This window comes from Undibacterium sp. Ji22W, from assembly GCF_049340305.1.
Classification (GTDB): domain Bacteria; phylum Pseudomonadota; class Gammaproteobacteria; order Burkholderiales; family Burkholderiaceae_D; genus Undibacterium.
This window is the reverse complement of the sequence record NZ_JBMPOU010000002.1, coordinates 1,205,562-1,263,232: the sequence shown is the minus strand read 5'-3', so window position 1 is coordinate 1,263,232 and position 57,671 is coordinate 1,205,562. Positions and strand designations below refer to the sequence as shown.

Sequence of the window (57,671 nt, the reverse complement as noted above, 5' to 3'; positions counted from 1 at the left end):
AAATGCAGGTTGTCGAAACGCACTTGCAGTTCTTTTTCGCAAGCACTCAACATGAGCAAGACGCAGCAGCAAAAAGTGGTCAGCAGGCGTTTCATGATGGATCTCAATTAGTTGGTAACAAACACACCAGCACTACGATCTTTTTGTACGTTGTCCCAAGGAAAAACCTGACCATTCATTGCCACATACACTCCCGCTGGCAATAATTGCGCTACGCCGCAGGCAAAGCCCAAATTAAAGAATGCGTCGGAATTCACGACACCGTAAGGAATCATCGCACCGGTGAACACAATCACTTTATCTAAGTTCGCCGCGCCCAGCACATGTGCTGTTTCACGCATGGTGTCGGTGCCATGAATAATGACGATCGCTTTTTCAGCAGAATTTTGACAGGATTCCAAAATCTCTTTGCGATCTTGATCCACCATATCGAGTGAATCAATTAAAGGCCGTACTTCTAACTCCACAGGCACCGTCAAGCGCGCACGCTTTAATACTTCCGGCAAATGACTTTCATGAAACGTCAGCTTGCCAGCTAGTTCATCATAATGTTTATCGAAGGTGCCACCAGTGGCGATAATGCGAAGTGTCATACAAAATTTCCTTTTACTACAGTAGTGTAGCGCGATCGTTCAACCATACATTCGCGCATGCGTTCGTAGAGAATCGCTCATTAGAGTATCGGCGATGGTCTTAGCTCTGTCAATTTGAGTCTGTGGTTTATTACCCCTACTCAAGCAACTCAGTCTAATCCGCAGCTTGCACTGGCAAATCAATATACAAACTCTCAACCTTGCTTCTGGCCCAAGGGGTGCGTCGTAGAAATTTCAAACTCGAAGAGATACTGGGATCTTTGCGAAAACACTGAATATCCACGCGCTGCGCCAAACCTTCCCAGCCATAGTACTGCTGCAATTCTGTCAGCAGATTTTCCAAAGTGATGCCTTGTAAGCTACGTGCCATGATGGTCTTATTTTTTGATCGACACTAATTCCACTTCAAATACCAAATGCGTATTGGGTGGAATATTGCCCGAACCTTGTGTGCTGTAACCAAGATAAGCGGGGATCAACAAAGTCCGTTTACCGCCGACCTTCATTCCCAGCAAACCCAAGTCCCAACCACGTATCACTTGTTTGGCTCCGACTTGCACCTGCAAAGGCGTACCCGCGTCACGCGAGGTATCAAATTGCGCGCCATGCAAATTCCAGGCTTTGTGGTTATACAACCAGCCGGTGTAATGCACTTCTACCACCACGCCGTTTGTGACTTCTTCACCCGAACCGACGACGGTGTCAATGATGCCTAATTTAGTGATATGCAATGGTGCTGGGGCAGAAGGAATTGCGGAGGCTGCGGTCGGCGCGGCAGCTGGATTACCAGTGACTGGTTCGCTGGTACTTTGTGCCAGCACGGAATTTGTACCGAGCAAGGCAAAAATGCCGATTAAAAAAGAAGCTAATTTCATAATACTATCCAGAATAAGGTGAATAACAATTCAACAGCTCGCATGATAATCGAATTTCAGCGAATATTAGCCGAAATTTGAGAGCGATTCCGCGAGATTTCAGTTGATGCTACCCTTTGGTCTCTGCGAAATTATTTGTCAAATTGAAGTCTATTCGACCCATTGGTTCAACATCAACACTCGAACAACGCAAACAAAAGCTCAACCGACTAGGATGCGAGCGCGTCCAACGCAGACAGAAACAGGCCAACTGGCTTCAGGGCTTAGGCGATAAACAACAAAAATCTCTTCGAATAATAAAGTTAGTGCAATTGTCCGGCCCAATCTGGCACTGAATTAAAGCATGCGATTTAATGTAGTCGCAGAGAGTGCAGAAAACCAAGGGCAAGGCGACTGTTTCGCCAATCCCATGCCAAAAACAGAGTTCGCGCCATGGCGCCAGAGTCATCTACAAGTTCGTTCGCAAAATAACGAGCGCTAGTTTGTGAAATGGATCTCAACCTCTGTTAGCATGCCATTTTCTTCAAGAGAACTACCCTTTTTGCTACATCAATTCCGCAGTAAGCGATATGGATTGACCGAATTTTTCGGCTTGCTTTCGGTCTACTTTCTTGGCCTTCTTTTTGAATTTTTTCTCTCACCCTACACTATGTCTGAACCCAATTACTTCCACGTCGATGTCTTCGCCGATCAGCCATATAGCGGTAATGGTTTAGCGGTCTTTCTGCAAACAGAGAACTGGCCAACGGCGTTCATGCAAACCCTGACCCAAGAGAAGCAACAATTTGAGTCTATCTTTTTATCGCGAATACAAACAGAACATGGCTACTGCGCGCATGCCAGAATCTTTACGGTGGAAGAAGAATTGCCCTTCGCAGGTCATCCCATCCTAGGCGCCGCCGCAGTCTTACATCGCACGCAGGCGGGCGGGCATGCAGAATGTACTTGGACAATTACGGTAGGAACACGTGATATCGCCGTTAAGAGCGTACATTGCGGTGATCATTTTGTGTGCCAGATGAATCAGGGAGCAGCGCTAACTCAGTCAGCACTCTCGCACGCTGAAGTGAGTGGCGTATTGCAGCGGCTAGGCTTGCAACAAGCCGACCTCATCCCCGACTTGCCAGCGCAGGTCATTTCCACGGGCTTAGATTATCTGATCTTGCCAATACACAGTAATGCAATTGACAAGGTGCAATTTTGTGGTGACGATTTAGAGCAAGAACTCGCCAGATTAGGGGCGAAATTTGTCTTTATATTCGATGTACAGGGACGTGAAATTCGCACTTGGGATAATGCGGGAAAGGTCGAAGATATCGCCACTGGCAGTGCTGCAGGGCCAGCGGCGGTTTATTTGTATGAGCATGGTTTGGTACAAGCTAACCAGGTCATCACCATTCATCAAGGCAGATTTCGCCATCGTCCAAGCTGTCTGACTGTGGAGATGAACGCGCAAGATGAAATTCTGGTCAGTGGTGGCGTTTGGGGTATCAGTGCCGGGCGATTGGAAGCACTGCCGATGTTATAGCGCCAGATAGCAAAAAAAATCTTCTAACAAAAATCACACTAGAAAAACGTTATGTACATCATTCTGAAACACCTACATCTGACTTGTATTGCGTTAAGCATTATCCTATTCATCCTGCGCTTCTATTGGCGCAAACAAAACCCTGTCATCCTACAAAAAAAGTGGGTCAAGATTCTGCCGCACAGTATTGACACGCTATTACTTGTCAGCGCCATCAGCATGGCTTGGATCGCCAGTATCAATCCCTTTGCACAGCCATGGTTAGCTGCAAAAATCATTGTGCTGTTCGTCTATATCGTTGCAGGAACGTTCGCGCTCAAACGGGCACACAGTGTTGCTGCGCAGAATCTCAGTTTCCTCATCGCTCTCGCATGCTTTGCATACATTATTGCTGTCGCATTGAGCAAACAAGTTCTTCCGTTCATGAACTAAAACAGGCGACATGCGTCCAACAATAAGTAAGACAAATAATGAAAACCAATAAAGGGGACATAATGCAACAGCAACACCGATTCAGTTTCGCGATCAGCATGGCCTTTGCCTGCGGCGCATTTGGCACATCCGTCAACGCACTGGGCGCAGACGACTTACATCAGTTAAAGTTAGATTTGCAGGCCGGAAAAACTACAGCAACACAGATACTCCAGCAGTATCAAGCGCGCAGCGACAAATTCAATCCACAGATAGCAGCAGTGAGTGCAGTGCGCGCAGAGGCAAAACAAGATGCTGAGCAGGCCGACAAAAACAAAAATCCTCGACTGATCTTGCAAGGTTTGCCGATCATGGTCAAAGACAATATCGCGATTCAAGGCATGCCAACGACAGCTGGCTCACTTGCTTTAGCGAATAATATCGCGAGCAGCGATGCCTTCCTTGTCGCCAAGTTACGTGCAGCCGGCGCGGTACTCGCAGGCAAGACTAATTTGAGCGAATGGGCAAATTTTCGCTCAACAAAATCCAGCAGCGGCTGGAGCAGCGTTGGCGGGCAGACGCGCAATCCCTACAACATCAAAAAGTCCCCCTGTGGCTCCAGCTCGGGCTCCGGTGCAGCGGTCGCAGCGCACCTGATTCCGGCGGCCATCGGCACCGAAACCGATGGTTCTATTGTGTGCCCGGCTGCGGTGAATGGTTTAGTCGGTTTGAAACCCACGTTGGGTTTGGTCAGCCGTAGCGGCATCGTGCCACTCTCGCATAGCCAAGATACGGCAGGACCGATGACATTAACGGTACGCGATGCGGCGCTATTGATGAATGTGATTGTGGGCAGTGATGTGAATGACCCAGCCACGCAAGCGGCAGATCAACATACGACGGATTTCACGCAAGGACTAGATGCGCAAGCACTCAAAGGCAAGCGCATCGGCATCGTCAGCAAACTAGTCAAAGGCTATGATAAGGAAACGCTTGCACTGTTTAATCGCAGTGTTGCGATTCTCAAAGCACAAGGTGCGATCATCATCGATAAAGTCGAGATCCCGCATATGGACGCGGCAGGCAAAGATGAATACACGGTGTTGCTGTATGACTTTAAATCTGATCTAAACACGTATCTCGCTAACACCCCGATGACGGTGAATAATCGCACCATGGTCGAGGTAATGGCGTTTAACAAGAAAAATGCAAAACAAGTCATGCCGCATTTTGGTCAAGAAATCATGCAACAGGCGCAAGCCAAAGGCCCCTTGAGCGAAAAGGCTTATCTCGACGCCAGTGAGCGTGCGAAACGCTTATCCGGTCCGGAAGGAATTGACGCAGCACTCAAGCAACATCAACTGGATGCGCTGATTGCGCCAACCACAGGCCCGGCGTGGGATATCAATTACAAAAAAGGCGATGTGATTTCGGGCAGTGCCAGTTCTCCGGCCGCAATCGCGGGTTACCCACATTTGACCGTGCCTATGGGTTTGGTCAAAGGTTTGCCGGTAGGCTTGTCATTCTTTGCTGGAGCATGGAGCGATGCAAGTTTATTGAAAATGGGCTATGCGTTTGAACAAGCTCGACCTGCTTTGCCGGCGCCACTACTATTGAAATAAAAATTTGAACTAAATATTACTTAAACGTAAAAAAGCCGCAGACCAGTTTGGTGCTGCGGCTTTTTTACGATTCAAACTAATTAGCTTTGCAAACTCATCAAACTCGCATTGCCGCCTGCTGCAGTCGTGTTCACACACAAAGCTCTCTCCGCAACCAAACGCCATAACGGCAATTCGGTTTTGGCATCACATTCTGCGATGCAAACAAGTGCGCCGGTTTGCTGTGCCAACGCCACTTTGTAATTTGCTGCAATATCACGCCCAAGCAAAGCGAAGTGCACGTGCTCGGAAGAACCAACACTGATCGCATCACTCACCAGTTTTGGCAGATCAGCGGGCAACAATGCCTTCATTTTTTCTTCCAACACGACGGTGTTTCCCGTTGCGAGTACCGCGGCGATTTGATTGAGCAAAGTCGCCACATCACTTGCAGCGCAGAACACGCTGCCGCGGGAAGCAAATGCGAGGGTGTTTGTCTCACCGGTTGGACCTGGCAACAGCATCGTCATCTTGTAAGGATTGAGACGCGCGTATTGTTCAGCCAACAAAGCGACATCGGTGTGACCATGGGTTTTCGCCCACACGGTCAGTGCATCGAGTGCGACTGGCGCTTGTTTTTCGTACACAGTATTCCCGCTGAAACTCATAGTCGGATTGTGTTGCAATCGTTTCAAATACAAAGGACCACCGGCTTTTGGACCAGTACCGGATTTACCTTCGCCACCAAATGGCTGCACACCAACTACTGCACCGACGATATTGCGGTTCACATAAATGTTACCAACATGCGCACGTTGTGTGATGAATTCTATCGTTTCATCAATCCGTGAATGCACACCGAGAGTGAGACCAAAGCCTGTTGCATTAATCGCATCAATCAAAGCAGGCAATTGATCGCGTTGATAACGCAGTACGTGCAATACCGGACCGAACACTTCTTTGGTCAATTCAGACAAAGAATTAATTTCGATCACCGTTGGTGCGACGAAGGTACCGTTCTTGCAGCTTGCTGGTAAATCTAAACTGTAGAATGATTTCGCCTTGGTGCGCATGGCATCAATATGCAATTGCAGATTTTTCTGCGCTTCGGCATCGATCACCGGACCTATATCCGTTGCCAGACGATCTGGAATCCCGACGCGTAATTCTTGCATCGCACCGTGCAACATTTCTAAAGTTTTGTCTGCGATATCCTCTTGCAGACACAATACACGCAAGGCAGAACAACGTTGACCTGCACTGTCAAAAGCCGACGACAACACATCATTGACCACTTGCTCAGGCAATGCACTACTATCGACGATCATCGCATTTTGACCGCCTGTTTCTGCGATCAAAGGAATATCAATACCTTCCGCGACAGAACGCTTGGCCAGCGTGCGATTAATGATTTGTGCGACTTCGGTTGAACCCGTAAAGATCACACCTTTGACGCGACTATCTGCCACCAATTGCGCACCTACGACTTCGCCCGTCCCCGGCAAGAATTGCAAAGCACCAACCGGCACACCTGCTTCATGCATGAGTTGAATCGCACGATGCGCGATCAATGGAGTTTGCTCCGCAGGTTTTGCCAACACGACATTACCCGCTGCCAAAGCTGCACTCACTTCACCGATGAAAATCGCGAGTGGGAAATTCCATGGGCTGATACAAACCACAGGGCCCAATGCCTGCGTTTGCGGTTGATTTTCAACTTGCGCTGCGTAGTAGCGTAAGAAGTCAACGGCTTCGCGCACTTCAGCCAATGCGTTAGGCAGGGATTTACCCGCTTCACGAATCGCCAAGGCCATGAAATCCAACGTCTGTGCTTCTAACAAATCGCCTGCTTTACTCAAACAGGCCGCACGCGCTGCTGGCGTTTGATTTTGCCATTCGGCCGCATAGGCTTGTGCTGCGACCAAAGCAGTTTGCACATCGTTCGCATCAGCTTCGATCACTTGACCAACCACGTCGCTATGATTCGCTGGATTCAGGACAGGACGTGCAGAAGTCGCCGATACTTCGCCTGCTAACAACGGGGTCGCTGTCAAAGATTGCTGACTGAATGCACTGAAATGTTCACTGATTTTTTGCAATTGCAATTCATTGCTGAAATCCATACCAGCAGAATTCTGACGTTCTTTACCAAACAAGTTGGCAGGCAAATTGATGCCACTATGCATCTTGCCTGCGAGTTTAGTGGCGATGCTAATCGGGTCTTCAATCAAGGAATCAATCGAAATCTTTTCATCCACGATTTGATTCACAAAGGAAGAATTCGCACCGTTTTCTAACAAGCGACGTACCAAGTACGCCAATAAGGTTTGATGTGACCCCACTGGTGCATAAATACGGCAAGGCTTGTTCAATTTGTCCGCGCCCACCACTTGATCGTACAGAGTTTCGCCCATACCATGCAGACACTGGAATTCGTAATCGGTAACTTTCGCTTCTTGCGCCCAGCTGTAAATCGTCGACAAGGTTAAGGCATTGTGTGTTGCGAATTGTGGGTAGATCACATCGGTGACGGCCAACAATTTTTGCGCGCACATCAAGTAAGACACGTCGGTGTAAACTTTGCGTGTGTAAACTGGGAAGCCTGGCATGCCATCCACTTGCGCACGTTTAACTTCAGAATCCCAATACGCACCTTTGACCAAGCGCACCATAAATTTGCGACCACTACGACGCGCCAGATCGATCAGATAATCAATCACAAACGGGCAACGTTTTTGGTAAGCCTGCACTACAAACCCGATGCCTTCAAAGCCTTCTAAATCTTTATCGAAGGCCAGTGCCTCCATTAGGTCTAAAGACAATTCCAAGCGATCGGCTTCTTCCGCATCGATGTTGAGACCGATGTTGTATTGCTTCGCCAAGACCAAAAGTTTTTTCAAAAGTGGCAGTAATTCGTCCATCGTGCGGGCACGTTGCGCGCGCGAGTAGCGTGGGTGCAACGCCGACAGTTTGACCGAGATACCCGGTCCATCTTTGATACCACGCCCGTTCGATGCTTTACCAATCGCATGGATGGCTGTTTCGTAAGCTTTGTAGTAAAACGCTGCATCGTGCATGGTCAACGCAGCCTCACCCAGCATATCGTAAGAGTAGCGATAGCCGCGCGCTTCATTGTCCAGGCTGTTTTTCAGCGCCTCATCAATCGTTTGGCCCGTGACGAATTGGTTGCCCAACATCCGCATCGCCAAATCCACACCTTTACGGATCAAAGGTTCTCCACCCTTCGCGATCAGACGCGTCACCGCAGAACCCAAACCTTGATCACTATTTGTGCTGACCAATTTACCAGTAACCAGCAAACCCCAAGTTGCAGCATTCACGAATAGCGACGGCGACTCACCCAAATGTTTACGCCAATCCCCTTTGCTGATCTTGTCGGCGATCAGGCGATCTTTGGTCGCAGCATCGGGAATCCGCAACAAAGCTTCTGCCAAACACATCAACGCTACACCCTCTTCCGATGACAACGAAAATTCGTGCATCAAGGCATCCACGCCTGAAGCGCGGGTGCGTTGTTGTCGCACAGAACTAACCAATTTCTTCGCGAGTTCATGAGTGTTGTTTTTTGCTGCAGGTATTTCCTGTAAATTTGCCAACAGCCAAGCAACGGCTTCAGCTTCATCGCGGCGGTAAGCTTCGGTGATTTTGACTCTTAACTCGGTAGGATTGACCAGCAATTCTTGCTGCAAAGTCTGGAATGGGATTGCGTTTGAAGGTGGGTTCATGGAAGGATTCATCATTTATTTATAAAAGCAAATATGATTTAATTGTATAGATCATTCGCGAGGATTAATTCTGGAAATTCTAAGGTATATCGAAATATTGTATTTTGTGAGAGAATTCCACCAAATATTATTAATAACCACTTAAAACATATCTAACTTCTTATGCTAGACAAAATCAGTAAAAGAATTCTGGCCGAATTACAAAACGATGGCCGTATCAGTAATGTAGAACTTGCCACGCGCGTTAACCTGTCTCCGGCAGCATGCTTGGAACGCGTCCGCAAGCTGCAAGAATCAAACTACATTTTAGGCTATACCGCCCAACTTAATCCACATTTACTCGATGTCGCTCTCCTAGTGTTCATCGAAGTGGTATTGGATCGCACCACACCCGATGTGTTTGATGCCTTTAAGCGCGGAGTGCAGGCAATTCCTGAAGTGCTCGAATGCCACATGGTCGCTGGCGGCTTTGATTACCTCGTCAAAGCGCGTGTTAAAGATATGAATGCTTATCGCGATTTTCTCGGCAAATCCCTATTGCAATTAAGCGGTGTGCGCGAAACACATACTTATGCCGTGATGGAAGAAGTCAAAAATACGACCGCTTTGCCGATCAAATAAAATTACTCTCAACCGCAAAAATGATTAAGCGGCTCAGAATACGAAAAAAGCAGTAAAGACAAAATCTTTACTGCTTTTTTATTTGCTTGGTCACTGCGCAGAAAGCGATTACATCATCGATGAAATCGCTTTCATCATTCTTACTTCATATACGTCCAATAGCGCGCCAATTCAACCGCACCATCATTACCTTGAACCGTTTTCAATACTTCAACTGCTTTCGCTTTGTTTCCGGCTTTGTGATACGCGATGCCTAAATGCAGCTTCGCTTCTTCTGGATTTTTCAAACCGCCTTTTGCCAGACCCGCTTCAATCAAAGCGATACCGCGTTCATATTGTCCGTAGGTCACGAAGTTGTAACCCATATTCACCATGCCCAAACCAGTTTTAGCGGCTTTCGCTGCAGTTTCGCCGGCATCCAAGGTTTTTGCATCGTCAGCAGCCTGTTTATTTGCCTTATCTTGCAAAGGCTTATGCTTGGCAACATTCTTACCTTTACCGAAATAGCCACCTTTATAAGCCGCTTCAACAACATTTTTTGCTTCTAAAGGCAAGCCAGCGAGTAAGGCCGTTTCGGCCATTTCCATATACTGCGTATCATCTTCGAGGTTTTCAGTCGCAAACATCAAGCGATACCAATCCATACGCATACGATCGGTAAAGCCTGGCTTACTGATCAGACGGTACATCAGGTCAGCCCAATATTCTTTGGTCGGATGATATTTCACCAATAATTCTAAAGCTTGAGTCGAAGTATTAATGTCTTTCAATTTCATACTCGCACCGTGCATCAAACGCAAACGCTTTTCATCTGGTATGCGACCTGCTTGTTCATCGACTGCGATTTGCGCTTTCACTTCTTTTAAGGCGGTCGTAAAATCATCTGCCAGATAATAATTTTGCACCAACAAATCTTGCATCACCACGTTCGCTGGATTAACTTGCAGATAACGCTTAGTCCAAATCTGCGCATCGCCATACTGCTTAAGGTTATAAAAAGTACCCGCCATGGCTTCCATAAAGCGTAACTTATCTGCCGCAGGTAAGAACTCGCTGCCGATCATTTCTTCGAAACATTTTGCTAGTAAAACGTTGTCGCCCATGCCTGAAGCGATAGCAGCTTTCGTCCGGCTGATGAAAAAGATCTCGTAGGCGGTTTTCTTTTCAGACGCTTCTAATGCTGCAAGCTTTTCAAGCGCTGGTGCATATTGTTTGTCGCCGATCAGTTTTTGAATTTCGGTATATGGTTTAGACCATTCATTACGAATCACTTCTAATTTTGCTTTATCTTTTTCGGCAGTATCTGCAGTTTGTGCCTGCGCAACCGCAGGGATCGTTGCGATCGAAGCAGTACCAAGGGCTACGAGGAGTGCCGCCAAGGCGATAGGAGATTTTTTTATCATGGCTATATTTATATAAATGAGATAAGTGAGCGAATGAAAAGGACAACCCAAATGCAATTTTTGCAGGCAAGGATGACGACATTGTCATGCTTGTACATTACAGTCAAACCAATTGCTGAGCCGCTTTGTCCGCGCATTATAGCGCGATTATTACAACGTTATAGCACGTTTTTGGCGTCTCACTGCCACTAACGCGGCAGGCGCTTTTTGGTTACAAACTTTGCTTCAATTTCAGAATGATTTACATCAAATTTCACGCTTTTTTACAATTTATCAATTGAGACGAATCGGCGCCGTACTACTTATAGACTCATTGAAAACCGCAAGCTGCTGCAAGAAAGGCAATCTAAGGGTAAACTAAGCCAGATTCCAATCAGGTATAAGTATAGTGTCAGTTTCCTCTCCTCCTTTATCTATTCCAAGTCACCCACCTTGCTGCTTCGCCTTGTTAGACGATGCCCAGAGCGAAGTCGCACAATCACGTTTTTATTCCGATTTGATCAGCACATTTAGTTGCAACTCAGACGAGACATGGTCAGCAATGTGGCAGCAGGCCGAGCAAGCTTTATCCGACGGTTACTATGTAGTGGCAGTTTTAAGTTACGAGAGCGGCGCGCAATTGCACGCCATCACGTCACGTCAGAAAAATCAGCAAACTGAAGCGAGTCAGTCCATCTCGCAATTACTGATATTTCGTGAATGCCAGCAGTGGAGCAGACAACAAGTAGCGGACTGGTTGGCACAAGAATGTGCGGGCGAAGTTGCTGGCATACGTCAACTTCGGCCGAATGTGGATCAGGCTGAATTCACGCAGGCGATCAATAAGATCCGCGCCTATATTGCTGCTGGTGATACCTATCAAGTTAACTATACTTATCGCCTGCATTTCTCGACGTATGGTACCGCACTCGCCTTGTATCAAGCCTTACGCAAGCGCCAACCCGTGCCTTTCGCAGCCTTTATCAATTTGCCAGATGGTCGTGCGATTTTGTCTTTATCACCAGAATTGTTTATCCGCCATCGAGATGGACAATTATTAGCGAAACCTATGAAGGGAACCGCTGCTGCCAGCGGTGATGCTGCACGCGACCAAGTCGTCGCAGACCAGCTCAGACACGACCCCAAAAATCGCGCTGAAAATTTAATGATTGTCGACTTGTTGCGCAATGACTTAGGTCGCATCGCACAAACCGGCTCGGTCAAAGTCCCAGCACTATTTGAAGTGCAAAGCTTTACCAGCGTATTGCAAATGACCTCAACTATTACCGCACAATTGCGCAGCGAGTTGCGCTTGGATGCGATCATGTCAGCCTTGTTTCCGTGCGGCTCCATTACCGGCGCCCCCAAGCATAGGACCATGGAAATCATTCGTGAAATTGAAACCGAAGAGCGCGGCATATACACCGGTGCTATTGGGTGGTTTGACCCACCGGCAGCGGCGCAACAGGTTGCCGACTTTTGCTTATCGGTACCAATTCGTACCCTCACGCTGCAAGCGCCCGATGCGCATGCTTGCAGGGTAGGCGTCATGGGAGTCGGGGCAGGCATCGTCTATGATAGTCAGGCCGATGAGGAGTTTGCTGAATGCCAATTGAAAGCAAAATTTCTGACGGGGTTACAGCCAAATTTCGAGTTATTTGAAACAATCCATGCTCAGCATGAAAGTGGCTTTCGCTATCTCGAGCGTCATCTGGCACGCTTACAAATCTCAGCGGCCTTCTTCGAATTCAAATTTGAGCGAGACCGTATCCTGCGGGGATTACAGGATTATCAGCAACAGTTCACCATCGGAAAAGAATACAGACTTAAATTGTCGCTCAAACCGAACGGTGAGTTCATCATACAACATGCTGAACTACGTCCGCTGGAACAGCCCGTGCGTATCTTTCTAAGCCAGCAAGTGTGCACCACCCATCCTGTATTTTTGGCACACAAAAGCAGCCATCGAGCACTGTACGATAAGGCTTGGCAAGAAGCAGAAAAACAGGGCGGCTTTGACAGTCTGTTTTGCAATTCCTTAGGCAAGATCACCGAAGGTGGACGCAGTAATGTGTTTGTCAAAATAAAGGGAAACTGGTACACGCCGCCCTTAAGTGATGGCGTCTTACCGGGGATTATGCGTAGCGTGTTACTAGAAGATACTCAGTTGCGAGCGGCAGAAAAATCATTATCACGACAAGACCTGCAACAAGCCGAAGAGATCTTTGTGTGTAATGCATTGCGTGGTGTTCTGAAAGCGGAACTTGTTTTGGCTACGCTTACTTAGTCCCACACACGACACACTCACCATTTTTACTCACGCCGATGCTGGTCCATTCCATCAGCATGGCGTCGAGCAAAAGCAAACGCCCACTCACGGAATGCCCCAGATTCATTACCAGCTTCAGTGCTTCGGCTGCTTGCATGGTGCCGATGATCCCGACCAAGGGTGAAAATACACCCATCGTCGAACAAGCAACATCCTCCACATCCTGATCGGGTGAAAATAGGCAGGCATAACATGGTGCATCATCCAGACGCGTATCGAATACGCTAAGTTGCCCATCAAAAGAAATCGCCGCACCCGATACCAAAGGTACAGAAAATTCTACACAAGCCGCATTCACTGCATGGCGTGTTTTGAAATTGTCGCTGCAATCCAATACCACACTCGCACTTCGCACGAGTTCTTGCAAGCGCTGTCCTTGCAATCTTTCTTTGAGGGCGACCACTTCCACTTCAGGATTAATTTGCTGCAGACTGATTTTGGCGGACTCGACTTTATCCTTACCGACGCGTTCAGTCGTATGCAAGATTTGGCGCTGCAAATTGGTGAGGTCGACTTCGTCGTCATCGACAATGGTGATCTTGCCCATCCCAGCGCTGGCCAAATATAAAGCAGCAGGCGATCCAAGGCCGCCGGCTCCGATGATCAGAGCATGCGAGGCCAGAATTTTCTGCTGGCCTTCAATACCTATCTGATCTAGCAAGATGTGCCGCGAGTAGCGCAGCAATTGATTGTCGTTCATAGCGTACTACCGGATAGAAAAAATTGATTGTACTTGCATGCTGCATGCTGCATGCACGCCGCACTCATTTCTTACTCGGATTGCCCTTCTTTTTTGTCACCGGCGACGTCGCGTTCAGTGGCTCTACACCTGCAGTTTTTAAAGGTGTCACTTTCACTGGCAAGCCCTTTAAATGGTTGAGAGCCTGCTTTAGTTGGAAGTCGTCTTTGCTACCAAATTCTAACGGCTTACTCTTCTTCGCCAATTCAATCAAACGCTTTTCTTCTTCCAATTCATCGACCATCGCGGATTCAGGTTCAGTGACTTTATTGGTATCTTTGTCGGCGTCTTTATCAGCATCTTTATCATTACTCAGATGCTTCACCAAATCCGCCTCGCGAGAACGCAGGGCATTGAATCCATCACCATTTGCCGTTTCTTCTACCCGCAAATCTGGCTGTATACCCTTGGCCTGAATCGCACGACCCAGTGGGGTGTAATAGCGCGCCGTCGTTAATTTAATTGCCGTATCATCGGTAATCTGATGCACGGTCTGTACCGACCCTTTACCATAACTTTGCGTACCGATAATGGTCGCACGACGATAATCTTGCAATGCACCGGCAACGATTTCAGAAGCCGACGCTGATCCTGTATTAATCAAAACCACCATAGGAATATTTTTGATCGCGGCTGGCAACTTCGCGAGTGGATCACCGACACCACGCTCTGCATAAAATTCTTTTTTTGCAAAATAGGTTCGCTTAGAATCTTCCACCTGACCATTGGTCGAAACCACCGCCACATCCTTTGGCAGAAACGCTGCCGAGACTCCAATCGCGCCGGGTAATACTCCGCCCGGGTCATTGCGCAAATCGAGGACCAAACCTTTCAAACCCGGATCTTGTGCATACAAGGTGGTGATTTTCTTCACCATGTCATCCAAGGTCGGTTCTTGAAATTGTGAGATTCTGATCCACGCGTAGCCAGGTTCGATGAGTTTTCCTTTGACGCTGTATTGCTTGATCAATTCGCGCGTCAAAGTCACAACGATGGGTTTATCTTCAGTCTTACGGGCGATCGTCAAAGTAATTTTGGTATTCGGTTCACCGCGCATTTTTTTAACGGCATCATCAATACTTAAACCCTTGATCGGCACGCCATCAATACGGGTAATCAAATCGCTTGGCTGGATGCCGGCACGTGAAGCAGGCGAGTCTTCAATCGGTGAGACCACTTTGACATAGCCATCTTCCATCCCAACTTCTATGCCCAAGCCAATAAACTTGCCTTCCGTACCTTCACGTAATTCTTTAAAGGATTTTTTATCCAAATAGGCAGAGTGCGGATCAAGCGAATTCACCATGCCGTTAATGGCTTCGTTCAAGAGTTTTTCATCTTCTACTGGCTCGACATATTCCGACTTAATCATGCCAAACACTTCGGAAAACTCACTGAGTTTTTCCAAAGGTAAAGGCATCGCATTCATTTTTTGCGCCAGAGCAGAATATTGCAGCGATGCGGCAACGCCGGCGACCACTCCAAAACTGATTAAGCCAAAACTCTTTAATTTACTACCCATAATTCCAAACCGGCGATCGCCGTACCCAAATTAACTGCACCAATATGAAACACGCATGCAAACCAACTGCCATGTACTTCACGCTAACACGATAAACGCCTTATTTACGCACCCAACTCATAGGGTCAAACACCTGCCCTTTATAGCGCATCTCAAAGTATAGACCCGTTTCTTCATTACCGCCGCTGTTGCCCGCATTCGCGATCGTATCACCCGCTTTCACGATATCACCCGCATGTTTTAAAACTGCTTGCGCGTTGCTATAAAGGCTTAAGTATTGACCACCATGATCCAGAATGATCATATTTCCAAAGCCGCGCAGCCATTCAGCAAACACAACCTTACCAGCAGCGATCGCTTTGACTTCAGCGCCTTCGTTCGCTTTGATGAACAATCCTTTCCAGCTCGGACCATCACCCCGCTTAGTCCCAAAGCGAGCGATTAACTCGCCTTTAACAGGTAAGCGCAACTGGCCCTTCAAACGATTAAATTCTTGGCCATCGAACATGCCCGCTACTGGCGTTTGTTCTATGCTCATACCCTTAGATTCTTTGGTCTCTTCAACGTCTTTCACTGGCTTGCCAGTACTCTTCCCTTGTGTCGCAACCTGGTTCTTTTCGCGCAAGGCTTTTTCTTGCGCTAATTTTTCTTTACGTTGTTTGTCTAATAGAGCCAAACGCGCCTGTTCTGCCTTCGCTTGTTCTTCCATTAATTTATTCAAACGCGTGACCAAATTGCTCAGACGTTGTTCATCTTTTTGTAAGTTTTCAGCTTCTTTTTTCTGCGTGTGCAACTTAGTCGCGAGCTGCGATAGCAAAGCAGTATGACGTTTTTTTTCTTTTTCTAAGCCTTGTTTATGAGCACGTTCTTCTTGTGCAATTTCATCTAACTCATCTTTGGTTTCTTGTGCCGCCTGCTTATTTTTTTCTATCTCATCAAGACTCGTACGCAACGCCTTAATCATTTTGGCTTGTGTCTGCGACACATAGCTCATGTAATGCATTTCACGATTGATGCGATTAGGATTATCGCCAGACAGCAGCAATTTAATCCGGTCACTATCACCATGCATATATTGACGACGCAAAAAGTCGGATAATTGTTTTTTCTGTCGTTCCACCTGCGCCGTCAAACGGACTTGTTCGGCGCTCAATTGATTTAATTTTTCATTGGCTTGCTGCTGTTCAATTTGCAAATCGCGAATCGAACGATTCGCCTCTGAAATTGCCTGCTCTGAGTCTTCTAGCGCATCGCTGGCTTTTTCTTTGGCGGATTCGGTTTTACTAATATCTTTTTTCAGTGCTTTAAGTTTTTGTTGCAACTCAACGCGACTGGCTTCCGCTTGTCTTTTTTCCTTGACGCGATTGGTTTGCGCATAAGCCAAATGATTAACCATGCTAAATGCGCAAAGCAAACAAACCGCTTTTATCTGATGCGATAAAGTCGGTTTGCCTACTGGCTTCACTTGCGACAAAAGAGAATTCAAAGGAGCAAATAACATTGCTTTACTTCGACTTCCCTTGACTTGCCACCGCCGCCAATGCTGCGGCAATGGCAGCCTGATCGCCAAGGTAGTAGCTCTTGATCGGTTTCAGATCAGCATCTAATTCATACACCAATGGCTGGCCGTTTGGAATATTCAAATTCACGATATCATCATCGCTAATGCCATCAAGCATTTTGATCAACGCGCGCAAACTATTTCCGTGGGCAGAAACAATAATCCGTTTACCCGCGCGAATTGCGGGTGCGATAGAGTCATCCCAAGCTGGTACCACGCGCGCTACCGTGTCTTTCAAACATTCTGTTAAGGGAATCTGTTCGCGCTTCAATCCAGCGTAACGTGGATCTTTGAACGAAGTGCGCTCATCATCTTCAGCCAAAGGATTTGGCGGCGTGTCATAGCTGCGACGCCATACTAAAACTTGTTCGTCACCGTACTTAGCGGCGGTTTCAGCCTTATTCAAACCTTGCAAAGCGCCGTAGTGACGCTCATTCAAACGCCAATCATGCTGTACTGGCAACCACATCAAATCCATCTCATCCAGCGTGCCCCACAGGGTGCGGATCGCGCGCTTCAATACCGAGGTATACGCCAAATCAAAAGTAAAACCTGCTTCTTTCAGTAATTGTCCCGCTTGACGCGCTTCGGCGACGCCTTTTTCAGTCAGATCTACATCGGTCCAGCCGGTAAAACGATTATCGAGATTCCAAGTGGATTCGCCATGACGCATCAATACAATTTTATACATGATATTTGCTTATTTACTATGGTTGGAGAGGAACAGAAAGGGATTTACTGCGATTCTAAATTTACCTTTGATCTGGGTTAAATTCAGATTTAAGACAATTTGAAACTAATTTCCCCATCTATTTTATAATGAGGCGCTTGTCTTTAACCACTTATAACCATTCTTAACACGGGAAAACTGTGAATTTCATTAGCGACAATCTGTTTCTGCTGTCCATCGCCATCATTTCTGGCGGTGCTTTATTACTCCCTAGCCTGCAAAGACGCGGCGCACGAGTCTCACAATTGCAGGCGACACAGTATATGAATCAAGGCAAAACTTTGGTGCTAGATGTGCGCAGCGCTGAAGAATTCGCCAGCGGCCATCTGCCAAACTCTAAGAACATTCCCTTGAAAGAGCTGGAATCGAGAATGAAAGAAATCGAAAAATCCAAGAGCCATGTCGTGATTACCGTCTGCGCCAGCGGAGTACGTTCCAGCAGCGCGGTAGCGGTATTAAATAAAGCTGGATTTGAGCAAACATTTAGTTTAGATGGCGGTGTTGCGGCTTGGCAGTCGCAAGGCTTGCCTACAGTCAAGTAAAATTTTGTACGATTTAGCAAGGAGTTGTCATGGTTGCCCATGTAGTAATGTATAGCACAGCAGTTTGTCCATATTGCGTAATGGCCGAGCGCCTGCTGAAATCCAAAGGCGTGGCAGATATCGAAAAAGTCAGGGTCGACCTTGATCCGGCGGTTCGTGAAGCGATGATGCAAAAAACCGGACGCCGTACGGTTCCTCAAATTTACATTGGAGAAACACATGTGGGCGGTTTTGATGATTTATCGGCATTAGATCGTGCAGGCAAACTAGATTCTCTATTAAATCCAACATAAAACGCAGTGCACAAGCGGCTTTGATTGCGGTTTTTTGACTCTGCTTGCTACAATAGAAGGCTAATTCTGTTTCGTCGCCTTGGTTTGCTTAGTTTGTCAGCATCATTTATTTGCATCGATCATTTGCATCGATCATTTGCTTAGATCTTTTGCACGAATTATTCGCAGTACTGATGGAACAAAGCAGAATAGGACTTGAATATCGGCTATTCGTCCTTATGTAAGCAGCTAGTTGTTCCTGATTAATTTATAGAATTTTAAGAAAGTCTCACATGTCCGACCAAAATTTGCAGCCAATTTTCCAAATTCAACGCGTCTATCTGAAAGATTTATCGCTCGAACAACCAAATTCTCCAGCGATTTTCTTGGAACAAGAAGCTCCGACGATCGAAGTGACTTTAGACGTCGCTGCTGAGCCATTGGCTGAAGGCATCGTTGAATCCACAGTGACTGTGACAGTGACTGCAAAAGTGAAAGACAAAGTTGCTTTCTTGGTAGAAGCTAAACAAGCTGGTATTTTCGAAGCACGCAATATTCCACAAGAACAAATGGATCCATTGTTAGGCATCGGTTGCCCAAATATCATCTATCCATACCTGCGTTCCAACGTAGCAGATGCGATTTCCCGCGCTGGTTTCCCTCCGATTCATTTGACAGAAATCAACTTCGAAGCGTTCTACCAGCAACGTATGGCTAACATGGCTGAACAAGCTAAATTAGCAGCAGAAGCTGGCACTGCAGACGCAGCAGCAACTACACACTAATAGCATTTCCGACCCATTATCCTGCACAGGGATAATGGGTTTTTCTTTTTGAACTTCCTCCCAGGGTTACAGGATTTGGTAATGCGTCTTATCTCCAAGCTTTCTACACTTGTTCTATTGGGATTAAGCTCAGTCTCAGGTCTTTCTCACGCTTTAGATTTTCGCTCGGTGGGTGCTGCGCCCGTCGTCATGTATGACGCTCCCTCTGTACGCGGAATCAAGTTATACGTGGCTCCTGCAGGCATGCCTGTCGAAATTATTTTGACCTCTGGCACCTGGTGCAGGGTACGCGATATGAACGGCGATTTGAGTTGGATAGAAGCCAAAGACCTCATTAGCAGACGTACTTTGATTGTTAAAGTCGCTTCCGCCAGAATTCGTGCCGCGGCAGACGAGTCAGCGACGATGATCTTCAGTGCCGATAAACACGTCTTACTAGAAATGGCCGAACCAGCAATTGGCTCTTGGGTCAAAGTCAAACATCGCGACGGTCAAACCGGCTTTGTCCGCACCAGTGAGGTATGGGGTTTATAGCGGTAAGGCGCCAGACCTTCACCATCACTGCTCTCATTTGCTACTGATTTGCTACTGATTTGCGCAACACTTATTTGCTAGATACTTTACAGGTTCATCATGAAAATTACTGTTCTCGGTGCTGGTGCCTGGGGCACGGCTTTAGCCATCTCGCTCGCCAGTAAAAATCAGGTCGTACTTTGGGGGCGCAATCAAGCTGCGATGACGAATGCCCAAAGTGTGCGTGAAAACCAGCACTACCTGCCCGGTTTCTCCTTGCCAGACAACTTGCTCGCAACTGCCGATTTCGACTTGGCGATGCGCCATGCGCTCGACGATGGTTTATTAATCATTGCTAGCTCTGTTTCTGGTTTACGCCCGCTTCTGCAACAATCTAAGGTCTATCCATTACGCCAGGTCGTATGGCTATGCAAGGGTTTTGAAGAGTCCACGCGTTTACTTCCGCATCAAGTGGTAAAACAAGAACTCGGTGAGCAAGTACTCGCTGGCGCCTTATCTGGTCCTTCGTTTGCACAAGAGGTCGCTCAAGGCCTACCCTGCGCACTCACTATTGCCTCCCAATCCCCTGCACTCTGTCAATTGGTGGTAGACGCGGCGCATAGCGCCAGTTTACGGATTTACTCTAGCGATGATGTGATTGGCGTAGAAGTTGGCGGAGCAGTCAAAAACATTCTGGCAATTGCCACCGGAGTCGCGGATGGCTTAGGTTTAGGCCTGAATGCGCGCGCCGCCCTAATGACGCGCGGCTTGGCAGAAATCAGCCGACTTTGTACCGCACTGGGTGGAAAACTCGAAACCTTAATGGGACTAACCGGCGTTGGTGACCTGATTTTGACCTGTACTGGCAATTTGTCGCGTAACCGCAAGGTAGGTCTGGCACTGGCCGAAGGTAAATCTTTGGATACGATTATCCAAGAACTCGGACACGTAGCGGAAGGTGTGCGCTGTGCTCAAGCGGTACGTGCTCTGGCACAAGAACTGAAGGTGGAAATGCCAATTACTGATGCGGTTGCGGGGGTTTTATTTGACAATGTAGCGACATCAGAAATGATAGAGCGCTTACTGTCGCGGAATGCCAAAATTGAATCAATATAAGGGGTAGTCGTTCCGTATCACCCGAGAGATGACCATTTCGGGTACATTTTTCTCACGCAGAAAAGCGATTGCTTTCAGACCACCAAAAGACTCTGCATAGGTCATCCCGAGATCAACCAACATCCGTGTAAGAAGATCGCGGCGGCGCAGCGGTTTTCGAAACTTATTCAAACATTTACGTTTTCTACAGCCTGGCATATCAGACTCCGGTCCTTAGGATAGCATTGCGATTGGGCAATAGCTGAACGAAGTTTAATCCCCTTCTCCGTCAATTGCCAATTTTTTTAATGCTTGTTTTTGCGCTTGTCGCAAAGCTGCACTGTTTTTCTGATGGCTACCAGCACCACCACGCTTAGCCAATGCAGCGACAGGGTTACGCGGTTTCACTTGCGCAGGGTCAAGACGAAACACCAGTTTTTGACGTGTGCCTAAAGTCTTATTTGCCACCCTGCGCTCCCGCTCTCAATCATTCAGCATTACAAAACGTAACGCGACAAGTCTTCATTCACCGACAAAGCTTGCAAGCGTTGCTCTACATAAGCTGCGTCAATCACGATCGTTTTACCACTGTTTTGATGTGCGTCAAACGAGATTTCTTCAAGCAGTTTTTCCATTACTGTGTACAGTCGACGGGCACCAATGTTTTCTGTGGTTTCATTCACAGAATAGGCGATACCTGCGAGGCGCTGTACGCCCTCTGGCAGAAACTCTATCTTGACGCCTTCGGTTGCCAGCAACGCTTCGTATTGACGCGTTAAGCAGGCATCCGTGCTAGTTAAGATGCATTCAAAGTCAGCGATTGACAAAGATTCTAATTCCACCCGAATCGGAAATCGGCCTTGCAACTCGGGAATCAAATCCGAAGGCTTAGCGAAGTGAAAGGCACCCGACGCGATAAACAAAATATGATCCGTTTTAATCATACCAAACTTGGTATTTACGGTTGTACCCTCCACCAATGGCAATAAATCACGCTGAACACCTGCACGTGATACTTCTGCACCACCCGCTTCCGAACGAGAGGCGATCTTATCAATTTCGTCCAAGAAAACGATGCCGTTTTGCTCGACATTTTTGATCGCATCTTGCTTGAGCTCATCCTCGTTGATCAATTTGGCCGCTTCTTCCTCGATCATCAGTTTCAAAGCGTCTTTGATTTTCAATCGGCGCGATTTCTTACGACCACTACCGACCCCAGAAAACATCGCTTTGATCTGGTCGGTCATTTCTTCCATGCCTGGCGGCGCCATGATTTCCATCTGTGGCGCGGCTTCAGCCACGTCGATCTCAATTTCTTTATCGTCCAGACCGCCTTCGCGCAAGCGTTTTCGGAAAGTCTGACGCGTCGTGTTATCGGCTGTCGAACTATCTGCGTTCGCATCATGGCCTATACCAAAATCACGGGCTGGCGGCAATAAGACATCCAAAATTCTATCTTCGGCCGCGTCTTCGGCGCGAGCGCGCACTTTGCGCATTGCTGATTCACGCGTTTGCTTAATACCGATATCAACCAAATCACGAATGATAGTGTCGACGTCACGCCCGACATACCCAACTTCAGTAAATTTGGTCGCTTCTATCTTAATAAACGGCGCATCCGCCAATTTAGCAAGACGACGAGCGATTTCAGTTTTGCCAACACCAGTTGGTCCTATCATCAAAATATTTTTCGGCGTAATTTCATAGCGCAATGGCTCTGCCACTTGCTGACGGCGCCAACGATTACGCAATGCAATTGCCACTGCACGCTTGGCCATATGTTGGCCGACAACATGTTTATCTAATTCGGAAACGATTTCCTGCGGTGTCATATTCATCATCTTGATCTCAATATCGTAGGCGCGGATTATTCTAAAGTTTCAATCGTGTGTGAAAGATTGGTGTAAATACAAAGTTCGCCTGCGATCGTTAGCGATTTTTTTACAATATCTACTGGCGACAAATCAGTATTTTGATAAAGCGCGATGGCCGCCGATTGTGCAAAAGTACCGCCAGAGCCAATCGCACCAATGCCGTCGTTTGGTTCTAACACGTCGCCGTTTCCGGTAATCACCAAGGTAGTTTCTTTATCGGCGACCAATAACATCGCTTCTAAACGACGCAACATACGGTCAGTACGCCAGTCTTTAGCGAGTTCGACCGAGGCGCGCATTAGGTGGCCTTGATGTTTTTCCAACTTGGATTCAAATCGCTCTATCAGGGTAAAGGCATCAGCCGTCCCGCCAGCAAATCCCGCCAACACTTTATTGTGATAGAGCTTACGCACTTTACGTGCGGTACCCTTCATGACGATATTGCCCAAAGTGACTTGACCATCACCACCCAATGCCACCACATTGCCTCTGCGTACAGTCAGAATCGTGGTGCCGTGAAATTGTTCCATAATGTCCTCATTGAATTTCCGCCTATACAAAAGCATAGGCGATAGCGGCGATCAGCGTAAGGCAGACGCGCTCAGAAAAAGAAAGTGGGGTGTTTTTCGCCAATTGCAAGACTGGCGCAGAGATGAGATTAAGATTGCTTACGCGGGAAGATTGCGGCAACATTTTTTAAGCCCATGGCATTAAATAAATGCATCACCAAATAATTAACTTCATGGAATTGTATTGACTTCGCTTTAGTCCCTGAAATTGGCACCAATCCGTTCAATAACTGTGCGGAGGCACCAAACTCTACCCGCTCTAATTGTGAACAATCAAGTATCACCAAATCGTGGTTTTTAGCGTGGGCTGCAATTTGTTTAACCAAGGCATCGGTGCTACCTTCTATCGTTCTTGGCATTATGAAACGATCGGTATTTTCTTCAGCCGCGATAGGTTCTGCAACTGCTGTTGTGACTTTGCTGGTCGGTGCTTCAAAGGCCGGTGGTGATACTTCAAAAGTCACGCAATAATCGATACTGGCTTCTTCAAAAACTTCTTTTAATTGCAGTAACTGCAAAACTTCGAGCAATAATAACCACGGTGCTTCGGTTTCATCACGTCGTCCAACTTCGAGTATCGAGCGTATTTGTTCTGTCAGGTTTTGCGCTGCGACCAAGACTAAATCATGCTTGGTTTTTTTCAAGTTACGCATAGCGCGCAGTAGCAAACCACAACCCACTGGGTCAACCGTTTTCACACGACCAAAATCCAGTTTCAAGACTTTACTGCTATCACTGAGATTATTCAGTCTTTGCAGCAATTTAATGATGTCGCCGTCGAGCTTGGAGGGGAAGATCAAGCCAGGAATCGCGCTCTCGTCTTTGCTCTCCGGCGCATCAATATTCGTTTCTGAATTATGCCAGACTGGTGGAGATGTTTCGTATTTACCAGCGTAATCTAAGGAAAGACTTTCAAATGCGTATTGATTTTTTTCGATCTGATAAAGATCAAATAGCATAAACCAAGCGAGGGTTGCGGCGCTTCCTAAATTATCCAAATCAATCGCACTTCGCAGCATGTGCTCGGCGACTTTGACCTGACTGGTTGCAAAAAGAATTGCAGCTTCTTCCAACAAGGGCACCGATTCAGTCTGCGCCATCGTTGCCGGATTGATCTCGGTATGGCCAAGCAATAATTCGGTAGTAGGTAAATTTAATGCCACCGTACTTTGAAAATCAGTGGCGATGAAATCACTATGAAATTGATTAGGCCCAGTACGAGTCAATGGGCCATCGGTGTTCATTTTTGAGGACAAGGACTTTGGTCGCCCCATATCACGCGACATCTCAAATTCTATCGCGTCAATTTTTCTTTCGGTGGCGCGCGCAATATGCTTTTTCTCGGTCAAAGAATGCGTCAAAGCCTCGTCATCTTGGATCTGTCCAATGACGGTGTTTTGCTTCTTGACTCGAGTTTTCTTGGAAACCGGTTTTTCCGAGCTACTAGGCTCTTCACGATCTGGTTTCTTTCCGAAAAGCTTAAAAATCCCCACGGCAACCTAACTTAGATTTGAATTTGTCAAACAATAATCTACTGCTCAAATATATTTGGAATAAAGATTTTACTACGTGTTAGAAGTATAGACGGAAATCTGATAAATTTGCTCATAAACAATGCTAAAGATACCGACTCATAATTAAAAATTTTAGCATTAGTACTTGACGGCAACTAGTCGCCATCAAGTATTTTTGTGGTTCTTCGCGGATTATTATCTTAATTGCGACTAAATTAGTTCTATTTAACCAACTAAGTATCGATCTAATGCCTCGAAATCAGTTTAGCAAAGATCAAGCAGGGCAAATTTATTTCACATTATTTTGCGTTTGATTCATATCAAAAATTTCTCTTGATACCATCAGAAATTCGCTCTGACACCACAAATCAAACCGCGCATAGGTTGTGGCACAGTTTCCTTCAATACCGAGGTCGCCAAGCGAATATCTTGATTTAGCAGGTTTTTCACTTGGGCAAACCAAGTTAATTGCGCGTTCATATACGGATGAGTGTAGGTGATATTCACGTCTACTTTAGTAAACGACGGTGTCACAAACGTTTCCGAACTCGCCAGTCGATCTTGTTTTTGTGCGTGCAATACGCTTACCGTATTACGCCAAGCGCCGCTGCGATACCCGAGATCAAGACCAATACGGTTGGCGGCTTGCAACGGTAAATTACCACGCTGCTGTAGAGTGCCATGCGAAGTATCTGCAAAAGCACGGATAGAAATGCCTTCACCGATTTGATTGTAGGCAATTTCCGCTTCACCACCACGGATGGTCGCGGCCGCTTGCTTCCAGTATCGTTGGGTGAATTCACCAGTACCATCGTGCTCGCCCTCTTCATTCACTCGCAAGCCATCGATTTCACCGAACACGTAATTGTCGACCTGATTAATAAAGCCATTCACCTTCCAACGAATCAGTCCGGTCGTTTTTTGCATGCTTAGTTCGAGATTGCGTGATTTCTCGCTTTGTAAATGCTGATTACCGATATCAAACGTCAGGGTTGATTCGTGCGGCCCCTTCGAATACAACTCTTCCGTGGTTGGCGCTCTTTCGGCGGTCGATAAACTCGTAACGATAGAATAGCCATCGATCACTGGAATTAATCCACCAACCGAAAATGAACGCAGATTAAAACGTCGTTCGGGCAAGTTGAAAGAGGCTTCTGGTTGCCGTTGTACATTTTCTATGCGTGCACCCGCGCTCAATGCCACAGCACCAAACGACTTTTGTTCTACTAAAAACAGGGCGTTCGATACACTACGTGTGCTTGGCACAGTATCCGCACGTCCAGTCGCGGCAGCTAAAGCGGAGAAGTTCGAGTTCTCAGTTTGTACGCCGAGATTACCTTCCCATCCATGCCAATTGCTATGTGATAAGCCGGTGCGAGTTTCCAAAGTGCGATTTTTGAAATTGGTCGCTGGCGTGCCATCACGCAATTTTTCGGTGTGCTGATAATCCGTCGAGCCTAGTTTAAAAGTCATAGCATCAAAAGCTAGGAAAGGCCGCTGAACCGCCGCATCGAGATCAAAACGAGTTTGATCCAAATCGATGAAAGACATCTCAGCTGTGGGAATACCATAACGATCAGCCATGCTTTGCACCGAAGCGCCAATATGCCCCCAGGATTGAATCAGACTGGCACCAAAACCCAAACTGTGTTCATGCGTGAAACTATTCGGCAAGCGTCCCTTAATGTCGCCGTCGCCATGCACATTTGCATTGCCGGGAATTTTGTAGTCACTGGTATTACGGCTATTACCATCTAAATGTAGCGCAATATCATTGACTGAAGTGTCGAGAAAAAATGACCCGCCTTTTTCTGCGTTCACGCCTGCGTATTTGACTTCAAATTCACCATTGAGTTGCTTACTTAAACTGAGCGGAATGCGACCGTCGACAACATTCACCAAACCACCAATCGCGCCACTGCCGTACAACAAGGCAGCGGGACCGCGCAAAATTTCAATTTGTTGGGAACTCGCCGTTTCACTTGCTACTGCATGATCATTCGACAAACCAGAAACGTCGGCTACCGTCATACCGTTTTGCAAAATTTTGACGCGCGGCCCCTCTAATCCGCGAATGATGGGGCGCGACGCACCTGCACCAAAACCAGAAGCGCTAACGCCAAGTTCACTGCCCAAAGTTTCACCTAAGGAGCTACCAATTTTGGAGCGCAATTCGGATCCCGACAGAATTTTTGTCGGACTAAGAATTTGCATGCTTTCTTCTTTTCCCAAAGGATTCGCTGAAACCGTCACGGTCGTTGTCGAGGACTGGGTGGGTGCCACAGATTGAGCAGACGCAACACTTGGGGCAAATGCGGCGCAAATAGCCGCGGCTAATATAGTAGGCTGTAAAGACATAATAATTCCTGAAAAACACATAGCAAAGAGCATCGCATCGGCGACGTGGATTGATACAGTGGCAGCGACATGAGTCTGGCTGCGGCGTTTTTCAGAATGGCGGGGCGCGGCTTAAAAAATAGACGCTAAGGGAGGCATACCAAGGAAGGATACTGACTTGAATCGATGGCAGATCGATGAATACGGCGGGAACTACTAAAGCAAAACTGTGTTGCAGACCATCGGCAATACAGGCCGCATCAAACAAAATACAAGAATGTATGCTCGATTCATTGGCGTTGCTGAGTTTTTGTATGCCGAGGTAATTTTCACCATCGGATGCCAAGGTCATGACTTCACCAGAAATCGTGGTGATGTGCGACATTCTGTGTGCAAATCCCAGCCATTGCGCCGACAATAGGACGATCAGCATAGTCCACAAAAGGACTATGGCTTTTAGACGTCTATGTTTGATCGACAAATTTGACATGCTGGCTGGATAACTGATTAGAAACCTTATTGCCTACTTATTGGGAAACCGACATAGGAACTCACTTAGAAACTCACTTGGAAACTTATCCGCATAACTTATTTGAAAGCTTAAGCAAGGATTCAAGTGACGAATCTATGTTGAGTTCTATAGAAATCAAGATGACAGATGACTCTGACCACGCAAATGCAACAAAGTTGCAGTCTATCGCCATAAAAAATGCGCAGACTTCTCTGCGCATTTTTCTACCACGATGACCGACGAACTTGCTTAGTCTCCGTACAGCTTTTGCTTTAGTTCACGACGTTGCTGTGCTTCTAAAGACAAGGTTGCTGTTGGACGAGCCATCAAACGCGGTACGCCAATAGGCTCACCAGTTTCTTCGCACCAACCGTATTCGCCCGCATCAATCGCGGCAATAGATTGCTGCACTTTGCGCAACAATTTACGTTCACGATCACGCGTACGCAGTTCTAAAGAATGTTCTTCTTCGATCGTCGCGCGATCTGCTGGATCGGGAACCAAGACGGTTTCACGCAAATGCTCAGTCGTTTCGTCGGCATTCTTCAACAAATCTTTTTCAAGTTGTTGCAGACGGGCTTTGAAAAACGCCAATTGCGCGTCATTCATATAGTCCTTCTCACCCATCTTCACAATTTCTTCTTCGGTGAGGAGAGCTGCAGGTGCACTAGCTGGTGCAGTTGATTTAGATGATTTAGTTGCCACTTCGCTTACTTTCGATACAACAGGTTAATATACGCAAGTGCAGTTGAACACTCTTCTTATTGGAATGCCATGTCCACACTTCCCCTCAAGGACAAGTATATAGCGTGCTTGTTCCGCATACAAATCTATTCAATTGTCACAAGAATATTATGTGATTCAATTCAATAGGGCGCTAGTTTATACCAAACATTGCTCCAAACCCTGAATAAAAATCTCTTTCGGTAAATTTTTACCAATAAAGACCATTTTGCTCTCTTTGATTTCATTTTCAGCCCATTTTCCCCCTATGTCGGTGCCCATAATCTGGTGCACTCCCTGAAAAATGACTTTGCGGTCAGCGTGTTCCATATACAACACTCCCTTATAACGGAGCATGCGTGGGCCATACACCTGTACCAAGCCGCCTAGAAAATAATCGAGTTTTTCGGTATTGAATGGCCTTGTCGTCTTATACACAAATGCAGCAATATCATCGCTGTGATGCGCATGATGATGATTTACATGCGCGTGCTGTTCGTGATTGCAATGCTCATCACATTCACCATGTTCGTGCTCGTGTTCGTGGGCATGCTTTTCCGCAGCCAGAAAATCTGGATCAAGTTCTAATTTGGCATTGAGATTGAAGCCTTTCAGGTCTAAGACTTCTGCTATCGCTACTTTGCCAAAATCGACTGCGGCGATTGACGCACGCGGATTAATTTTGATCAGACGTTTTTTTAAGAGCGCGATATCTTCCGGGCTGACCAGATCGGCTTTTGACAATAAAATCTTGTCGGCAAACCCGACCTGACGTTGCGCCTCTTCGTGTTCATCGAGTTGCGCCATCGCATGTTTGGCATCGACTACCGTCACCACCGCATCGAGCATGTAATGCAAACCGACTTCTTCATCCACAAAAAAAGTCTGCGCCACCGGGCCAGGATTCGCTAAACCGGTCGTTTCAATAATCACGCGGTCAAAGTGAAATTCGCCGGCCAGTTTCTTTTGCATGAGCGTGTTTAAGGCAATGATCAAATCGCCACGCACAGTACAGCAAATACAGCCATTATTCATTTCGATAATCTGTTCATTGCTGTCCTGAACCAAGATCTCGTTATCAATATTTTCCTGACCGAATTCGTTTTCAATCACTGCGATTTTGTAGCCGTGTTGTTCTTGCAAAATACGGTTTAATAACGTGGTTTTTCCGGCGCCAAGAAAACCGGTCAAAATCGTGGTGGGAATTAATGCCATGATATAAATTTCTTAAAATAGATTAGCTAAACGGATAGACTTAAACGCGATTACAACGCTCACACCACCCCTTGATCGTCACCTCAATATCGTGACTCTGAAAACCTTTCAGAGCAGTTGAGGCCAACGTTGCCTGCAATTGATCACGCAAAGTGTGCGCCGCATCCGGCTGTTCCAGGCAAAACACTTTGGCACAGCGGGTACATTGGAAGTGTCCATGTTGATGTTGCTGTGGCAACAGAGAATTGCCGCTGTCTCCCGAAGATTGAATCTCACTCCCGGTACTGAACCGAAACACGCGGTCATCACCGGTAATTTTATGCGCCAGGCTAGCATCTGCTAAACAATCTAAGGCGCGATATAAGGTCACTCTATCCATTGTTGGCAATGCGTCTTGGATTTCATTGTGCGACAAGGCGCGTTGCTTGTTTAACAAAACACTCAGCACATCGACACGAGCATGTGTCACCCTCACCCCGGCCTGTCGCAATTTAAGCTCAGCTAACTCCTGACTGGACCGATCCGCGGCAACTTGTGCTGGGACTTTTGGCGAGATTTTCATAGGGTAGACAAACGAGTGAAAGCAGTATTATGCCCTGAATGCAATTGAGTTGCAAAAAGCAAAGGTACATGAAGTCTTTATTCTCGGAGACAGACTCTCTCTATGGTCGAGATTGGGAATCCACCAGTCACGCCTGCCACCCCTATCCAGAGAAATTCGGCACATCTATTGCACGCGCAGACTAATTCTCCTTAGCTTGGGCGACTATCTCCGTCCCAGCTATTTTTCCTTACTGTTAACAAAACTGTTTATGTCGACAATCCCATTCTCGCGGTCCATCTCTATCAAGAAGTATTTGAAACTGTTTTGTGTCATCGCATTCAGTGATTTCTTGTTGGGTCTCGTTTCTGCTTGTCTGGCGCGCGAGCTACCAACGCTCGAAACCGTCCCAGTCGCGGCAAAGCCTCCTCTGAAAGAAGCATACTTAACGGTTTTTTTGATCGCATCGAAAATGACAGCCTCAACGTCGGTTGGTTAGGAGTTGATGTGGTTGCACCCACCCGCCGGAATGCCAAAGTCGCGGTCTGGCTATTTGCATTGACGATGGCCTATCCGTATCTACCCGGGTCAGGTACCGAAGCCTTTAAGGGCGTGTGGGTCTTGGTCGGCGTAATGATTTCGCTCAGCGCATCTAACTTAATCGCGCAGGCCGCCAGTGGACTGATCCTCACCTACTCGCGCATTTATCGCAAAGGGGAATTCATCCATGTCAGCGGGCACGAAGGCACCATCACTGACCTCGGTATGTTCACCACCCGCCTACGAAACGGCATGGGCTTGGAAATTACCTTGCCGAATGCTTTCGTGCTGGGCAACGTGACAAAAAATTACTCGCGCGCGGTGGAAGGTCCGGGTTTTGTGATCGATACCAAAGTCACAATCGGCGATGACACACCATGGCGGTAGGTCGAAGCGATGCTGACCGAAGCAGCACGCCGCACGCCGAGTGTACTCAGCACGCCCGCACCCAAGGTATTTCGAACGGCGCTCTCGGATTTTTATCCGAGTATCTGTTGATTTGCCAAGCCGTACCCGAAGATCCTATGCCGCGTGCAGAACTCATGAGCCAGCTCCATGCCCATATTCAAGACGTTTTTAACGAATATAATGTGCAAATTATGTCGCCTCATTATTTGTGCGATCCTGAGCGGGAGAAAATTGTCCCTAAAGATGGGTGGTTCCGTGCTCCGGCAAATGCGCCAAGTGACGAAGGCTAAATTAGCGCAGGCGCTTCATCTACAGACCAGATTCGAAACAACAACTTAACAGACCAGCAGATTTTTTTGCGAGACCGGCTTGCCGCGAACAAACCAGCAATGGTATAACGCCCACCCAGCTCTCGGGCAAGATCTTATATCGACAGGAATACAGAATTGGCCAAATTATATTTTCGATACTCGGCGATGAATGCCGGTAAATCCACCGCACTACTGCAAGTCGCCCATAACTACGAAGAGCAAGGGCAAAGTGTCTGCCTATACACAGCCGCCATCGACAATCGTTATGGCACGGGGAAAATCACCTCGCGCCTTGGTCCACAACGCGAAGCGGCAACCTTTAGTGCTGGCTTTGATTTTTTCGCTGACGCGCCCCCCGTCAACTGCATTTTGGTCGATGAAGCCCAGTTTTTATCGCCTGAGCAAGTCAAGCAATTGCACCGACTCGCGCACGTCAGAGGTATTCCCGTGATTTGCTACGGCTTACGCAGCGACTTCTTGGGCGAACCTTTCCGCGGCTCTGGCTATTTGATGACACTAGCTGACACCATAGAAGAGCTCAAGAACATCTGCACCTGTGGCAAGAAGGCCACCATGAATATCCGTGTCGATGCCCAAGGCAAACGCATGACCGCAGGTGAACAAATCGACATCGGTGGCAATGAACGTTATCAGCATGTTTGTGGCCGGTGTTTTTATCAGTAATCCTGTACGCAAACATAGGTATGCCGCCACAAACACGCATGGAAGATAGTTTGATTGAGCCTGTCTTCCATCAATAATTGCGGTCATGTTCCTACAGCAACTCACCCAGTAAAAAAGAGTTAAGCTTGAAAATGGTGTAGAGCGCTGAAAAGCTTGAAGATTCTTTCGATCGTATGAGCCGAGCGTCGAGCGCATGAACGCCATCAGCCTCACACTGCTCCTTAGCTTCAATCCACCGAACCTTCTCATCCTACCGTTTAAACTAAAATATTAACGTTTTATCGTATACCGAAGACGTCAATCAATAATGAAAGCTAAGGTGACGTTTCATTCACTCTTATTCAGCAGCAACATCATGTTTGCGCTGGTCACCATATATGAAACTAACGTCCTTCAAATTTACTAAAAAGCGCACATTCCAACTACTTTTGGTTAGTATGCTTGGCGTTGCCATCTCGATGACTGCATGTCAGTCAATTCCACCACTTGCAGGTGCGGTCACAGAAACTTTTCAGGGCCGTCAACTTGAAACATTTACGCTAGTACGACCCGCATCCAAAGCGGTGATTGTCTTTGAAAACGGTGCGCGGGAGACGATCAATAAATGGGACAAAGTTCTCAATGAAGTCAGCCAGGACAGCTCTGTATTTGCCTACAATCGCCCCGGCTATGGCAAAAGCGATAAAACCAATGCCCCCCGTGATGGCCAAACTATCGTGGCCGAATTACATCAAATGCTGCAACAACGTCATCTCAAACCGCCCTACATTTTAGTTGGTCATTCGATGGGTGGTTTATACGTGCAATTGTTCGCCAAAACCTATCCAGATGAAGTACAAGGAATTGTTTTGGTAGACGCTTTATATCCGAAAATTATCAAAAAACCTGAAGACTTTCCGTGGTTGACGCGCGCGGGGAAAAGCCTTTTTCTGAACAGCACATTGCAGAGTGAAATCGATCAAATTTATGCTACGGGTGAACAAGTACTCGCACTACCCAGCATCGACAACAAACCCATGATACGGCTGATCAACGTCCCCAAATCGGCGGGCGCGATCGCGGTTGATTTTGGGGTAGTCAACGATGATCCGCAAACCATTAGTTTTGTTCGAAAAATATATCCGAACGCGAAACTCGTCATCGCCGATTCCGACCATGCGATACAGACTGCGAATCCAGAACTCGTAGTGGCAGCAATTCGAGAAATGCAAAAAATTGCTCCGCTATATACTGGTGACTAGTAGTCCCACCGAAGATGGTAAGAACATTCTATCTTCGGTAACCATAAATCTGGTTCATCACAGATATCACATCGTGTAAGCGGACAAATTTAGTGACGTCTTTTTTATGTTCTCAATGTTGCTTAACGCACCGTGTTCGGGCATTGATGGGTGCATGGTGTTGCAAGTTGGCGCGAAGCAGTTGCGCCAACGAATGAAAAACCATTACGCCAATTAACCGATCGCCTTACAGGAGAACGCCATGAAACAAGAAACCACAAACAAAAATCCAAAGCAGATGAGCAGTCAGTCGTCAAAAACCGAGGAAGTCAATACGCAAAAGCAGAAGGCTGAAGTAAAAGAAGTCGCTGGCCGACACAAAAATGACGGTCAAAAAGATCATAAGGGCGCACGCTAAATTGGCGATCGCTTCTTCCAATTGATCCGATATAACTGATGAAAACAGACGTTCATGCTTTCATCAGTGCTTCAGCTCAGTTGTTCAATTTAGACCACGCCTTACTTAACCTCATTCGACAAAGTCGATGCTGCGTGCGCGTCTTTTAAACTACCAAAATGGAGCGCATAGTGCCGGGTAAATTCAGCACCCAAGAAAAATATCTGCGCCGAATAATAGACCCACAACAGCAGCGCCACAATCGAGCCTGCTGCGCCAAAACTATTGGCGATACTGCCGTTGCCGATATACAGGCCTATCGAAATTTTGCCTAAAGTAAATAGAGCAGCGGTCCCCAAAGAACCGATAAATACATCGTGCCAAGATAATCGCATCCGGGGCAACATTTTGTATATCACGGCAAACAGCGTAGCGATGACACTAAAGCCGATTCCGCCAGCGAGAATAGAGAGCAGCGGCGCCGCGTCTTTCCAGATCCCGCCCCAATAGCGTTCCAGTACAGCAAGCGCCGCGCTAAGCACGAGCGAAACCATCATCAGGAACGCCAAGACCAAAATCAAGCCAAACGATAGCAGGCGGGTACGCAGCAAATCCCACAGTGAAAATTCACGCAACGCTGGCAGTTCCCAAATTTCATCAAGGCTCGCTTTTAATTCTGCAAACACACTGGTCGCACCAAATAGCAGTAAGACTGTCGCAAGTATGGTCGCGCGCAGGCCTTGCACATGATCACTGGCACCCGCCAGTATCAGTTGTACAGCCTCAGCGCCCTGTGTGCCAACCAATTGCCGGAGTTGCGCCACGATTTCGTGTTGCGCCTCCTGCTCGCCGAAAAATGTTCCCGCCACCGCGATCACCAACACCAGTATCGGTGCCATCGAAAACAAAGTGTAGAACGCCAACGCGGCTCCTTTGCTGGCATCACGATGATTAAACCAATCATTCACAGCATAATTCGCCACATAACGCATTTTTTGTAGGACGCCGGGCAGTTTTATTGTCATTTTTATGTCCAAGCTGATGTTACGTGCTGAGCATTTTTTTAGGATGTCGCGACAACGCAGAGGGATTTCTACAGAAGTCCGAAGTGTTAAGAAGATCGCGCAGTAGTCCACATTGCCGCAATTTGCGAAGTCTATGCATAGCAGCATTAGTAGTCTGTACGGCAACACACCTATACCGTCGTGTGATATCCAGCATAGCGATAGCTACGTCCAGCAGGATAGTCGCAGGTATCCAGAGACGAAATTGAGCGGTCAAGGGAGTAATCTAGGATAATGGCGGGTAATTCACTTTCAACGCTATTTTGGCCGCCTTTTTGGAACACTCTCATGGAAATTAAAGTCAACTTTCTCGATAAGCTTCGCCTTGAAGCCAAATTCGATGATTTCACGGTCATCGCTGATCAGCCTATCCGCTATAAGGGCGATGGTTCTGCACCGGGACCTTTTGATTATTTTTTGGCTTCATCCGCTTTGTGCGCCGCCTACTTTGTGAAGCTGTACTGCAATACACGGAATATTCCGACCGAGAATATTCGTCTCTCACAAAATAATATCGTTGATCCTGAGAATCGCTACGCGCAAATTTTTAAAATTCAAGTCGAATTGCCTGCCGATATTTCTGCTAAAGACCGCGAAGGTATTTTGCGTTCGATTGAGCGCTGCACTGTAAAAAAAGTGGTGCAAGAAGGTCCGCAATTTGTGATTGAAGAAGTCGAAAGTCTCGATGCCGATGCGCAAGCATTGCTGACGTTAAATCCGAACGCGGATGCTGCCACTTATATTCTCGGGAAAGATCTGCCTTTAGAACAAACCATCGCGAATATGTCGAGTTTGTTAGCAGGACTTGGCATCAAAATTGAGATCGCCTCATGGCGCAATATCATCCCGAATGTGTGGTCGCTGCATATTCGCGATGCGCATTCTCCTATGTGCTTCACCAATGGCAAAGGCGCGACCAAAGAAAGCGCACTGGCCTCAGCCTTGGGAGAATACATCGAACGCCTCAGCAACAATCACTTTTATGCAGGTTCGTTCTGGGGCGAAGATATCGCCCATGCAGAATTCGTGCACTACCCGAACGAAAAGTGGTTCAAACCTGGCAAAAAAGATGCGTTGCCAAAAGAAATTTTGGATGAATACTGCCTAGAGATTTACAACGCCGATAAAGAATTACGCGGCGCGCATTTGATCGATACTAACTCAGGCAATGTACAACGCGGTATCTGTTCGCTGCCGTTCGTGCGCCAATCGGATGGCGAGACTGTGTACTTCCCATCCAACCTGGTGGAAAACCTGTTCGCAAGCAATGGCATGAGTGCTGGCAATACGCTGGTCGAGGCGCAAGTGCAATGTTTGTCAGAGATTTTTGAGCGCGCTGTCAAACGCGAAATTCTCGAAGGCGAGATCGCCTTGCCAGATGTACCGCAAGACGTGTTGGCGAAATATCCTGGCATCTTGGCAGGCATACGAGGCTTAGAAGAACAAGGCTTTCCGGTGTTAGTGAAAGATGCTTCACTCGGCGGACAATATCCAGTAATGTGCGTGACCTTGATGAACCCACGCACTGGTGGCGTGTTTGCCTCTTTCGGCGCGCATCCAAGTTTGGAAGTGGCACTAGAACGCAGCTTGACCGAATTGCTACAAGGCCGCAGTTTTGAAGGCCTCAACGATTTACCGCGACCGACTTTTGTCAGCAATGCCGTCACCGAGCCAAATAACTTCGTTGAACACTTTATCGATTCTAGCGGCGTCGTGTCATGGCGTTTTTTCAGCGCTAAATCTGATTACGCATTTGTCGAATGGGATTTCTCAGGTCATGGCGAAAATTCAAATGCGGACGAAGCCACAACGCTTTTCGGCATCCTCGCTGAGATGGGTAAAGAAGTGTATCAAGCAGTGTACGACCAACTCGGCGCGACCGCTTGCCGCATCTTAGTACCCGGCTATTCGGAAGTGTATCCAGTCGAAGATCTGGTCTGGGACAACACCAACAAAGCTCTATTATTCCGCCAAGATATATTGAATTTGCACCAACTCGACGACGACGCCTTAGAAGCGCTGATTGATCGCCTAGAGAACAACGAGCTAGACGATTACAGCGACATCGCGACCTTGATCGGCATCGAATTTGACGAGAACACCGTGTGGGGACAACTCACTGTGCTCGAGCTAAAACTCTTAGTTTATCTCGCCTTAGAACAACTGGAAGACGCGCAAGATCTGACGCAAGCCTTCTTGCAATACAACGACAACACGGTCGAGCGCGGCTTGTTTTACCAAGCCCTCAACGTGGTACTCGAAGTCACCCTGGATGAAGACTTGGGATTAGAAAACTACGAGACCAACTTCCGCCGCATGTTTGGCAATGAGCGTATGGATGCGGCAGTAGGGTCCGTCGATGGCAGCGTGCGTTTCTATGGTTTGACACCAACCAGCATGAAACTCGAAGGCTTAGATCGACATCAGCGTTTGATTGATAGTTATAAAAAATTGCATGTGGTACGCGGGAAGGCACTCGTTAAATAGCCCGAAAAAGTAGTTAGGGCGGGTGCTCCTCGCATTACCAAAACGCCGTGTACTCGCTGACCAAGGTGCGGCGCGCGTGACAGCCGCCCTACATTAACACCAATAGCACTAAGCCGTCGCCACAGAACTCCGCCGAATCTACGACCTACTATGCGCAAAATCACTCTGATCCTCGTTTTCTTTTGCATCATCGGCGTCATCATTCTGCAGCAAAAGAGTCGTACCAGGGCAAAGCTTATTGCTACAGTCAGCGCCAGTGCAGTCATCGAAGCACCGGCCTTTGTTGCTACACACAGACCCGGGCTACTCAGCGTCGCCAACGACCATATCGTGTTTTTGAGTGACGAAGATAAGGTTTACGGTTGGGGAAATAATAGCGAGCGTCAACTTGGTGCTGACTATCATGGCGATCTGCCCGGTGCTATTCCTTTAGGCAACCCTGATCATGTTCTGGCGGTCCATACGGGCAGCACAGCCTCCTATTTGATTACTCAAGATGCGAAATTGTGGCGCCGTGGTTTTGCTGATGTCGAAAATCATCTCACGACCCAGTTTGGCGTCTACCAGCCAGTCTTTAACGCCAAACTTTGGCGTAAGGTGGAAGAGCATTGGGGGCTTGTCGTTGGTATCGATAACAACGGACAACTGTGGGCATGGCGCGATGCCGATTTTTTCAATGGTACTTTGGATGCGCAAGGTAAGCGCGCAGCTTTTACGGTTGAACTAAAGACGATGAGTATTGCAAGCGAATGGCGCGACTTTTGCGTGAGCGAAGGCAATTTCAATGCGATCGACGCACAAGGCGGCTGGTGGCGTAGTGAACCTAGTGCAAAATTAGATTTTTCGGGGAGCGTTGTTCGCCCAAATGAGCAAAGCCCGCGGCCTGCAACTATCACCTTGGTCAGCGTACCGACACAAGCAAAAATGCAAAGAGTGGTTTGTCGTGACAACGCCAATCATGTCATCGCCCTAGATGAAACTCACAAAATGTGGGGCTATGGCCGAAATCGCTATGGTGAGCTTGGGAATGGTGACGACGATCAGTTCAAAGAAACGCCTGCAATTGAACCATCACACGCAGTACAACTTAACCAACAAACCTGGATCGATGTCGCAATTGGTACGGGCTTTACGATTGCCATTGCGCGCGACGGTAGCCTGTGGTCTTGGGGTTTAAATTCAACCAAGGCACTCGGTTTGGCAGACGGTCTATCGCACTCTAAACCCCAATTAGTCGACAAAACGCACATCTGGAGCGCGGTCGGCGCGGGCTATGATTTTGCCATTGCAATGAATCACAAGGGCGAGCTTTATGGCTGGGGCAGCGATGGGCACGGACAGCTATCCGATGGCAAGATTGTCGAATCGATGCTACTGCCCACCATGATTAACGGCCCGAAAAATGGCAAGATCAGATGATACTGATCCATACTTTTTCGGCTCAGCGGAGTCCTCTACCGAGTATCACATCGATGTCATCAATGATGAAGTGAAGTGAAAATACGCTTATGCTAGAATAAAACTCCCCTACTTCATAAGCGCTCTTGTGATGACATCCTTCACGATTCCCGGATTGACGACTAAAGGTGTCGACGAATTATTAGCGATTGCGACCATGCGCAAGTTTTCGCGCAATGCGATCATCGTCAGTGAGGGCGACGATTCAGATAGCGTCTATTTCATCGTCGCGGGAAGCGTTAAAGTTTTTTTATCTGATGAAGACGGCAACGAAGTCGTGGTGGCGAACATCAAGGCTAATGACTACTTCGGTGAAATGGCTCTAGAGGAAGGCTATCGATCTGCTTCTGTCATGGCTCTGGAACCGGTTTCCTTAGCGATCGTCAACATTGACGATTTCAAACTTTTTCTGAGAACACATCCGGATTTTGTTTTCTCACTGTTGGCCAAACTGATACGACGGACACGCGTTGTCACTAAGAATTTCAAAGGGATGGCGCTGCTGGATGTGTACGGCCGACTTGCTGAATTATTGACGGAACTTGCCGAACCTATCGACAGGCGCATGATGATTATTAATCCCCTCACCCAGCAAGAGATGGCGAACCGGATCGGGTGCTCGCGAGAGATGGTAAGTAAAATTCTCAAAGACCTAAGCGTCGGTGGTTACCTAGTCTGTTCGCGACGACAGATTGAAATCAAACGACGCCTGCCTGCTTCTTGGTGATCACTTCTCTGCAATCCAATTTTTGTTAACACGGCTCTCAACTAGTGTTAACAGACCTCTCTCGCGTTGGCCTCACAACATAGTCCGTTTTTCAATTTTCCTCACATCGGGTAAGAAAAGCGGCGTTCAAAAATCCCTTTTCATTACGAAAAAAACCATTTTGGTAATTTTTCACATTTCTTTAGCGGAATTCCTCACAGAAACATTTTGAGGATTTTCGTACTATCTCTTTACGCGCTGTGAAACAAAAGCGCATTACTCAACTATCGATTCAATGCCAAGTTTTCGCATTGCAACACCTTCCGAGTAATTATCGACTAGCACTTACGTAAAAAATTTCTTAACCGTTTTTAGGAGCAATAAAAAATGAAGTCCTTTTTCAAAAAACATATCGCATTCCCTGTAATCGCGCTTACATTGTCCACAGCCGTCGCAGGTGCAGCGCATGCCGATAACTATCTCACCCATGCCAATTTTGCAGAACAATTGATCACCTTTGTACAAGCAGCGAACAACGTTTATGACAGTAATCCTACCGTTGTTACTTGGGCGGGGATCAACGGCGCGAACATTTACCAAAATCGTTCAACTTGCTCTCCTTTCGTCACCCGTGTCATCAAAACAGCTTATGACATCAGCGACACCAGTTACAAGAATTGGTTTGGCTCTACCAGCCCTAGTTCGTCTCAGTATCACGCCGCCATCTTGGCGCAAAACCACTTTCAACGCATCATGACGCCTGAAGGCATTCAACGCGGTGACCTGATTTCCGTCAATTATCTACCTTGCGCAAATAAAGATACCACCGGACACATGATGATCGCCATGTCCAGTGCGATCAAGAGAAGTATCGACACCGCGCCGATCATTGCGGGCACAGAACAGTATGAGATCTCAATAGCCGATTCATCGAGCTCATCCCATCAAGCAACTGACGCAGGCGGTAAAATCTACAATGATACCCGCGGCGAAGGCAGTGGCGCTGGCATTGGCACCCTACGCTTATACAAAGACACGCAGACAGGTCAAATAGCGGGGTATACATGGACAGTATCGTCCGCATCCGTTTTTTATAGCACGAATAGCTGCCGAGTCGTTGCGGTTGGCCGTTTGCAATAAACCACAGTCTGCGAGGGAGTCGAAATGAAAGCCACTTTACACAACAGCTTGCGATTGCTGATCGTTTGTATGTCGGTATGCACATTCAGCGCTTGTACTGTCGACACACATAGTTGGTCAGAACAAGCCGCCGTGATCGAAGCTACGGCAAGCTCAGCACCGGCAAGTTCATCGTCTTCCTCGCGTTCCTCATCTTCCAACAAAGACAGCGATCACGGCAATGGCGGTCTAGGCGGATTTGTACAAGTGTGGTCGACCAGCAATCCGTCCTCTGCAGTGGGCGACGACGGACAACAAGTCAGCACCCAAACAACAATTTCTGCCATTTACGCAAGCCAGGAATATAAACAATTGCGCGTCATGATGAATGCCAACAACTACGAACGCGCCAAGCAAATTGCAACAACGCCGACGTTGAAAGCTATCGTTGAGCAGGAATATCGTATGCATCTAGAAATGCTGAACACAGAGCAGATCACCGCCAAAGCGGATCAAGTGTTTGGATCCGTAGAACTATAATCCCAGAGACAATACGCAGCAGTTTTCGGTGCAGGGAATGCTGCAAAATCACTGAATGAGATTCGCGCGAATGGAATCGGCAGAGCGATTTTCATTTGTTCTGATTTGTTCTGCTTAGGCGCTGTATTGGTTCAAAGTTCAAGGTGCAAGTTCTAATTCAAGGTCAAGTCGAACTCACTGCATCTACCTTGCTCGCACATCCACACTGTTCTGAATTTACATGTTGAGCACCATGCGGTTTGACATGTAAAACTGCACGAATCGCGATAGTTGCCCTCCGAATTCAGTGCACCGTGATTCCACCGCGCGGTTTTCACCACTCCGCTGTCCAGCTGCATCTACCCCCGTATGCCACTCTTTGCCCTGCGTTAACACTGTCGACTGTTCTGTTGGCACGATGCTTGCTAAAAGTTAATTTCAGTTTCACCACAAATCCTGTTTATGAGCCTTCCCAGTGATCAAAAATTGAGACGGACTGAGATTGATGAGACTGAGCAATTCCCCTAGGTTCTATCGAGAATAAGCGCCACTCCTTAGGAGGGATTGAGTAGTCAGCTTCAACAGCCTTGCTAATGCCGTTCAACACCTTCAACTGTCATGTTTTCTAAAGGAGACTTAACGATGTCCATTCCGCAAAACCCTACCCCTCCGTATCCAGAGTATTCCGACGCGGTTTTAAATGAGCCGGCAGATTATGGTCTCTTGGAACAACTGATAGGCACGTGGGTCAATGTCAACCCGAACAACAATAAAACAGACTGGGGCTTACACACCACCTGTATGCCTTCACCGGGCACCAATACCGAAACCATTTTCGGTATCTTCCATTTTTTGTGCGAAGACTATACCGAAGAACTGACTTTCTCCCCAGTCGCCGGTGGCGTGCGCAATCGTGGTGGCACCAATGAGCAATTCACTGGCGCGGTGGAATATAGACAAAGCGTACAGCGCGTCAGTGATGGTGTCGGCATTCACGAAGAAGTGGGGATGTACTTATGGATTGACCAAATGTATAACCATGCGGCAACCGAGGAATCCGTGATTGAAGACAATGGCTATCCACTGATCTCGATCGGCGCTGGAGCGAATGGCCCGAACGACGTTCCGCCTTACGCAATTGCGCGTAGCGGCAGCATTCCACACGGTAGTTCCATTATGTTGACTGGTAGTTTCGCGCAAGACGTCGTGGGCAAGCCACCATTTCCCGCTGGTACCGATAGCTGGAGTCAGCCATTTATCACTTCTTGGCCAGCGCTACAAGTTGCCAATGCGCCGAATCTCGCTTCATCGCCGCTGGCTATCTCACCGAGTATGGGCGCATCTGCTTTGTTGACACCACCCGATGGTTCCACTGCGGTTCCACTCAATCTCGATGAACCAGCGCCACCTTGGGCATTTGACAAATCATTGCCGGTGACCCAACCAGACAGCAATCTGACCTACTTCCAACGCATCGTCGCGGACTCGCATTATCCGTATTCAGTACGCCCAGATTTGCGTTTGCGTGACGCGATCAAAGATCAAAACATCAGCAAATACACTTTGATCCAATTGACCAGTAAACACGATGGCGGCCCACAAGGCGGGATTTTGAATATTCCCTTCGTTAAGAAATTTGCCGACGTGACTGAAATGAGTTTAAACATGTGGCTGGAGACAGTCATCGAAGAAGATGGTAGCGAAGTCTTGCAGCTGCAGTATGAACAAATCATCTTCTTTGAATTTATGGTCGGCTCCAATGGGCAAACCACATGTTGGCCTCATATACAGATCAATACATTGCGAAAAAAAGCCTGATTGGGTCACTGGACCGAATAGAGCAAAGTTCACTGAGCGTTAATGCAGCTCAGTGAAGCTTTGCCGCAGATATCAGGTGCTCCTAAACACTAATAGGCAAGTTGCTCTGAAAACGACGCTGGCAAATCCTTTGCTGTCTGCAGTCGCTTCCAACGCAACTCCAAAGCGGCAATACTGAGCACATACATCGCCACCACAATCACTGGCTGCAGTACGAAGCTGTGTTCGGGATACATGATCCAAGCCAAAGTGCATAAAACAGTACGAACCACCGCGTGAAAAATACCCACCCAATGCTGGATCAAAATACTGAGCGGCAACCACATCAAACCCGTTAACACAGCCACGGCAAACGGTAAGCTGCGATAGTTTTCCAAGAAATAAGGGATCGCCAGCGCGTAACATAAGAAGCTCATCGCCACCGCAGACAAAAACAGCGTATCGAAGAAATTGCGCTTTTTATTTGACTCAAATTTCAATTGTTCACCCGTCAATTTCGACAAGAACATTGCTACATAAACGATACTGCCTGTGCCAATGAATACAGCCAACACTTGCGCTTTTGGATTAAACAACATGCCTGTCAGAATCAGCACAGACCATACCAAGATGCCAGCCAAAGGCATCGCTAAAAAACGACGTTGACGAAATTCGGCTAGTTGTTGATCCAATGAAATCGACACATTTGAAGAAATTGAAGATGATGACATGGTGGACTCCCTCTCAAAGTTCTGCCACACGATCCGTGCAGCGATGGAGACATCATGAAGGACAGAACACTTACCGTGTAGTAGCGTTTGTCATGACTTCACATGACATTTGTCACCAGATTTTTGCATCGATCACTAGCACACTCTATAGCTGGCTGGCCCTGCCAACTTGCAAACCTGTGCGATGCACACCTGGAAAATTGCGTTGAGGTGCTACGCGAAGTAGCAAAATATGAGACTTTTGATAAAGACAGAGCGACCTAAGTAAGTTCAAGATAAGCTGCGCAATCCATCTCACTACGCCAAGGACAATATGAAAGCCCTCAAGTTTCTAAGCGGATTGACCGTCGTGCTTTTCACCGTATTTTCTCTCGGTGGATGTGCAAGTATGGCTGGGCCACGCGAATCCAAACAGTCTGCCAGCATCGTCGATTATCTGTATCCCAAAGCGACACAAGCACCACAACTTGCACCAAGCATCACCTATCTAAGACCGCCAATACGGGTCGGTATCGCCTTCGCACCGAATGATCCAAAAGCACGCACACTTCCTGAAACGGAAAAAATAAAGCTGATGGAACGTATCAAAGCAGCTTTCGCTGGACAAGCTTTCATCGGCTCGCTTGATATCATTCCCTCTCAATACTTACAGCCGGCTGGCGGCTTTGTGAACATGGAACAAGTCGCACGCATGTTTAATGTTGATGTGATGGCGATGGTGTCCTACGACCAAATTCAGTTCACGGATAGCAATTCACTGTCTTTTTTGTATTGGACAGTGATTGGTGCCTATATCGTCCACGGCAATGAGCACGATACCCAAACCATGCTCGATATTTCTGTGTTTGATGTCGCCAGTCGTAAGTTACTCATGCGTGCGCCTGGCACAAGTCAAGTGAAAGGCGGCGCCAATTTATCTAACTTCAGCGAACGCTCTCGCGCCGCACGTACGGAAGGCTACAACAAAGCGGCAGATCAATTAATCCCCGCCTTGCAAGCCGAGATCACTAGCTTTCGTGAGCGCCTCAAAACAAATGAGAGTATGCGAGTTGAACCGCGCCCCGGATATCGTAGCAGTGGTGGTCAAGAATAGATCTTAAAGCTAGAAGGGTCACGCGTGGGCACAGAAAGTGTGCCCATCCTAGGGATCAAATTACAGCAAAGATCGCAACTCACGCAATACAACTTCCCATGCCGTCGTTGCAGGATCGATCAAAGCAAAGTGACCACAGTCGGGCAAGGAAATCAAATACGTAGCAGGAAAAGCCACACAATATGAAGCAGTGACCGCTGGCGGCACGATCTCATCGTCATCGCCTTGTATGATCGTCACCCGCGTAGACGGAGCAGGCAAACACAGAGGATTCACATCCGCACGATGCATGGGGTCTTGCCCTATAAAACGCTGCACCGCGCCCTCGCCTAAATTCAAAGCATGCGCCATCTGCAAATCCGCCGCTGGAGCCAAAGCGACCACACCTTGTAAAGCAAGGGGCAATTCACGCTGCGCACATCGCGCGGCCGCCCACAACACCAAATGCCCACCCGCAGAATGTCCGATCAAGATCACTTGCGCATTATGACGTTCCGCCCGCGCTGGCAAAGTGGTCAAGGCAGTCATTACATCATCCAAGGTCAGATCCGGCTCGCCCGACACGCGACGATATTCCAACGTCAAGGTCGTCCACCCAGCGTCCGCCAAGGCACATGACATCGCTTCGGCATGAGCGCGGTCGTATTCTGGCTTCCAAAAACCACCGTGGATTAAGATCAGCAAAGGCAGTTCGCTGCCTTGGCTCCCATAACGAACATCAGCGACTTGATCGGCGTGGTCGCCGTAGCTGAGCGTTAAGTCTGGCGGTTTGGCGGCGCGGCTAAGGATGGATAGGTCTTCGGACATTTTATTTAATTTCTTAACGTGAGAATTTCGTCAATTGTGATTGGCAGATTATTTTTCTGAGCATTTTCCGTTCACTGAAGCACAACAAGTTCAACTGTCACTCCCGCATAGAAGGGAGTGATCAAACACCTTACTTCCGCCCCACAAAATACTTGCAATCATCAATCCAATCCTGCAATTTGTTCTGGGCATGCGTTTTCTGTTCCTGCGTGGATATGCGGATGATAGCGCCAATCAATTGTTGCATGGCGACCCGCGAGGCATCCGATTGAGCACGTCGATCGGCCTGTTCTGAAGGTTCAAAAGCGGCCAAGATCATGCGCTGTACCATCGTTTGCGCGACCTCACGGCTTGGTTTCTCGGTCTGGATTTGCGTCAACAGCTGCAAAACGCCTCGTTGACGCGCGATACCATCGTCTAACCATTGTGCATAGTTTGGCGGGTGCTTATCAAGATAACGCGCGATGATCGCCTCTTGCTCGCGGCTCACGCTGCCTAGCCATTCATCGGCTTGCTTCACAATCTTTTTAAAACGCGCCTTGGCTTGTTTCTCTGGCGCTAGGTCCATGTATTTATCGCGAAACTCTTCATTGTTCTTTTCAAATTTACGCGCCAGATAGGCCTTTTGCGACTCATCCATCGTCAGCACAAAATCCGTCAATTCCGGCAATGCCCTCAGTAACACCACTTGCGAGAATTGTTCGACCTGTTTGAATGTAGCCTCAATCTCAACTGATCCCGGATTAGCGACAAGCGTGGACTGTATCTGCGTCAATGCTTGCACATATTGCGGCAACTGGGTACTGCGATGCCAGCTTAACAATCTTGCAATATCCTGTTTAACCTTGGCTTTCTGTGAGGATCGAAAATCCACATAGCCATCTAGCCACCAATATGCCAAGGTGTCTGCATTGGAATAGCCCAGTCTAGCTGTACTGCAGCTACCCAGCATCGTTAAAGCCGCCAATACGAGCAAGATACGCGCCCTGCGAAACGGGCTAGAGCGCACATTGGTGTGGCGGTTCAAGTTTTGTAATAATGTTGTCGTCAACTTCGGCTCCCTATTTCAAACAAAGCACTCTAGCGCCACACGCACCAAACACCCCAAACAACCAACAAATGCTCTTGCTGTGGTGCCTTTTGCTTGCTTGCTTTTTACTTAGTTTGTTTGATCACAACTGGCACATATCCAATTTCCATGCCTTTCGGCGGTGTGACGAAAAGGGCACTATCTAAAGTCGCCAGATCACCGATGGTTTGTGCTGCCATGAATTCTGTATTGCTTTTCCAATTGGTGTGAATTTTTTCCACGATCGCCTGTAAGCGGCTTTTTTCTGCCTCGCTCCAGCCAAATCCTTGCAATGAAGGTTGGTCTACAAATCGGTACCAGAAATAGGTGGCAGTTGAACCATCATTGAGGACTACCGTATAAGGCCCTGATTGCGCAGCGGGTGTGTTCCAACTGGCTGGGGATGTATAAGCGAGACCGTTTTGGTCTGCGGCTGTGTAGAAGGGAAAGTTCAGCGCCTTGAGCCCGGTTTCTTCTGGCACCTGCGACTCAGGAATCGGACGCATTACGTCACCATTTTTTTGGAAGTATTCAGGATACACGCCGTTCACTGAGCTACCTTTCAATTGAAACGTCCATGCGCTACCACCACCAGGTGTCTTAATGATGCCAGGGACGATCAAATCCTTAAGGCCGCCCTCGCTTGTCATGATGACTTGATTGTCTTGCGAGTGCATATAGATGGGCCCGGCACTTAAACTTGGTTTGGTAGCACCATCGGCGACGAACTTGCCGGATATTGACGTGCCATTATTCATCCAATCCTTAAACGGGTTAAACAAGGCTGCCCCCGAGTACAAAGTGAAATCGGCGACGAGATAACTATTACCGTTGGCATCGATAGGAAATGACATACGCGGCAATTTGACATAGCTAACACCGTTTTTATCTTTACTCTGGTAAAAGGTAATCGCGCCCCATTCCATGGCAAAGTTGCCGACCTTACCTGGTCGCACATCAAGGCCACGGCCCAGCACGGTGGGATAGGACTTCGCCAAGACTTCCCAGACGTCGGGCAAATAGAATGCCGCGGGGCCTTTGAAATTGGTGGAGTTGACAAAAAAAGTCCAGCTTTGCTCGCCGACGGGATTGGCACCCGTTTTTGCTTGGGTCAGTGGTAAAGCCATCCAAGCGATACCAAAAAATTCACCTGCGGTACCCAATTTGAAGGTCAAGCCATCAGGTGGCATCAAGAGTCGATTACTTAGCTGCGCCACCCCTTTGCTACCCATCGGAAGTCCACCTCTTTTTGCAGTACTCGCATCGATGGCGTTTTGACCGAATTCCCAACCCGGAGCAGACAATTCGTCGATATAGCCATTTGGCGTGCCATTGATACGATATTTCGGTTGCACCGAAGGAAAGCGTGTGGCGGTCCAATACGCACCACTGCCTTCGACGGTTTGAAACAATGCGCGATAGTAATCTGTCGCATTAGGATTACCGGCTCGCAAAAAATTATCCGGTGGTAGCATAGGCTGGAAAAAATCATCGTTGTTTGGCTGCAGCCAAGTGCCTGGCAGACCCGCGCCAAAGCCGCGTATCGGTCTATCAATTAGTGGCCAAATTGCGGTATACATACTATAGCCATAAGTGAATCCAGCTGGTACGGTGGTCGCGTCCACACCGGCAACAAAATAGGAAGTCAGGTAAGGAGTAATGCTGATCCCATTGGCACCATCTAGCATGTAAGATACGCCCAAGAAATTGAAACCTACGACTTTTCCATTTTGAAATTCCAGAATGAAATTTTGACCGTTTGCGAAATCCCGATACGGATTGGTACTGCCCGTGATCAAAACATTTTTGTTGAAATCAGGTGTTAGGTCCCAAGATACACCAGCTTGGTTGGTCCACACTAAGGTCGCCGTAGAACCAGATTTAAGTTTGATCGTTCCTATCGACCAGTTATTATCTGGATCATTTTTGACGCGGTAAGTGCCAATCACATTGGGAATTGTGAAGGTTGACACTGGGGGATCGGATACCTCCGGTGCATGCATGGACTGAAAGGGCGTCGGTGCCAGCGTTAAATTAAATTGGGTGTCACCGATACCGAGTAAGGTCTTCGCTTTGCCGACGTCGGTCGGTGTCACTGCAGCAGCAATCGCAACTGATTTGGTAATGCTGTCGTTCGCGTTCAGATAAGTCACGCCCTGTTCAATCGCGACATAACGCCCGGCACTAATCTTATTATCAAGTAAAGCTGGCACCCATCCATAGACAGGGTCATTGGCGAAAGTGCGGGCGGAAGTGAGCATGGTCGAGATCAACACAATCTTGGTCTGACGCCCACTATCGAGCTCGCCGGCCCAATAGCCGACCTCTTCTGCATTCGGAGTCGTGGCACCCGTTCGACCCAAGACATTGGCATAAACAAGCTTCACAAAATCCGCATTGCTCATGCTTGCGGTGTATCCGGTCACATCAGGAAAGGCGAGTCCGGCGTTATAAAAACTTTCCGCGATTTGCCCCAAACTGAGGCCTCCTCGCAGTTGGCTAATCCAGTAAGACATGCCTTCTGCGTCGGGTACCCGATTAAAAAAAGCGATATACAACTCGATCAAAGATTTCAGTTGCGAGTCGGAAATGGTCTTAGCATCGGTACCTATCGACATGCTGATTCGCATATCCGCAAATTGCAAAGCGGTCGCCTGGCTAACGTCTTTGCTACCCTCGTTACCGATCAAATCAATGACTGTCGCACCAGAAATTCCGCGCCGAATTTGGTAATTCGCTCGTTTACCACTAAAGCTCACGCTATCGGTGCTGACGGGTGCTGGATTGTGGTTGACCGTTGATGATCCCGTTGCAGCATTTTTCTCACCACCGCATCCGCTCAGGAGCAGCGAGAACGTGCACAGCAAACCGCTTTGAACAATCGTTTTCATTTGTGTTCGCATCACTATTTTCTTTCTATTCATTGAGCAAAGAAATATTTAGCAGCCTAAGGCCTATTGATTGAAATACGGAATGACTACTGCTGCATGCTACGAACAAACGCTACATATCAGCGCTACATATAAGTGCTACAAATAAAAACTAAAACTAAGCGCCGCTGTAACTATCAGTACGGGGAATTTTTGACTGCAACATCATCTTTCGCAGAGCGCAAGTCGGTTTATCTTTGCCTGCTGAAAGCCTAAAAGGCGATCCATGTCGGTCAAAGTATAACCAACTTCAGCGCACTTGTTAGATTTCATTATCTTGCCGCAGCGCTCAATTATTTATAGGATCTACGCACTATCAATGATGCCATCAAACTTAAGGCCTGCGATGCGTGCAAGATGGTGGTAGATATTGCGGCAATTGCACGATGGTACCGGCTCAACAATCGCGTAATCTCGTGCTTGACCTTGGCTTTATGTAACGAGCGAATGCGCAAATGTACTGCGTGGTCTTGCGACGATAGTCCTCCTAGAATTTTGTTCGTATTCTGAATCAATCGGATTTTTCAAAACGACGACCCAATTCTAATATTCCAACATCAGACAAACACGGAGCCAAATTGGAACTGACCCAAATTTCTTCACAGCAAACGTAGTTTGTACCGAAACTAGCGCTTTTGAACGCGCCCTTATTCAGCAAGCCAGATCGGGTCGATCTGGCTTGTCTCCGTGCATGGCAGGCTATTTAAGCAACTTAGCAGCATCCACCAGCTGCACCTCGTGCATCATCTCTAAATACGCATCGAAGTAAGGCTTATGTGAAGAGCCAACGACCGTCAAGACTTTTGCCCCCGGTTGATTGCCAAATGCACTGCGAATATTCGCAACCATACGCAGGTTACGTGTTTCCCACCAAGCGACATACTGCCGTCCGTAAAGTTCAGGCGTTGCGTGTTTGATCCCGCCCCCAAAGTCCGCACCAATAAATGCCCGCAACTTCACTGGATCATTAAAGTAGCGATACAAGTTCAACACGTCTTCTGACGAATTCAACTTGGCTTCCAAAGCCAGCGCTTCTTTTTTCTCTGGGATATTGATCTTGCTCCACATATCTTGCAAGGCGTCGCCAAATTTGGGACCCGCTTTATCCGTAATATCATCGGCGGTATGATCATCAGTTGCATACACCCGTTCCAGCCCAAGCCTAGCTGCCAACACTGCGGCGACCTCATAATTCTCATTGTATTTTGGCGTCTCACGATTTAAGAATTTCAGCATAGTGTCCACAATACCGTCAGCCGCCTTACGGTCATTCGCATCAAGTCGCAACCACTGTACCAAGGCAGAAGCGCGATCATTTGCCGCCAAAAATACCGCGACTAGTCGGCGCCGTTGTGCAGCGCTCGGCGTCATCGCAGGCTGTTGCGACCACGCCTGTAGTGTTGTTTGAATTTCTACCAGCGCCTCTTGCAAGCCCAGGCCGATCGCTTTTTGCGCGGGCGTGGGGTCCCAGCAATAATCCTTATACACATCAGGATGCGTAACCGCATTGACACGCACAAACTCGCACTGTTCACCAGACAATGCTTCTATCGTAATGATATCGGGCTTGTATTGCGCCAATCGATCGAGCAAACCGGACAAATGCGCTCGGCTCAGCCTATCGCCATAGGCGCTCAAGTGCGGTGATCCCAATACCAATACTTGCGTGGCCTTACCATGTACCTCTTTTTTCCACGTACGCGGATCAAAGTCGGCAGTTTGTGCGTGGACGGCCGTGTGGCAAAAGCTGGCGAAGCACGCCAACGCTAACAAAGATTTTTTCATGTTCAGTCTCCCCAATGATGAAAGGATGTTAGCTTAACAAGAGAAAGCCTTGGCTGAAGTTGGAGAGCGATAGTGTGCAAAAAGGAGGTTGCATTCTGCACATACTGGGGAATGAAGTGCAGTGATTTGTCAGGCTCTCTCAGACTTTCTCTGACTTTCTGAGGTTTCAATTTTTGAGAGAGCCGAGGACGAAGCTTTGCATCGCCACTATTTTCATCATTGCAGTTTGCCGTTTGCCGCCCAAAGTATCTCAAGACTTACGCCCCCTATTTTGCTCACTGGCGATTCGGTTGACATGTTTTTTGGCTGATTTTGAGGTGCTATTTTGCAGTACTTTGTCTCTGTTTCGATGACACTTGCGAATTGTTTGGTGCTTGGTCGAAGGCTTTTGCTCACACTGCATTCACCGCATTACTCATACATCGATTCAGCAATCCAGCTGTGCACACATCCACCCACTAGGACACACCATGAAAACGCACTCACCCACTCGTTCTCGCTTCGTCAGACTCGCCAGCTTAAGCATTATCGCTAGTTTAGGGTTGAGCGCCTGTCAGCAACTGCCTTTGGTTCGCGTTCAGGAAACCGTGCCGCAAGACATTGCCAACGGCAGCCACGTACTGATGGTGAAACAGCGCCAAAAAATCAATAATCTGTTTGCGGATGGCTATTTCGAGATTGGCAACTACGCGATTACTGGCATCAAAAAAGGCAGTACTTCCAGTTCGAGTTCTCAGCTCGGCTTGTATTCTCAAACCAGTAGTAAGACCGATTTTCGCTTTAGCCTCACCGATGCGCAAACCCGTTGGGACGTCCGTTGCCACATTCGCGCAGAAGGAAGCGTGGTGCGTTTGTTTGGTATTGACGGAGTCTCCCAAAAAAGCAGCATGAATTGCGAAATGCAAAGTCTGCAAGGCGCTGCGACACTGAACTTAATGGCAGAAATGGATACGCCTGTAGGACAGCTCGTGATAAATCAAACGCCTTACGCCATTCGAGCTTACTCGTACGGCAATCCCCACCCTGACCGCACACGTATCCCCGAAATCTACGGGTTTAGAATCGATGATGGCAACGGTAACCGTGGCGCCATTGAGCTCGCCAACACACCTGGACGCGCATGGCTTAATGCCGGGCTCACCTCAGAACAAAAAGCGCCAATGACGGCGGCCTTGGCGGCTCTGTTGATACGTTATGGTTCTTGAATTTGACATCGCATGCGTGAATGGGCACTAAATTTTGTTAAAGAGTAATAGTGCCCATTGCGATGCAGAATCTTTTCTTAGCGTTGGTTTAATAGACCGCCCGCCTCTCGGCAATGTTTGATCTAGCCTATCCGTTCGCATCAAATCACATCATATTCATATCTCCTTACTTGCCAAAAAGTTGTGCGATACTCTCGTCAATTCCAACAACAGGAGAACAAAACTATGCAAGCTTCGCGACTTTCACAATCAGCAGCACTCCTACTCTTGACGATCGCAGGAGCAAACGTTAGCGCCCGATCGGTCGATGAACAAATTAAGCGTGTCACGAGCACACTAACGCAGACGGTCGTGATCAAAGGCGCGCCGGTAAAATATCACACGCTAGCGGACAGCATGGCAAAATATAAGGTGCCTGGCGTATCGATTGCTGTAGTTCATGACGGCAAACTCGTTTGGGCACAGGGTTTTGGTGTCAAGACAGCCGGTAGCAAAGATGCCGTCACGCCCAATACTTTGTTTCAAGCCGCATCCATCAGCAAACCCGTCTCAGCCACCGCGATGCTCAGCTTGGTCCAGCAAGGTAAGCTCTCGCTCGATGCACCCGTCAATACTTTTCTCAAAACTTGGCAATTACCCGACAACGAATTCACCAAAACCGAGCCGGTAACATTACGGCGATTGGTTTCGCATTCAGCGGGACTGAATGTGCATGGGTTCCCCGGTTATGTCAGTGGCGCAAAGCTGCCGAACGTGCAACAAATACTGGATGGCAAACCGCCTGCCAACACCAAAGCGGTGCGGGTTGAAATGACACCGGGGTCAACGTGGAAATACTCCGGTGGCGGCACAACCATCATGCAACTAGCGATGGTCGACACCACGGGCGAAACCTTTCCCGCACTGATGCAAAGACTCGTGCTTGGGCCTATCGGCATGCAACATAGCGCCTATGAACAACCTCTATCCAAAGCCAAGCAAGCGCTCGCAGCTACCGGACACGATGACGAAGGCAAACGAATTCCAGGCCGCTGGCATACTTATCCCGAATTAGCGGCGGCAGGGCTGTGGACAACACCGACCGACTTGACCAAGTGGGCAATCGAAGTCACCGAGGCAAGGTCTGGAAAATCAACAAAGATACTGTCACAAAAGATGGCCACCGAGATGCTCACCGAACAAAAGGCATCGTCTGGTTTGGGCCCCATGGTAGGCGATTCAGGAGACGCCAAGTATTTTCAGCATGGGGGCAGTAACGAAGGATACCGATGTTTTGTCGCTTATTTCCCCGCCCTTGGTCGCGGCGCGGTGGTGATGAGCAATGGCGAAGGTGGCTCGTTGATCTATCGCCAAATACTCAGTTCTCTTGCAAAAGAATATCACTGGCCAGGGTACGAAACCCGCGAAATCGAGCCCATCGCACTGACTCCAAGCACAGTGGAACAATTGTTGGGCGCGTATCCATTACCGCCAATGTCACCAACCGACAAACCACCAACGCTGTTCATCACACAGGAAAACGGAAAACTCATGATCGAAGCAGCGAAGTATTTATCAAAGACAGAAATCGTGCTGCTCGCCAATGATGAACTGATCGCACTGGAAAATGGATTTCAATTAAAACTCGTCAGAGATCAAGATGGTCGCATTGCACATTTGGACTTTAACTCAATGAAACTGGTGAAAAAAAGTCGATAGGCTTTCTGACAAGTACAAGGAGCAAAATCTGGTTTGGTCATGCGCTATGAAGTCGAACATGTGGTGTTTTGCGTACGGCGTGTAAGTCGGGTGCAAAAGAATGGGGACAGTAAGAACATGGAAACTGTTCGTCGCTAATATCGCGAAGTTAGAACTGCCTCCTTGCCTCAACAAAATGGTCGCGTATGATTAAGCTAGATTTCAGACCGCTCTAAAAACCCTCAATCCCACCAAAAATACCAAACCTCAGCATTCAACAGCGTCGCGGCGAGGTTGGCGATGGTTTCGCAGCCTTGATCGACGATATCCGTGCAATACCAATATTGCTGCCATGCGAGTTTGATTGCAGTTTCTTTGTCGCGTGGGGGATTTTTGACGATGCACTCGATCACGTCGCCTGAGACGCCGACGATTTCTGCGCCGAATTCTTCTTGCCAGTGTTGATGCATCGCGCAGTGCACTACCGGATCAGGGCAATCATTCCATCCACCAAACTTTAAGGCGGCAGGGAGATGCCAAGGCTGCGCTATTCTTGCTGAGCCTAAGTAGACCTCAGGCCTCACCTCGCTCGTCAAGATATCACGATGCAGTGAGATCGCGCCTTTCTCAGCAATGTCGCCAGGCCAATCGCCTAGCGTGTCGTCTTCGTTGAATTCATATTCTTCGGCTTCGGCACGCCGTTCTTGCAACCATGCCGCCACATCAAACTGTGCTGCTTCCTGAAGAATCTCGTCGACTGTTTGCTCGTTATATTCCGCCGCTTCCTGAAGTCGCTCGACATCGTCGGCTTCACCGGTCAAGAAGGGATAATCACCAGATTGAGGATAGCTGTTTCGTTGTTGCATCAAGGCGGCGATGGCGGAATCGCCTGAGATTTTTTGTGTGATGAATGGTTTGGTGTTCATATTTGTTGACTTATAAAATAGCGGAAGCTAGACGTTAAATCCGGGTACAAACTGATTCCGTTCATTTCGAAATGTGTCCTGTCTCGACTCTACCCTCCACTTTGCTCGATCTTCAAAAAGTTTTATATTTAGAACTAACCACGGACTGTCTAATGAAATGATTCGATTCTACTTGGTGTCGCTTCATGTCGAGCGACTTCTTAGCCTTTCGGTTGCTCTGAGACCTTTTTCAATTTCTCTACACTCTCAGCACTAATTTTCTCTAACTTCGGAATCAGTACTGCCATGCGGTTCTCCATCATTTGCATGGTCATTTGCATCACCAAAGGCATCTTTTTGATCACCGCTTGACCTGCTGGCGATTGATAGAAACTGAGCATGCCATCGATCTCTTTTTGAGTAAAACTCTTTTTGTAAATCTCAAGGAACATAGGTTCAAGCGTTTCCCATGTCATCTCATTTTTCAATAATGTGGTGAGCTCTTTCTGCATCTCGAGCAAGACAGTCTCCTGTTCCGCAGTCATTTTTTGACCCGCTAATGCTTGCTGCATAGAAGGCTTCATCATTGCATCCATTTGCGACATGACACCGTCCAACATCTTCTTTGAGTTGATAATTTCAATCAGTCGCTTAATCGACGCATCACTTGCAGGAGCGTCGGCGGCCAATGCGGGAAACGCCGCGAGATGAAACAAAAAAAGCAAGGCAACAGAAAATTTCTTCATTCGCGAAGTCCTTAGATAGTTGAGGTGGTTTGAGTCGTAAAACGTGACGGTTTAACGTGCATAAAAAATAGGGTCAAAAAAATAGGGTCAAGTCTTGTTATGCAACATCACCATATCTCACGCAAAATTAGCGTCACGGCCAATACATACAAATTAGAAAGAGCTGGAACAATGATCGTGCTTACAATCTACGACTTACTTTACGCCACACTCAACACCGTAATCAAATCACTAATGTGTCATATCAAGACTTGACCCTCGACCTTCCGGCCTGGGTGGTGCGGTGACTTAAATGGAGTTAGACCGCTAAGTTGATCAAGGCGTCGGAGCGGTATCGATATCCTGCTTTTGCTAAGGTTGCTGCTTTTGCTACGGTTGCTGCATTTGCTGCATTTGCTGCATTTGCTGCATTTGCATGTTATAGAGCGCAGCGATGAGATCAGATTGGGTGACGATGCCGCACAATTTCTGGCGATTGTCGACCACGGGAATAGAATGCAAGCCGCGGTCACTGAACAGCGTCACCAATTCAAGAATATTGCTGTCCATCGATGCCGTGATCGGGTTCGCGCTCATAATGTGTCCGACAACTTGGGCGGAGCTGCCACTGATGTCGCGTGCTTGATCTAGAACTTGCCGCAAGCGCAGGTCAAAATCGTGGTAAACATCGAGCCCTGCATGTTTGAGAAAATCGATGAGACTGATCACGCCGATCACAGCATCGGCTTGATCGAGCACTGGTAGGCTACCGATTTTATGTGTGCGTAACAATTGCCAGCAATGTTCTAATGGGGTTTCGAATTCGACCGTGACGATGTGACGCGACATGATATCGCGACAGCGTATGAGGCCATGATGACGTTGGTGGACTTGGATTTCGCTGAGTGTGATGAGCTCGCGTAAATCGACGCGACTGATGTCGAGTAATTTACCATGGCGCGCCAAGGCAGCATCAAGGTCCGCATCGGCAACGCCTAGTCTGCTGCCAATTGCTGGATCACCGGTGCGATGCATGTTGTTCGCATTAGTCGCTTGCTGCGGATATTGCGTTCCCAGAAATCTGTGAAAAAACACTGCGCACAAGACCAAACTGAGCGATTGCAGCGCCACAGGCGCAAGTGCGTAGTGCCACGAAAGCGTGGTGATGGAAGGACCGCCCATCACTGCGAGCAATGCGATAGCACCTCCCGCAGGGTGGAGGCTGCGCAGCATAAACATAGCGAGTATTGCCAAGCCCACTGCCAGTGCCGCTGTCGCTGTCGCTGTCGCTGGCAGACTATGTAACAATTGCGCACAAGCGATACCCACTAAGGCAGAGACGCTATTACCGACGATGACGGGCCAGGGTTGCGCCAACGGGCTTGAAGGAAAACTGAAAATCAAGACCGCACTTGCTCCCATCGGCGCAATCAGTAGCGGGATACCATTCCATCCGAATAGTAAATAGCTGAACCAACTAGCGCAAAGTAAGCCACACAGTGCGCCCAAACTAGCACGCCATCGTTCGCGCCAGCCGATCTTATTGGCAGACGGCGCGAAGCCTCGCAATAGGCTACGAAAATCATCGAGATAAAAGCTGGTCTTCATACGCGCGCCTCGTTGAGAGAGCTGAAATGGCGATTGTTGAATACCTCTTGTGGAAAGCAAGCGAAAGCAGCACTGTGATAGTGATTTTCTTGTCCTGCGTCAAAAAAATGCAGGGCTATCGATTACGCGTATGGTCAAAGCAGAAATTCAGTGCCAGAGTACTGACATGCATCTGATCAAGAAATTTCCTTTACATCCCGCTCATCCCGAACGTTTATGTTGGGGGTGTGATCGTTATTGTGCGGCCGACGCACTGGCTTGTGGCAATGGTTCGGATCGCACCGCCCATCCTGTAGA

At 47.8% G+C, this 57,671-nt stretch carries 53 protein-coding genes (2 of these 53 cut by a window edge); 25 read left to right on the top strand and 28 right to left on the bottom strand.

Annotation, left to right across the window (positions count from 1 at the left end):
• From ACO0KW_RS12180 to ACO0KW_RS12165, 4 genes are all read right to left on the bottom strand, one after another.
• Positions 1–95, bottom strand: the beginning of a protein-coding gene (locus tag ACO0KW_RS12180) for a hypothetical protein (protein WP_423053336.1). 415 nt of this gene lie to the left of the window's left edge; only the first 95 of its 510 coding nucleotides appear in the window; it begins with the start codon at positions 93–95; the stop codon falls past the left edge of the window.
• Between the two features lie 12 nt (positions 96–107).
• On the bottom strand, positions 108–593 hold the full coding sequence (locus ACO0KW_RS12175; RefSeq protein WP_186943193.1) for an asparaginase domain-containing protein: 486 nt from the start codon (positions 591–593) through the stop codon (positions 108–110).
• A 154-nt stretch (positions 594–747) separates the two neighbouring features.
• Entirely contained in the window at positions 748–963 is a 216-nt protein-coding gene (locus ACO0KW_RS12170) for a VF530 family DNA-binding protein (protein ID WP_423053335.1), read from the bottom strand.
• 7 nt (positions 964–970) lie between these two features.
• A complete protein-coding gene (locus tag ACO0KW_RS12165) occupies positions 971–1,468 on the bottom strand; it encodes an FKBP-type peptidyl-prolyl cis-trans isomerase (RefSeq protein WP_423053334.1) in 498 nt (165 codons plus the stop codon).
• Between the two features lie 649 nt (positions 1,469–2,117).
• Between ACO0KW_RS12165 and ACO0KW_RS12160 the strand changes: the two genes are divergently transcribed.
• From ACO0KW_RS12160 to ACO0KW_RS12150, 3 genes are all read left to right on the top strand, one after another.
• Positions 2,118–2,996: a PhzF family phenazine biosynthesis protein gene (locus ACO0KW_RS12160; RefSeq protein ID WP_423053333.1), complete on the top strand. Its 879-nt coding sequence runs from the start codon at positions 2,118–2,120 to the stop codon at positions 2,994–2,996.
• Between the two features lie 51 nt (positions 2,997–3,047).
• The gene (locus ACO0KW_RS12155; protein ID WP_423053332.1) at positions 3,048–3,428 is read left to right on the top strand and encodes a SirB2 family protein; all 381 of its coding nucleotides are present in this window, start codon (positions 3,048–3,050) and stop codon (positions 3,426–3,428) included.
• A gap of 62 nt (positions 3,429–3,490) precedes the next feature.
• Complete coding sequence (locus ACO0KW_RS12150; protein ID WP_423053331.1) at positions 3,491–5,029, top strand: amidase; 1,539 nt, start codon at positions 3,491–3,493, stop codon at positions 5,027–5,029.
• Positions 5,030–5,109: 80 nt separating this feature from the next.
• Here ACO0KW_RS12150 and putA read toward each other — a convergent pair whose 3' ends face one another.
• Positions 5,110–8,766: a trifunctional transcriptional regulator/proline dehydrogenase/L-glutamate gamma-semialdehyde dehydrogenase gene (gene putA / locus ACO0KW_RS12145; RefSeq protein WP_423053472.1), complete on the bottom strand. Its 3,657-nt coding sequence runs from the start codon at positions 8,764–8,766 to the stop codon at positions 5,110–5,112.
• A 150-nt stretch (positions 8,767–8,916) separates the two neighbouring features.
• Here putA and ACO0KW_RS12140 point away from each other — a divergent pair, with 150 nt between their 5' ends.
• Positions 8,917–9,375 (top strand): Lrp/AsnC ligand binding domain-containing protein, encoded by a 459-nt coding sequence (locus tag ACO0KW_RS12140; protein WP_186891595.1) that lies wholly within the window; start codon positions 8,917–8,919, stop codon positions 9,373–9,375.
• Between the two features lie 140 nt (positions 9,376–9,515).
• Here the strand turns inward: ACO0KW_RS12140 and ACO0KW_RS12135 are convergent, their stop codons facing one another.
• The gene (locus ACO0KW_RS12135; protein ID WP_423053330.1) at positions 9,516–10,778 is read right to left on the bottom strand and encodes a hypothetical protein; all 1,263 of its coding nucleotides are present in this window, start codon (positions 10,776–10,778) and stop codon (positions 9,516–9,518) included.
• A gap of 388 nt (positions 10,779–11,166) precedes the next feature.
• Between ACO0KW_RS12135 and pabB the strand changes: the two genes are divergently transcribed.
• The gene (gene pabB, locus ACO0KW_RS12130) at positions 11,167–13,044 is read left to right on the top strand and encodes an aminodeoxychorismate synthase component I (RefSeq protein WP_423053329.1); all 1,878 of its coding nucleotides are present in this window, start codon (positions 11,167–11,169) and stop codon (positions 13,042–13,044) included.
• On the opposite strand, the gene ACO0KW_RS12125 is transcribed toward pabB, so the two are convergent.
• From ACO0KW_RS12125 to gpmA, 4 genes are all read right to left on the bottom strand, one after another.
• Positions 13,037–13,786: a HesA/MoeB/ThiF family protein gene (locus tag ACO0KW_RS12125; RefSeq protein ID WP_423053328.1), complete on the bottom strand. Its 750-nt coding sequence runs from the start codon at positions 13,784–13,786 to the stop codon at positions 13,037–13,039. The two genes, pabB and ACO0KW_RS12125, sit on opposite strands and share 8 nt — an antisense overlap.
• A 64-nt stretch (positions 13,787–13,850) precedes the next feature.
• Entirely contained in the window at positions 13,851–15,347 is a 1,497-nt protein-coding gene (locus ACO0KW_RS12120) for a S41 family peptidase (RefSeq protein ID WP_423053327.1), read from the bottom strand.
• A 100-nt stretch (positions 15,348–15,447) separates the two neighbouring features.
• Positions 15,448–16,848 carry a murein hydrolase activator EnvC family protein gene (locus ACO0KW_RS12115; protein WP_423053326.1) on the bottom strand — a complete coding sequence of 467 codons (1,401 nt, stop codon included), beginning with the start codon at positions 16,846–16,848 and terminating at the stop codon, positions 15,448–15,450.
• A gap of 4 nt (positions 16,849–16,852) precedes the next feature.
• The gene (gene gpmA, locus ACO0KW_RS12110) at positions 16,853–17,599 is read right to left on the bottom strand and encodes a 2,3-diphosphoglycerate-dependent phosphoglycerate mutase (RefSeq protein ID WP_423053325.1); all 747 of its coding nucleotides are present in this window, start codon (positions 17,597–17,599) and stop codon (positions 16,853–16,855) included.
• A gap of 179 nt (positions 17,600–17,778) precedes the next feature.
• On the opposite strand from gpmA, the gene ACO0KW_RS12105 reads away from it, so the two are divergent.
• The 5 genes from ACO0KW_RS12105 (at position 17,779) to ACO0KW_RS12085 (ending at position 20,866) form a co-directional block, all read left to right on the top strand.
• Entirely contained in the window at positions 17,779–18,180 is a 402-nt protein-coding gene (locus ACO0KW_RS12105; protein WP_423053324.1) for a rhodanese-like domain-containing protein, read from the top strand.
• Between the two features lie 29 nt (positions 18,181–18,209).
• Complete coding sequence (grxC, locus tag ACO0KW_RS12100; RefSeq protein ID WP_186943178.1) at positions 18,210–18,473, top strand: glutaredoxin 3; 264 nt, start codon at positions 18,210–18,212, stop codon at positions 18,471–18,473.
• A gap of 272 nt (positions 18,474–18,745) precedes the next feature.
• Positions 18,746–19,237 carry a protein-export chaperone SecB gene (secB, locus tag ACO0KW_RS12095; RefSeq protein WP_423053323.1) on the top strand — a complete coding sequence of 164 codons (492 nt, stop codon included), beginning with the start codon at positions 18,746–18,748 and terminating at the stop codon, positions 19,235–19,237.
• An 81-nt stretch (positions 19,238–19,318) separates the two neighbouring features.
• Positions 19,319–19,771: an SH3 domain-containing protein gene (locus ACO0KW_RS12090; protein ID WP_423053322.1), complete on the top strand. Its 453-nt coding sequence runs from the start codon at positions 19,319–19,321 to the stop codon at positions 19,769–19,771.
• Between the two features lie 99 nt (positions 19,772–19,870).
• Positions 19,871–20,866 (top strand): NAD(P)H-dependent glycerol-3-phosphate dehydrogenase, encoded by a 996-nt coding sequence (locus ACO0KW_RS12085; protein WP_423053321.1) that lies wholly within the window; start codon positions 19,871–19,873, stop codon positions 20,864–20,866.
• Between the two features lie 252 nt (positions 20,867–21,118).
• Here the strand turns inward: ACO0KW_RS12085 and ACO0KW_RS12080 are convergent, their stop codons facing one another.
• The 9 genes from ACO0KW_RS12080 to ACO0KW_RS12040 all read right to left on the bottom strand — a co-directional run bounded on the left by ACO0KW_RS12080 (position 21,119) and on the right by ACO0KW_RS12040 (position 30,150).
• Entirely contained in the window at positions 21,119–21,313 is a 195-nt protein-coding gene (locus tag ACO0KW_RS12080) for a hypothetical protein (RefSeq protein ID WP_423053320.1), read from the bottom strand.
• A gap of 29 nt (positions 21,314–21,342) precedes the next feature.
• Positions 21,343–22,683 carry an ATP-dependent protease ATPase subunit HslU gene (gene hslU, locus ACO0KW_RS12075; RefSeq protein WP_423053471.1) on the bottom strand — a complete coding sequence of 447 codons (1,341 nt, stop codon included), beginning with the start codon at positions 22,681–22,683 and terminating at the stop codon, positions 21,343–21,345.
• A 29-nt stretch (positions 22,684–22,712) separates the two neighbouring features.
• Positions 22,713–23,249 (bottom strand): ATP-dependent protease subunit HslV, encoded by a 537-nt coding sequence (hslV, locus tag ACO0KW_RS12070; RefSeq protein WP_423053319.1) that lies wholly within the window; start codon positions 23,247–23,249, stop codon positions 22,713–22,715.
• A gap of 128 nt (positions 23,250–23,377) precedes the next feature.
• Positions 23,378–24,781 (bottom strand): hypothetical protein, encoded by a 1,404-nt coding sequence (locus ACO0KW_RS12065; protein WP_423053318.1) that lies wholly within the window; start codon positions 24,779–24,781, stop codon positions 23,378–23,380.
• 363 nt (positions 24,782–25,144) lie between these two features.
• A complete protein-coding gene (locus tag ACO0KW_RS12060) occupies positions 25,145–27,160 on the bottom strand; it encodes a TonB-dependent receptor (protein WP_423053317.1) in 2,016 nt (671 codons plus the stop codon).
• A gap of 91 nt (positions 27,161–27,251) precedes the next feature.
• Positions 27,252–27,572 carry a hypothetical protein gene (locus ACO0KW_RS12055; RefSeq protein ID WP_423053316.1) on the bottom strand — a complete coding sequence of 107 codons (321 nt, stop codon included), beginning with the start codon at positions 27,570–27,572 and terminating at the stop codon, positions 27,252–27,254.
• Positions 27,573–27,899: 327 nt separating this feature from the next.
• Positions 27,900–28,355 carry an RNA polymerase-binding protein DksA gene (dksA, locus tag ACO0KW_RS12050; protein WP_186923014.1) on the bottom strand — a complete coding sequence of 152 codons (456 nt, stop codon included), beginning with the start codon at positions 28,353–28,355 and terminating at the stop codon, positions 27,900–27,902.
• Between the two features lie 177 nt (positions 28,356–28,532).
• Positions 28,533–29,588: a CobW family GTP-binding protein gene (locus ACO0KW_RS12045; RefSeq protein ID WP_423053315.1), complete on the bottom strand. Its 1,056-nt coding sequence runs from the start codon at positions 29,586–29,588 to the stop codon at positions 28,533–28,535.
• Positions 29,589–29,628: 40 nt separating this feature from the next.
• Positions 29,629–30,150: a Fur family transcriptional regulator gene (locus ACO0KW_RS12040; RefSeq protein WP_423053314.1), complete on the bottom strand. Its 522-nt coding sequence runs from the start codon at positions 30,148–30,150 to the stop codon at positions 29,629–29,631.
• Positions 30,151–30,636: 486 nt separating this feature from the next.
• On the opposite strand from ACO0KW_RS12040, the gene ACO0KW_RS12035 reads away from it, so the two are divergent.
• The 5 genes from ACO0KW_RS12035 (at position 30,637) to ACO0KW_RS12015 (ending at position 33,710) form a co-directional block, all read left to right on the top strand.
• Positions 30,637–31,056, top strand: a complete 420-nt coding sequence (locus ACO0KW_RS12035) for a mechanosensitive ion channel domain-containing protein (protein WP_423053313.1) — start codon at positions 30,637–30,639, stop codon at positions 31,054–31,056.
• Positions 31,047–31,367 carry a hypothetical protein gene (locus ACO0KW_RS12030; RefSeq protein ID WP_423053312.1) on the top strand — a complete coding sequence of 107 codons (321 nt, stop codon included), beginning with the start codon at positions 31,047–31,049 and terminating at the stop codon, positions 31,365–31,367. The genes ACO0KW_RS12035 and ACO0KW_RS12030 overlap by 10 nt, the downstream gene beginning before the upstream one ends.
• Before the next feature lie 156 nt (positions 31,368–31,523).
• Positions 31,524–32,072, top strand: coding sequence for a thymidine kinase (locus tag ACO0KW_RS12025; protein ID WP_423053311.1), 549 nt, complete (start codon positions 31,524–31,526; stop codon positions 32,070–32,072).
• A 377-nt stretch (positions 32,073–32,449) separates the two neighbouring features.
• Positions 32,450–33,313, top strand: coding sequence for an alpha/beta fold hydrolase (locus ACO0KW_RS12020; RefSeq protein ID WP_423053310.1), 864 nt, complete (start codon positions 32,450–32,452; stop codon positions 33,311–33,313).
• A 241-nt stretch (positions 33,314–33,554) separates the two neighbouring features.
• Positions 33,555–33,710 (top strand): hypothetical protein, encoded by a 156-nt coding sequence (locus tag ACO0KW_RS12015; protein ID WP_423053309.1) that lies wholly within the window; start codon positions 33,555–33,557, stop codon positions 33,708–33,710.
• Positions 33,711–33,811: 101 nt separating this feature from the next.
• Here the strand turns inward: ACO0KW_RS12015 and ACO0KW_RS12010 are convergent, their stop codons facing one another.
• The gene (locus ACO0KW_RS12010) at positions 33,812–34,714 is read right to left on the bottom strand and encodes a YihY/virulence factor BrkB family protein (RefSeq protein ID WP_423053308.1); all 903 of its coding nucleotides are present in this window, start codon (positions 34,712–34,714) and stop codon (positions 33,812–33,814) included.
• A 327-nt stretch (positions 34,715–35,041) separates the two neighbouring features.
• Between ACO0KW_RS12010 and ACO0KW_RS12005 the strand changes: the two genes are divergently transcribed.
• From ACO0KW_RS12005 to ACO0KW_RS11980, 6 genes are all read left to right on the top strand, one after another.
• Positions 35,042–37,240: an OsmC domain/YcaO domain-containing protein gene (locus ACO0KW_RS12005; protein WP_423053307.1), complete on the top strand. Its 2,199-nt coding sequence runs from the start codon at positions 35,042–35,044 to the stop codon at positions 37,238–37,240.
• Between the two features lie 150 nt (positions 37,241–37,390).
• The gene (locus ACO0KW_RS12000; protein WP_423053306.1) at positions 37,391–38,659 is read left to right on the top strand and encodes an RCC1 domain-containing protein; all 1,269 of its coding nucleotides are present in this window, start codon (positions 37,391–37,393) and stop codon (positions 38,657–38,659) included.
• Between the two features lie 130 nt (positions 38,660–38,789).
• Entirely contained in the window at positions 38,790–39,425 is a 636-nt protein-coding gene (locus ACO0KW_RS11995) for a Crp/Fnr family transcriptional regulator (protein WP_423053305.1), read from the top strand.
• A gap of 366 nt (positions 39,426–39,791) precedes the next feature.
• Positions 39,792–40,544 carry a hypothetical protein gene (locus ACO0KW_RS11990; RefSeq protein WP_423053304.1) on the top strand — a complete coding sequence of 251 codons (753 nt, stop codon included), beginning with the start codon at positions 39,792–39,794 and terminating at the stop codon, positions 40,542–40,544.
• 24 nt (positions 40,545–40,568) lie between these two features.
• Positions 40,569–41,063: a hypothetical protein gene (locus ACO0KW_RS11985; RefSeq protein WP_423053303.1), complete on the top strand. Its 495-nt coding sequence runs from the start codon at positions 40,569–40,571 to the stop codon at positions 41,061–41,063.
• Positions 41,064–41,684: 621 nt separating this feature from the next.
• Positions 41,685–42,860 carry a peroxidase, FMP-type gene (locus ACO0KW_RS11980; RefSeq protein WP_423053302.1) on the top strand — a complete coding sequence of 392 codons (1,176 nt, stop codon included), beginning with the start codon at positions 41,685–41,687 and terminating at the stop codon, positions 42,858–42,860.
• Positions 42,861–42,949: 89 nt separating this feature from the next.
• Here ACO0KW_RS11980 and ACO0KW_RS11975 read toward each other — a convergent pair whose 3' ends face one another.
• The gene (locus tag ACO0KW_RS11975) at positions 42,950–43,570 is read right to left on the bottom strand and encodes a DUF7010 family protein (protein WP_423053301.1); all 621 of its coding nucleotides are present in this window, start codon (positions 43,568–43,570) and stop codon (positions 42,950–42,952) included.
• Between the two features lie 313 nt (positions 43,571–43,883).
• Here ACO0KW_RS11975 and rhlP point away from each other — a divergent pair, with 313 nt between their 5' ends.
• Positions 43,884–44,663 (top strand): rhombotarget lipoprotein, encoded by a 780-nt coding sequence (rhlP, locus tag ACO0KW_RS11970; RefSeq protein ID WP_423053300.1) that lies wholly within the window; start codon positions 43,884–43,886, stop codon positions 44,661–44,663.
• Positions 44,664–44,723: 60 nt separating this feature from the next.
• Here the strand turns inward: rhlP and ACO0KW_RS11965 are convergent, their stop codons facing one another.
• The 4 genes from ACO0KW_RS11965 to ACO0KW_RS11950 form a co-directional block, all read right to left on the bottom strand.
• The gene (locus ACO0KW_RS11965) at positions 44,724–45,470 is read right to left on the bottom strand and encodes an alpha/beta hydrolase (protein WP_423053299.1); all 747 of its coding nucleotides are present in this window, start codon (positions 45,468–45,470) and stop codon (positions 44,724–44,726) included.
• A gap of 130 nt (positions 45,471–45,600) precedes the next feature.
• Positions 45,601–46,521: a DUF6279 family lipoprotein gene (locus ACO0KW_RS11960; protein WP_423053298.1), complete on the bottom strand. Its 921-nt coding sequence runs from the start codon at positions 46,519–46,521 to the stop codon at positions 45,601–45,603.
• A 104-nt stretch (positions 46,522–46,625) separates the two neighbouring features.
• Positions 46,626–49,430: a DUF4214 domain-containing protein gene (locus ACO0KW_RS11955; protein ID WP_423053297.1), complete on the bottom strand. Its 2,805-nt coding sequence runs from the start codon at positions 49,428–49,430 to the stop codon at positions 46,626–46,628.
• 738 nt (positions 49,431–50,168) lie between these two features.
• Positions 50,169–51,254, bottom strand: a complete 1,086-nt coding sequence (locus ACO0KW_RS11950) for a DUF5694 domain-containing protein (RefSeq protein ID WP_423053296.1) — start codon at positions 51,252–51,254, stop codon at positions 50,169–50,171.
• A 470-nt stretch (positions 51,255–51,724) separates the two neighbouring features.
• On the opposite strand from ACO0KW_RS11950, the gene ACO0KW_RS11945 reads away from it, so the two are divergent.
• Together ACO0KW_RS11945 and ACO0KW_RS11940 are read left to right on the top strand one after the other, a co-directional pair.
• Positions 51,725–52,459 (top strand): hypothetical protein, encoded by a 735-nt coding sequence (locus ACO0KW_RS11945; protein WP_423053295.1) that lies wholly within the window; start codon positions 51,725–51,727, stop codon positions 52,457–52,459.
• Between the two features lie 225 nt (positions 52,460–52,684).
• Positions 52,685–54,157: a serine hydrolase domain-containing protein gene (locus tag ACO0KW_RS11940; protein WP_423053294.1), complete on the top strand. Its 1,473-nt coding sequence runs from the start codon at positions 52,685–52,687 to the stop codon at positions 54,155–54,157.
• A 221-nt stretch (positions 54,158–54,378) separates the two neighbouring features.
• On the opposite strand, the gene ACO0KW_RS11935 is transcribed toward ACO0KW_RS11940, so the two are convergent.
• From ACO0KW_RS11935 to ACO0KW_RS11925, 3 genes are all read right to left on the bottom strand, one after another.
• Entirely contained in the window at positions 54,379–55,062 is a 684-nt protein-coding gene (locus ACO0KW_RS11935) for a DUF4253 domain-containing protein (protein ID WP_423053293.1), read from the bottom strand.
• Between the two features lie 200 nt (positions 55,063–55,262).
• On the bottom strand, positions 55,263–55,787 hold the full coding sequence (locus tag ACO0KW_RS11930) for a DUF2059 domain-containing protein (RefSeq protein ID WP_423053292.1): 525 nt from the start codon (positions 55,785–55,787) through the stop codon (positions 55,263–55,265).
• A 369-nt stretch (positions 55,788–56,156) separates the two neighbouring features.
• Positions 56,157–57,374: an HPP family protein gene (locus tag ACO0KW_RS11925; RefSeq protein ID WP_423053291.1), complete on the bottom strand. Its 1,218-nt coding sequence runs from the start codon at positions 57,372–57,374 to the stop codon at positions 56,157–56,159.
• A 172-nt stretch (positions 57,375–57,546) separates the two neighbouring features.
• Here ACO0KW_RS11925 and ACO0KW_RS11920 point away from each other — a divergent pair, with 172 nt between their 5' ends.
• Positions 57,547–57,671: the 5' portion of a DUF3079 domain-containing protein gene (locus ACO0KW_RS11920; protein WP_423053470.1), read on the top strand. Its footprint extends 97 nt past the window's final position; the window shows 125 of its 222 coding nt (coding positions 1–125); the start codon lies at positions 57,547–57,549; its stop codon lies off the right edge, out of view.

Coding starts and splice junctions, on each gene's coding strand:
- ACO0KW_RS12140 (WP_186891595.1), top strand. CDS start 8,917: ATGCTAGACAAAATCAGTAAAAGAATTCTGGCCGAATTACAAAACGAT.
- ACO0KW_RS12175 (WP_186943193.1), bottom strand. CDS start 593: ATGACACTTCGCATTATCGCCACTGGTGGCACCTTCGATAAACATTAT.
- ACO0KW_RS12020 (WP_423053310.1), top strand. CDS start 32,450: ATGAAACTAACGTCCTTCAAATTTACTAAAAAGCGCACATTCCAACTA.
- ACO0KW_RS12000 (WP_423053306.1), top strand. CDS start 37,391: ATGCGCAAAATCACTCTGATCCTCGTTTTCTTTTGCATCATCGGCGTC.
- hslU (WP_423053471.1), bottom strand. CDS start 22,683: ATGAATATGACACCGCAGGAAATCGTTTCCGAATTAGATAAACATGTT.
- ACO0KW_RS12115 (WP_423053326.1), bottom strand. CDS start 16,848: ATGTTATTTGCTCCTTTGAATTCTCTTTTGTCGCAAGTGAAGCCAGTA.
- ACO0KW_RS12150 (WP_423053331.1), top strand. CDS start 3,491: ATGCAACAGCAACACCGATTCAGTTTCGCGATCAGCATGGCCTTTGCC.
- ACO0KW_RS11950 (WP_423053296.1), bottom strand. CDS start 51,254: ATGAAAAAATCTTTGTTAGCGTTGGCGTGCTTCGCCAGCTTTTGCCAC.
- ACO0KW_RS11975 (WP_423053301.1), bottom strand. CDS start 43,570: ATGTCATCATCTTCAATTTCTTCAAATGTGTCGATTTCATTGGATCAA.
- ACO0KW_RS11980 (WP_423053302.1), top strand. CDS start 41,685: ATGTCCATTCCGCAAAACCCTACCCCTCCGTATCCAGAGTATTCCGAC.
- rhlP (WP_423053300.1), top strand. CDS start 43,884: ATGAAAGCCCTCAAGTTTCTAAGCGGATTGACCGTCGTGCTTTTCACC.
- ACO0KW_RS12060 (WP_423053317.1), bottom strand. CDS start 27,160: ATGTCTTTACAGCCTACTATATTAGCCGCGGCTATTTGCGCCGCATTT.
- grxC (WP_186943178.1), top strand. CDS start 18,210: ATGGTTGCCCATGTAGTAATGTATAGCACAGCAGTTTGTCCATATTGC.
- ACO0KW_RS11935 (WP_423053293.1), bottom strand. CDS start 55,062: ATGAACACCAAACCATTCATCACACAAAAAATCTCAGGCGATTCCGCC.
- ACO0KW_RS12170 (WP_423053335.1), bottom strand. CDS start 963: ATGGCACGTAGCTTACAAGGCATCACTTTGGAAAATCTGCTGACAGAA.
- ACO0KW_RS12160 (WP_423053333.1), top strand. CDS start 2,118: ATGTCTGAACCCAATTACTTCCACGTCGATGTCTTCGCCGATCAGCCA.
- ACO0KW_RS11995 (WP_423053305.1), top strand. CDS start 38,790: ATGACATCCTTCACGATTCCCGGATTGACGACTAAAGGTGTCGACGAA.
- ACO0KW_RS12155 (WP_423053332.1), top strand. CDS start 3,048: ATGTACATCATTCTGAAACACCTACATCTGACTTGTATTGCGTTAAGC.
- ACO0KW_RS12030 (WP_423053312.1), top strand. CDS start 31,047: ATGGCGGTAGGTCGAAGCGATGCTGACCGAAGCAGCACGCCGCACGCC.
- ACO0KW_RS12055 (WP_423053316.1), bottom strand. CDS start 27,572: ATGCTGATCGTCCTATTGTCGGCGCAATGGCTGGGATTTGCACACAGA.
- ACO0KW_RS11990 (WP_423053304.1), top strand. CDS start 39,792: ATGAAGTCCTTTTTCAAAAAACATATCGCATTCCCTGTAATCGCGCTT.
- putA (WP_423053472.1), bottom strand. CDS start 8,766: ATGAATCCTTCCATGAACCCACCTTCAAACGCAATCCCATTCCAGACT.
- ACO0KW_RS12040 (WP_423053314.1), bottom strand. CDS start 30,150: ATGAAAATCTCGCCAAAAGTCCCAGCACAAGTTGCCGCGGATCGGTCC.
- ACO0KW_RS12015 (WP_423053309.1), top strand. CDS start 33,555: ATGAAACAAGAAACCACAAACAAAAATCCAAAGCAGATGAGCAGTCAG.
- ACO0KW_RS11955 (WP_423053297.1), bottom strand. CDS start 49,430: ATGAAAACGATTGTTCAAAGCGGTTTGCTGTGCACGTTCTCGCTGCTC.
- ACO0KW_RS12005 (WP_423053307.1), top strand. CDS start 35,042: ATGGAAATTAAAGTCAACTTTCTCGATAAGCTTCGCCTTGAAGCCAAA.
- hslV (WP_423053319.1), bottom strand. CDS start 23,249: ATGGAACAATTTCACGGCACCACGATTCTGACTGTACGCAGAGGCAAT.
- ACO0KW_RS12045 (WP_423053315.1), bottom strand. CDS start 29,588: ATGGCATTAATTCCCACCACGATTTTGACCGGTTTTCTTGGCGCCGGA.
- ACO0KW_RS12125 (WP_423053328.1), bottom strand. CDS start 13,786: ATGAACGACAATCAATTGCTGCGCTACTCGCGGCACATCTTGCTAGAT.
- ACO0KW_RS12120 (WP_423053327.1), bottom strand. CDS start 15,347: ATGGGTAGTAAATTAAAGAGTTTTGGCTTAATCAGTTTTGGAGTGGTC.
- ACO0KW_RS12135 (WP_423053330.1), bottom strand. CDS start 10,778: ATGATAAAAAAATCTCCTATCGCCTTGGCGGCACTCCTCGTAGCCCTT.
- secB (WP_423053323.1), top strand. CDS start 18,746: ATGTCCGACCAAAATTTGCAGCCAATTTTCCAAATTCAACGCGTCTAT.
- ACO0KW_RS11930 (WP_423053292.1), bottom strand. CDS start 55,787: ATGAAGAAATTTTCTGTTGCCTTGCTTTTTTTGTTTCATCTCGCGGCG.
- ACO0KW_RS11945 (WP_423053295.1), top strand. CDS start 51,725: ATGAAAACGCACTCACCCACTCGTTCTCGCTTCGTCAGACTCGCCAGC.
- ACO0KW_RS11985 (WP_423053303.1), top strand. CDS start 40,569: ATGAAAGCCACTTTACACAACAGCTTGCGATTGCTGATCGTTTGTATG.
- ACO0KW_RS11965 (WP_423053299.1), bottom strand. CDS start 45,470: ATGTCCGAAGACCTATCCATCCTTAGCCGCGCCGCCAAACCGCCAGAC.
- ACO0KW_RS12165 (WP_423053334.1), bottom strand. CDS start 1,468: ATGAAATTAGCTTCTTTTTTAATCGGCATTTTTGCCTTGCTCGGTACA.
- gpmA (WP_423053325.1), bottom strand. CDS start 17,599: ATGTATAAAATTGTATTGATGCGTCATGGCGAATCCACTTGGAATCTC.
- ACO0KW_RS12090 (WP_423053322.1), top strand. CDS start 19,319: ATGCGTCTTATCTCCAAGCTTTCTACACTTGTTCTATTGGGATTAAGC.
- ACO0KW_RS12010 (WP_423053308.1), bottom strand. CDS start 34,714: ATGACAATAAAACTGCCCGGCGTCCTACAAAAAATGCGTTATGTGGCG.
- ACO0KW_RS11940 (WP_423053294.1), top strand. CDS start 52,685: ATGCAAGCTTCGCGACTTTCACAATCAGCAGCACTCCTACTCTTGACG.
- ACO0KW_RS11925 (WP_423053291.1), bottom strand. CDS start 57,374: ATGAAGACCAGCTTTTATCTCGATGATTTTCGTAGCCTATTGCGAGGC.
- ACO0KW_RS12085 (WP_423053321.1), top strand. CDS start 19,871: ATGAAAATTACTGTTCTCGGTGCTGGTGCCTGGGGCACGGCTTTAGCC.